The sequence below is a fragment of the Gemmatimonadaceae bacterium genome, assembly GCA_036003045.1.
Classification (GTDB): Bacteria; Gemmatimonadota; Gemmatimonadetes; order Gemmatimonadales; family Gemmatimonadaceae; genus JAQBQB01.
Window position 1 is genome coordinate 1 of the sequence record DASYSS010000030.1, and the last position, 57671, is coordinate 57671.

Sequence of the window (57671 nt, forward strand, 5' to 3'; positions counted from 1 at the left end):
GCCCACTCGACGAGCGCGTACTGGCGCGAGCCGTTGTCGTGGTCGAAATCGTATCGCGCGACGAGACTGTACTTCTGTTGATCGAGCCCGTGGCCGGCGCGGATCTCCGGAGAGGTCACGTGCGCGATGCTGCCGCTCAATTCGGTGTGCGGCAGCGGCAGAAGCGTGAGACGCGACGACCACGAGTCGCCAAACCGTCCCCAATTCGGCGCGGCACCCGGCCCGGTCGGCTCGTCGCCGTTGAACACGCCCACCTCGCCGATGACCGGACCGTAGCGGACCGCGCCCACGAGGAGAACGCGCTCCAAGATCTGGCCGAGGTGGTGGTTCACCGGGTACTTCTCGAAGGGGCGCGTCATCGGGTCGTCGCTGCCGAACGGAGCAAACCCGCGTCCAAAGAAGAGTGACGCGTCGAAGGGCGGACGTTGCGCGGTTCCGTCCTTCGGAAACTCCACCCCAGCCAGCAGCTCGTGGATGTACGCGTGCGGATGCCGCCGGTCGACGAAGCCTTCACCGGACGCGCCGGTGACCAGCTCCCCGCGCTGCATGGTGAGTCCCTCGAGATTCAGCGTCCCGATCCCGCGGAGCGATCCCCACTTGGCGTGCGCCATCGCGATCGGCTGCGCGAGGTAGCCCTCGGTCAGATCGGCGCGCGTCGCGGTCGGGTCGGCGCGTGTCGCCACGGGCACCAACTGCGCGCCCGCCTCGATGCTCTGCGCAGAGGAGTCGCGCACGGCGAACAGCGTCGCTAGCGTGACGAGATGGAGAATCCGCATTCGGCGAAAAGTAGTGTTGGCGCCGATGAACTGCGGGCGACCGTCGCTCTCGCGGTGCCCGTCGTGCTGGTGCAGCTCGGCTTCATGCTCATGGGCGTCGTCGACACGCTCATGGTCGGCCGAGTCTCGGCGCGCGTGCTCGCCGCGGTGGCGTTGGGGAATCTTTACTACTTCAACGTGACGATTCTGGCGACGGGCAGCCTGATGGCGCTTGACCCGATCGTCGCGCAGGCCGTCGGCGCGGGCGAGTCGGAGTCGGTCGCGCGGGCGATGCAGCGCGGCTTGATCATCGCGGCGGGATTCTGCGTACTCTGCGCGCTGTGCATCGCGCCGGCACCGACGGTGCTGACCACCCTCCGGCAGCCGCCCGAGATCGTCCCCGACGCGTCGACGTATTTGAGAATCTCGCTCATCGGGCTGGCGCCATATCTCGTGTTCGTGGTGCTGCGACAGAGCTTGCAGGCGATGCACCGCGTCGCGCCGATCGTGTGGACGGTGATCGTCGCCAACCTGTCGAACGCGGGCTTCAACTGGGTTTTCGTGTACGGACACTTCGGGAGTCCTGCGCTGGGCGCGGCGGGAAGCGCCATCGCCACGGCGATCAGCCGATGGCTGATGCTGCTGCTCCTGCTGGCCGGCGCGTGGCGCGAGCTGCGGCCGTTGATGTTCCCGGTTCGAGACGAGATTGGCTCCTGGCCGGCCCTCTCGCAGATGCTTCGTATCGGCCTGCCAATCGGGGCGCAGCAAGGGCTCGAGGCGGCGGCGTTCGGCGCGATCGGTTTGCTCATGGGTGTGCTCGGAACGATCGAGATGGCGGCGCACCAAGTCGCGATCACGCTCGCGGCGTTCACCTTCATGGTGCCGCTCGGCGTCGGCTCGGCGACCGCGGTGCGCGTAGGGCGGGCAATCGGAGCGGCGGACATGCCCCGCGCACGGGCGGCCATCCGCGCGTCGTATCTGTGCGGCGTGGGTTTCATGGCGATCACCGCGATCGCGTTCATCTGGGTGCCGCACCTCCTGGCCGCCGCGTTCACTCCGGACGTCCGCGTCATCGCGCTCGCGTCGACGCTTATTCCGATTGCCGGCGTCTTTCAAATGTTCGACGGCGGACAGGCGGTCGGCGCGGGCGTGTTGCGCGGCGCCGGCGACACGAAGGCGCCGCTCGTGACGATGCTCGCCAGCTATTGGCTGTTCGGCGTTCCCGTGAGCGCGTATCTCGGATTTCGCACTTCACTGGGCGCCGCGGGGCTGTGGTGGGGATTCGTCGTGTCGCTCGCCGGCGTGGCGATTTTTCTCTTTCTACGAATTCGGGTCGTCTTCGCGCAGTCGGTCGGCCGCGTTCGCGAGCAGTAGGGCGTCGATCGCCTCGGCGGCGCGCTCGAACCGCTCGGTGCGGTTGCCGGTCATCGCGGCGACGGGCGCGCCGGAGTTGTATACGGCGGCGCGAAAGAGGCGCTGCATCTCCTCGCGCATGTGGCCGCGGTCGCGAATGCCATCCGCGATCCACGGCACGTCGATCTCGCACAGAAGGTAGAGGTCGGGAGCACGTTGTCGCGCCGCTTCCGCGATCCACGCCGGACATTTGCCGAAATAGTGCTCGCAGTAGACGACGGTGCTGAGCAGGTCGGTGTCCTGCACGACCATCGAGTTGCCGCGCGCGATCGCGGCGTCCTCGAGCGACATCTGTCCGCGCGCGATCGGACCGTGATCGGAGAATTCGATAACGCCGTGTCGCGCCGCGGCAAATTCGCGCACGAACTCCGGCACGAGCTCGGCGCGATAGTGCCGCGCCACTTGCTCGGCGAGCGTCGTCTTGCCGGTGGACTCCGAGCCGGTGACGACGACGCGCACCGTCACGCCGTCGCGGTCTCCGACGCCGGCACCGCCAAAGAATCGCCGCGGCTCGCGAGCGACTTCTTCCATGCGATGTGCCCCATCACGGCGAGGATCAGGTAGATCGCGTAGTTGCCCGCGGTGAGGTAGAGGCCCTTGAAGATGAACATCCCGATGTAGACGACGTCGACGACGATCCAGAGCGTCCAGTTCTCGAGCATCTTGCGCGTCATCAGGTACTGCGCCACGAGGCTCGTCGTGGTCGTCGCGGCGTCGACGTAAGGCAAGGCCACGCCCGAAAGGTGCGACGTGGATGCGCCGAGGATCGCCCAGGTGGCGACACCGATTCCCGTCAGGATTCCCCAGAGTCGAGCCGGCGTCCTCGAGACCTTGAGCGTCGTACGTCCTTTGCCCCCGTACAGCCACTCGTACCAACCGTAGAGCGACAATGCGAAGTAGACGACCTGCAGTCCCATGTCGGAGTAGAGACCGGCCGATTGGAACAGCGCGAAGTACAGCGCGACGTTCACCAGCGCGGTGGGCCAGCTCCAAATGTGCTCTTTGACGCTGAGGAGCACGCTCACGACGCCGAAGATGACGGCGACCAGCTCGAGACAGCTCGAGCCGTGCGCCGTGAGCCACGCGCAAAACGCACCCATCGTCAATTTCCCAGACCAACGCGCTTCATTGCTTGGCGCCGGCCCGGTCGAGGAGCGCCTTCACCGCGGCGTCGAGCTGTGAATCGCGGCCGGTGTAGCTCTCACCCACGGGCCGCCGCACGAGAACGTCGACCGCGCGCGGATGCATTTCCATGTCCTTGCCCGCCGCGTCGGTGATTCGCTCGAAGGGCACGCGGACCGACGACGATCCATCGAGCAGGCCGAAGTCCGAGGTAAAGATGATCCAGCCGGCCGTCGGTTCGCCGACCACCGGCCCGAGCTTGAGCGAGCGATAGCCCTCCGTAAAATCTTCCGCGTCGGACAGCGAGTGCATGTTGGTGACGAGTGCCGTCGGCTTCTCGAGGGAACGCTGCCCGACGACCGACCGGCCGCCGCCGGTGCCGAAATCGCGTGGCGTGAACTGCAGGTAGCCGCGCCGCGCGAAGACGTCGATCGCGTAGGGATTCACGAAGCCGCCGTTGTTGTTGCGAATGTCGACGACGACGCCCTGTTTGTCGCGGTTCTCGGTGTCGAGGTCGACGTACAACTGCTGAAGCGAGCCGGCGCCCATGTCCTGCATGTGGACGTAACCGAGCGTTCCGCCGCTCATCTTCGCGACGTACGCGCGGCGGCTCTCGACCCAATCGCGGTAGACGAGACCGCGCTCGGTCGCGAGGTTGATCGGCCGAATCGCGATCGTGCGCGCGCCGGCGCCGTCCGCCGTGCGGCTCACCGCGATCTCGACGCGCCGGTTCGTCTTGTACAACAACAGCGAATCGAGATTGACGGAGCCGTCGACCCGTACGCCATCGACGGACTGGATGTAGTCACCCGGCGTGACGTCGGCGAGGGCGGCGGGGCTCAAGTTCAACACTTCGACGATGCGCAGCTTGCCGCGTTGCTCGTATTCGGCGCGATCAAAGCGAAGGCCGAGCCGGCCGACGTTGGGCTGCGGCGAGAAGCTCGGACCGTTCACGCCGGAGTGTGAGGCGTTCAGCTCGCCGACCATGAGCTTCATGATGCGCCGGAGATCCTCGGTGCTCTGCGCGCCGGCGGCGTACGGCTCGTACCGCTTCTCGACGGCGGGCCAGTCCACGCCGTTCATGTGCGGCTCGAAGAAGTTGCCGGCGAGAATGCTCCATGCCTCGTGGAAAACGGCGAGCTTCTCACGCGCGAAATCGATATCGAGGTCGGCCGAAACCGCGATCGTTCGCACGGCGCGCGAATCGACGTTGATCGCGGCCAGCCGTCCGTTCTCGAGGTAGTAGACCTCTTTGCCGTCCGGGCTGAACTGCGCGTTCTGCTTGAATCCGGGCGTGGACGTGAGCTGGCGCGCAACGGCGGGTCCACTCGCCAATTCGTCGAGCGAGAACGTGTACAGGTTCGCCTGTCCCGCGGCGGCCGCGTTCAAAAGCGCCGTCTTGCCGTCGGGGCTGATGACGACCGTGCGCACATCCACGCCGATCGGCAGGAAGCTGATCCGCCGCCGGATGTCATCGAACACGACCCGCGTCGATTTTTTCGCCGCGCCCCGGGCCGAATCGCTGCGCAGCGTCGCGCTGTCACGCTGCGGCGGCGCGGGCTGCGGCGCCGGTTGAACGGGCGTTCCCGGACGCGTCGGCGCGAACAGCTCGCGGAATTGATCCTCCCGGAACTGGGGCGTCCTCGGCACCAAATCCACGCGCGCGAGCACGGCCTGTTCCGTGCGCTGCGATGAATCGAACAGTAGGTACGTACCGTCGGGGCTCCACGCAATCGAATTGCCGAACGCATTCGACAAGAACGAAATGGGCTTTCCGCCGCCGCCGTTCACGGAGGCGATGTTCGGATTCTGGAACTGACCGGCGCCCACGTTGAGATAGGCGATCCATTGGCCGTCGGGCGACCACGCGATCTGACGCTCCGACAAGAACGGCGGACGATCGAGCTGCCCGGCGGCGACAACGCGGTCTTGCTTCGTCGCGACGTCGATCACGCGGAGCTCCTTCCCACCGCGGTCGAACGCGATCGACCTGCCGTCTGGAGACCAGGCGGGCGAAACGTCGTCCAGCGGACCGTCGGTGAGCTTCGTTTCGGTGCGGGTGCCGAAGTCGTACACGAATAGGTGCGCCGACCCGTCGCGGCTCGACACGTAGGCCAGGCGCCGGCTGTCCGGCGCCCATGCCAGCTGGAGCTCGAGCTCCGGAGTCGTCGTGATGCGCGCGGCCTCACCGCCGTCGCGCGCCGAAGCGGCGAAGACGTCGCCGTGCGCCACGAACGCCACCTTCTTGCCGTCGGGCGAGAGCGCGAGCGATTGAAAACCTTGCGCGAGCACTTGATGCTCGACGATCGGCGCCGTCGCGGCGCCGCGCAGCGTGATCGGAACGCGGGTTGCCTTGCCCGTCGCGACGTCCAGCGACCAGATGCCGAAGTCGCGCTCGAAGACGATCGCTTTGCCGTCGTATGCGATCGTCGGCCAGATCACGCGGCCGTCGGTGAAGGACGTGACGGCCTTCGCGGCCCCACCGCCGCTCGCCGATGCCGTCCAGATGTTCTCGCTGCCGCTCTTGTCGGACACGTAGTAGAGCGCTTTCGCGTCGGCGCTCCACATCGGCCATGCGTCGCGCGCGTCGTCCTTCGTCACCGCTTCGTAACGCGGAGATTCGCCGCTCAAATGCACGAGCCAGATCTGGCTTTCGTCGATGTGGCTGTGCCCCTTCCGCCACCAATCCGTCGAGGTGCGACCTGTCCCTGTGAATGCGATGGTGTTCGCATCGGCCGGCGACGGCGCGGACCAGTACTCCTGCGTGAACCGGTCCGCGCTCACGGCCATCGGCGTGCCGCCGGTCGCGTTCACGCGGAAAATGTCATTCATCCCGTTCACGTCCTGACTGCCGGACGAGAAGTAGATCCATTTGCCGTCTCGCGACCACGCGTCGAGCTGTTCCGACACGTCGTCGAACGTCACGCGATCCAGGCGACCCGTCGCCAGCGTGAGCACGTAGATGTCGCCGTTCCCCGTGCGCGTCGACATGAACGCGAGTTTGGTTCCGTCCGGCGAATAGAGAGGTCGTGAATCGTACGCCGGATGCGACACCAACAGCCTCGCTTCACCGCCGCCGGCCGGAACCGTCCAGATGTCACCACCCGACACGAACGCGATCTCGCGCCGGTCCGGCGAGAGCGACGGCTCGGACATCGCCGACAGCGGCGTCACGGGCGCGGTTTTCTCCGCGGGCGCGTGGGGGAGCGCCGCGATCAGAAGCCCTGCGCCACAGAAAAGATTGACCGGGGACGAGATGGAGACTGCCATCGGACGCGCTCGGCGAAAGAGAAGTGCCTCCAACATAGTGCGCGCACCGGCAGGTCGCGGAAGGGCGGACGCTAGGTTTCTGTTCGCAATGTTGCAACGCGTCGATCCGCAGCGCCCCGACGAGACGATCATCGCCCGCGCCGCCGACATCCTTCGCCGCGGAGGCCTCGTGGCCTTCCCGACCGAGACAGTTTACGGACTCGGCGCCGACGCCCTCGATCCCGCCGCCGTCGATCGAATCTTCGCCGCAAAGGGGCGGCCGCTGTTCAATCCGCTGATCGTACACGTCGCGGACGCCGACCACGCGCGCGACGTCGTTGCTGTGTGGCCCGACAGTGCCGAGCGCCTGGCTCGCGCATTCTGGCCCGGACCATTGACGCTCGTCCTTCCGAAGCGTCCTGAAGTTCCTTTGAGCGTGACAGCCGGTCTGGACACTGTGGCGGTTCGAGTGCCCTCTCATCCCGTCGCGCGGGCGCTTCTGCTGGCCGCGGGCATCCCCATTGCCGCGCCAAGCGCGAACCGATCGACTGGAGTGTCACCGACCACGGGATCGCACGTCGAAAAATCGCTCGGCGACGCGGTCGATCTCATCCTCGACGCAGGCGCGACCACCGTCGGTATCGAATCCACGGTGGTCGACCTGACCGTCGATCTCCCGTCTGTGCTCCGCCCCGGAATGATCACGCGCGATGACCTGGAACGCGTCCTCGGCAAGCTCGGACAAGGGCGACACATCGTCGAGTTTCGCCCGCATGAGCCATCGCCTTCTCCCGACGCCGGGGATGCGCCGCGACGATCTCCCGGCATGCTCCACCTGCACTACGCCCCGCGGGCCGCGCTCGTCCTTCGCACGCGAGCGAACCTGGGTCGGCTGTTCGACGCGGAGGAGAGTGCCGACCGGCGCGTCGGCGCGATTCTGATTACCGAGGCAATTCCGTCAACGGGAACGCGGCGCGTGATTGTCCTCGGCGACGATCCCACGCGCTACGCGGCATCGCTGTACGCCGCGCTTCACGAGCTCGACGAGGCCGGTGTCGACGTCATCGTTGTCGAGAGGCCGCCGGAAAACCCAGAGTGGACCGCCATTCTCGACCGCCTCAACCGCGCGCAGCACCGCTGATCGCTCTTCGAACGCCGTCTCGCCGAGCGTTTTGTCGTGCCATTCGGAGACACGGGTAAACTGAAAGGCAAAACGGGTGGGACTGAAGAGCAAAAACGGAAACTGCGAAGGCCCTTCTCTTCGTCTCGAAGCCTCGGCGTGCGAAAAAGATCCGCCTGTTCATCTCGCCGAATTGATCGCGCCTAGAACACGCTCTGAAACGCAACCAGCACGAACGTCGCCGCCGGCGGCGAGAGGACGTTGGGAAACGTCTGTCGAATCACGTTGACCGCGAACTTGGCGACGGATCCATCGAGTTGGCAGCTGGCTCCAACGGTCAGTTGTCGCTCGAGGCCGTCCGTGAGACCCGTCTCATGCTCGAGGTCTCGGTCCCACGAATCGAATCGCGTCACGAACTGAAGGAGGTTGTTCGGCCGAAACGCGCCGAGCGTATACCAGCCGAACCGGTGAAGGCCACCGTCGCGCGCCGACATCGTCTCGGCGCGAAGCGTGAATCGAGCGTCGCGATACTGAACCTCCGACCCGGCACGCTCGCGGCGCTGCGCGAATACGCCGGGCTCGTACGCGCCCGAGCCGCCGAACTCCAGCTCGGGGACGAGAAGGATGTGGTAGGCGACGCGGCCGACGACGGCCTTCTGGGCATTGCCGTCGATGATGCCGACGTCGTCGCCCGTTCCGTTGAACACGCCGCCGTGGTACTCGATGCCCACCGGCGTAAACCCGTTCGCCGACGCGCCGGCGTCGCGAACGTCGCCGAGTCCGGTGGCGCGCGAGCGCTCGACGATGAACATCGCCCGCTCGATCGTTTCGACCGACGACGTTGGAATCGTCCCCTCGAGCGACAGGGGGATGATCTGTTGGCCGACGTCCGCGCTGAACGACTTGCTCTGCACCCAGGTGATGGCGGCGTCTTGCAGCATCCGCGACCGCTCGTCCGCGCTCGCCGCCGTCAGTGCTTTGGCATCGATCGTGTCACCGTTGGCCAGCACGAGGGCGAGCGCTTTGGCGGCGTCGAAACCGATCCGCCAGCGCACATGCGGCGACATCTGGCCGTTGAATTTCAGATCGGCTTTACGCAGTCGAAACCCGTCCGTCGTCGTGGGATCGCCGGAGCGGTAGTACGTCTGGATGAAGCCGTGGATCTCGGGCGGCACCAGAGCGACGCGCGCGATGACCGAATCCTGCGCGCTCGCCGAACGCCAGCCTCCTCCCACACCCGCGAGGACGAAGGCCGTGAAAAAACCTGCGGCATGCGCCCAGCGGACGCGGGCGCTGACGTTGAGCATGTGCGATCTGTCGAGGAAGCAGGGCCGTGGTGGGAGTCGGCCCCGGCGTGACGCGAGCCGTCGATCGTGCAGTATGTTAATGCGTCTCAGCTTTTTCCGGTGGCGTGACGAATCCGCCCCGCCTGTTGGAGTCAATTGAATCCCCCACCCACTATGCGCCGCTCGATCTTCGCCGTTGTCGTGCTTTCGACGCTCGCGGTCTCGTGCAAGCAACATGGACCGGAGTCGTTACGCTCCGGCGATTCGTCGTTCACGAAGCTCGGCTCTCGACTCCCCACCGGTGTGCGGCTCGACCCGGCGGCGTCGCTCTCGCCGATCGGACCAATGGCGTTGACGATGCGCTTGACGCCCGAAGGCAATCGCGTCGCGGTGTCACTCGGCGGCTACGCGAAACAGGGCGTGCAAATCATCGACGTCGCGAGCGGCCAAGTCGTGCAAGAGCTGCCGCAGGGCTCGGCGTTCGTCGGTCTCGCCTTCTCGCCGGACCGACGCACGCTCTACTCGTCGGGCGGGAACGACAACGTCATCTACCGCTACGACTGGCGCGACGGACGCGCCTCGCTGCGGGACAGCATCAGGCTCGGCGTGCGGCGGCCGCGCGAGACCGTTCGCTATCCGGCGGGCATCGCGGTGTCGCCGGACGGTCGCACGCTGTACGTCGCCGAGAATCTCACCGATTCACTCTCCGCGATCGACGCCGCCACCGGAGCGGTCGTTCAGCGGCTCGCCACGGAGCGGTATCCATACGACGTCGTCGTGGACGCTCGCGGCACAGTCTACGTCTCGGCGTGGGGCGGCAACACGGTGTCTGAGTTCCAGCGCGCAGCTGACGGGTCGTTGCGCGATGCGGGACGCATTCCTGTCGCGCGACACCCGTCCGCGCTGCTGCTGAGCGGCGACGGCGGCCGTCTGTTCATCGCGTCGGGTAGCACCGACCAGGTGGCGGTTCTCGATACCAAATCGAAGAAGGTCGTCACTCGCTTGCTCGATCCGCCGCCCGCCGGACCCGGCGAGGGCGCGACGCCGAATGGCCTCGCGCTGTCGGCGGACGGCACTCGCCTCTTCGTGGCCGAGGCGGACGCGAACGCCGTGGCGGTATTCAACCTGTCGTCGAGCGCGTCCGGCGTCGCGACGGCATCCGGCGACGACAAACTGGCCGGACGAATTCCGGCCGGCTGGTATCCGTCGTCGCTGCTCGTGGTCGGCGACCAACTCGAGGTCGCGAGCGGCAAAGGACGCGGATCGGTTCCCAACCCGAAGGGTCCGAATCCGGAGGTCGGCCGCACCGATGAGTATTCTCTCAACACGATCATCGGCGCGGTGATGAAGGTGCCGTTGTCGGAGACGACCGGCGAGCCGCTGTCGCGATACACGGCGCGAGTCGCGTCAGCCAACGGATGGACGCGGGGCGCCGTCCGCTCGAAGTACCCGCCCTTCGAGCACGTGATCTACATCGTCAAGGAGAACCGCACCTACGATCAGGTGTTCGGCGACGACACCAAGGGCGACGGCGACTCGAGCCTCGTGTTCTTCCCGCGCGCGCTCTCGGTGAACCACCACGCGCTCGCCGATCGCTTCGGGCTCTTCGACCGTTTCTTCGTCAACGCCGAAGTGAGCCCCGACGGCCACAATTGGTCGATGGCCGCGTACGCGACCGACTATCTCGAGAAAACGGTGCCGTCGAACTATTCGGGGCGCGGCCGATCGTATGACTACGAGGGCACGAACCGCGGCAGAATTCCCGACGACGACGCCGCTGAGCCGGCGAGCGGCTACCTCTGGAATCTGGCGGAGAAGAAAGGCATCACCTATCGCAACTACGGGGAATTCGTCGTGCCGTCGCGCAACGCGTCGCCCGACGATTTGCCGCCCGGCTATCGGGGCAACAAGCCGTTTCTGCGCGCGCACACGAATCCGCTCTATCCGGGATTCGACCTCCAGATCAAGGACCAGCATCGCGCCGATGTCTGGATCGACGAGCTGAAACAGTTCACGGCGAGCGGCGTGATGCCGACGCTCGAGACCGTGCGGCTTCCGAACGACCACACGTCGGGCGCGATGGCGGGACGGCCGTCGCCGCGCGCCGCCTACGCGGACAACGACCTCGCCCTCGGTCGCATGATCGAGGCGCTGTCCAAGTCGCCATTCTGGAAGAACACCGTCGTGTTCGTGCTCGAGGACGACGCGCAGAACGGTGCGGATCACGTCGACGTGCATCGCTCGCCGCTGCTCGTCATCTCCGCCTACAGCCGCCCCGGAACGATCCATCGATTCGCCAACACGACCGACGTGTTACGCACGATCGAAGAGATCATCGGACTCGGCTCGATGTCGCAGTTCGATTACTTCGGACGGCCGTTGCGCGACATTTGGGCCGAGTCGCCGGACCTGCGTGCCTACAGCGCGCTCACGCCGGCCCAGTCGCTCGACGAAATGAATCCGTCGGGGACGCGCGGAGCGCGCGAATCGGCTCGGCTCGACCTCGACATCGAGGACGCCGCGGACGAGGCGCTCTTCAACCACATTTTGTGGCGGACCCTCAAGGGCCCGAACGTGCCGTATCCCGGCACGCATCGCGTTTCGGCCCGCGAGCTCAAGCTCGGCGGCGCGCGGTAGTCGAGTCGAGATTGTGATCGCGTCGCGCGTCGGCGCGACGTCGCATCACGTCTTGTGGCGGAAGATGATTCGCCCGCGCGTCAGATCGTACGGCGAGACTTCGATCGTGACGCGATCGCCCTGCAATACACGAATGCGAAAACGGCGCATGTTGCCGCCGAGTGTGGCCAGCACGTTGTGACCGTTGGTCAGCTCCACACGAAACGTCGCGTTCGGGAGGACCTCCGTAACCTGCCCTTCCAGTTGTATCGGTTCTTCCTTCGCCATGAAACCTCGAGATTCGGGGCGGCCTCGGACGGCCTGAATAATAGGAGGGTCCGAGAAGCCCGGTAAGACGAGTCCGTCACGGCTTCTTCTTCGTCTTGTCGACGTTGTTCCCGATCACCGCGCCGACGATTCCGCCGACGGCCGCGCCGATCAGACCACCTTTGACTTTGCTGCGGCTCGCGGTCGCGCCGATCACGGCCCCGGCGGCGGCACCGATCGCGGCGTCACGCTGCGTGTGCTTTTCCACTCGCTCGCTCGGCGCGGGCGCGCTGCGCGAACTCCGGACCTCACCGGCCGCGCTCGACGAATGCCCGACGCTCGAGCGCGTGTGAGTCGTTTGGTATGCGTTGCCACCCGACGGGGCCGCGCGCATCCGCTGGCTCTCGATCGCGGAAATGCTGTCGAGCGAATCTCGTTGATGGGCGGCGAGGGCCAGGTCGCGGTTGAGCGACGTATCGGCGGCCGCGTTCTGGTTCCCCTTGCAGCCGAGTCCCGCTATCGACAGCACGAACGCCGACATGATCAACATCGGAGTCATGCGTTTCATACGATCCCCCTGTCGTTTGTTCACGCTCGCGTCTGCCTAGAGGGCAGAGGATGTGCCAGCTGAGCGATCGGATCGCATGTGCCGGGTGACGCGGGTCACGGATCGCGCTTTTTCGCCGGCCGATTAGCTTTTGTCGCTGACCGGGGTGCCTGCCCACGAAGGGCGCAGGCTGAGAGAGTCCCGTAGAACCTGATCCGGCTAATACCGGCGTAGGGAGTCAGACATGATCTTCCATGCTCGCGCGACGCGTCGGCGTCGCTCCCGAGCGGCCATGGTGCCGCTCGCCGTTCTGCTCGTGCCCAGCCTGCTCGTCTCGCAGCAGCGCTCCGCCTCAGTCCCCTCCGACACCGCTCGTCGCGACTCGAGCCGGGTTCAACGTCTCGAGCGCGTAATGATCTCGGCGCTTCGCGGGTCGGGCGCGGCGATCATCTCGCAAAAGACGTTGACCTCGCAGGACCTCGCGCCGCGCTACTTCGGCCAGGATGTGCCGTTGCTGTTGCAAGGTGCGGCGCCGTCCCTCACGTCGTACGCCGAGACGGGGAACTACTGGGGGTACAGCTACATCAGGCTGCGCGGCATCGACCAGTCGCGCATCAACCTGACGCTCGACGGCATCCCGCTGAACGATCCCGAGGACCAGGTCCTCTATTTCGCCGACTTTCCGGATCTCGCCAACAGCCTCGGCTCCGTGCAGGTGCAGCGTGGTGTCGGCACGAGCAGCAACGGGACCGCGGCGTACGCCGGATCGATCAACATGGAATCGTTGCCGATCTTCGGCGGACAGCGCGGCGCGGAATTGCAGCTCGAGGGCGGATCGTTCGGCTCGAAGCGCGGGAGCGCGGAGTATCGCAGCGGCCTCACCAGCGATCGTCTCGCGCTCTACGTTCGCGTCTCCGATCTGAAGACCGACGGCTACCGCTATCACTCGGGTGTCGAGGGCAAATCGGCGTTTCTCAGCGCGGGGTATTTCGGCGACCGTGACATCGTGAAGGTCACGGCCACCACGGGGACGATGCGCGACACGATGGCGTATCTCGCGGTTCCGGTCACGGATCTCGACACGAACCGGCGAATCAATCCGCTGACGCCGGAAGAGCGCGACGGATTCGGGGAGCGGATCGCGGCGCTGTCGTATACGCGCCTGTTCACTGCCGCGTCGTCGCTCACGACGACCGCGTATCGAATTTCGGCGAGCGGCGACTACGACGTGCAGCTCGCGCCGCTCACGCAGTTCAATCTCGATTTCGTGTGGTACGGCGTGACGAGCGACTGGAGTCTGCGCCGCAACGGCTTGAGCGTCGACGTCGGCGCGAACGCGAACGACTATTCGCGCGACCACTTCGCCTTCCAGCATCCCGATCTCCAGAATCCGTTGTACTTCAACACGGGACACAAGGGCGACGTGAGCGGATTCACGAAGCTCGGGTACACGGCCGGACGCACGACGCTGTTCGGCGACCTGCAGGTGCGGCACGCGGAGTGGCGCTACCTACCCGACGCGCACGCCGACATCCCGACCGAGTCGATCGCGTGGACGTTCGTGAACCCGAAGGTCGGCGTCACTCACGTCGTCAACCGGTCGACCTCGCTCTACGTGTCGTACGGCGCCAACACGCGAGAGCCGGCCCGCGGCGACATGCTCGCCGGCTTCGACAATCTGGACACGTCCAACGTCGCTTTCGTCGGCGATCTGCATCGCGTGAAGCCGGAGACCGTGCACGACCTCGAGTTGGGCACGACGTTTCGCACGCGCACGATCGACGCGCAGGCGAACATCTACTCGATGAACTTCCGCAACGAGATCGCGCCGATCGGGCAGCTCAGCTACATCGGGAATCCGCTGCGCGAGAACGTCGCCTCGAGCTACCGCCGCGGGATCGAAGGCGACGTCACGTATCGCGGAATCGCGCACTGGCTCTTGACGGCCAACGTCTCCGCGAGCACGAACCGCATTCGCGACTACACCGACTCGACCGGCGACACGCCGCTGACGTACCACGACGTGCAGCCGCTTCTGACCCCGCGTTTCATGACCTACGAGCGCGCCGCGTTCGCCCCGAGCGAGAATCTCTGGCTGGCGCTCGAGACGCGCTACACGGCCCGATCGTTCCTTCAGAACACCGACGACCCGCTCTACGTCCTCCCGGCGTCGTTCAACGTCGACGCGAGTGTGTCGTGGCACGTGAAGCAGTACGAGCTCGTCGGCCGGATCAACAACCTGCTCGACGGCAAGAAGTACGGGAGCGGCTACGCCGGCGACGGCGTCCCCGACTTCTACGTCCTGCCCCCGCGCAACTTCTTCGTGACGTTAAAGCTCGATTTTTGAACGATTTGGCGGAAGAACGGCCGGATTTACGCGGAACCTGCAAAGAGCTTTGAACAACCCTTAAGTACGCGTGTCCGTTACTGCGGATAAATTCTCGTCCCTAATGCCGCATCGACAATTGATTCGTGGACACAAGCCGATTCACCGACGCATCCGGTCGAACGAGACTGGTTCTTGATCTTGTTGTTTCCGCGCACATCCGGCTGTTCTTCCGCGACATCCGCGTTCAGTTCCAAAATCATAGATCCTGCTTAACGAACCAGGATCACGACACGCGCAAGACGACTTTGCCGAACGTCGCGTTGCCGGCGAGCCGCTCGTGGGCTTTGGCGACGTCGGCGAGGTCGAGGACCGTGTCGATCGTCGGACGGAGCGTCCCGGAGGCCACGAGGGGGACGATGTCGCGCGTGAACGCGGCGGTCACCGCGCGCTTCTCGTCGACGGAGCGTGAGCGCAGAACGGTGCCGATCAGCGTGAGACGCTTGCCGAGGACCATGCCGACGGGGATCGACGCGGTGCGGCCGGCCACTGTGCCGATGATCATGATGCGGCCCTTCGATGACGCGGCGCGGATGTTCGCGCCGACATAGTCGCCGCCGACGAGATCGAGCACGACCGGCACACCCTTGCCGCCGGTCCACTGCTCGACCTGCGCGACGATCGCTTCCGGGTCGCCGGCAACGACGATTCCGTCCTCCAGTCCGAGCCCGCGGGCTCGCTCGATCTTGTCGGCCGTGCGCGCCGTGCCGTACGGCGTCGCCTGCCACGCGCGCGCGACTTGCGTCGCGGCGAGGCCGACGCCGCTTCCCACGGCATGAATCAAGACGCTTTCTCCGCTCGCGACCTGAGCCTGTGTCACGAGCGCGTCGTGCGCGGTCATGAACGCTTCGGGGATCGCGCCCGCGTCGGTCCACGAGAGCTGCCGTGGGATGGGCGACGCGCAGCCCGAGTCGACGACGAGAAACTCGGCGTGGCCCCCGCCGGCGGTAATCCCGAACACTCGTGCGCCGACCGTCCACGCGCCGCCATCGTCACCGAGCGCGGCGACCTCTCCGGCGAACTCCAAGCCGGGAATGTCGGCCGGCGCGCCGGGCGGCGCGGGATAGCGGCCCTCGCGTTGCAATAGATCCGCGCGATTGAGCGCCGACGTGCGAACGCGCACGAGAACCTGGCCGCGGCCCGGCTTCGGCGTCGGCCGCTCCTGCACCTCGAGCACTTCGGGGCCGCCGGGGCGCGTGATGACGACGGCGCGCATCACCGGCGGAACCGTTGCGTCACTCACGGGACGATGACCGGCGGCGGCCCGGGGATCGCCGGAACGTTCAGTTCTTTGAGCAGGGCGTTGAACGATGCGACGTCCGTCCCTTCGACCGATCGGAGCTTCGCGAGATGCGCGTCGATCTTGGGGCGGAGATCCTGCAGGATCGCGCTTTCCTGTTTCGTCGGACCCGCGTCGGCGCTCTGCACCATCCCCGCGAGCGACAGCAGCATGTTGTAATAGCGAATCGGGTAATGGAGCGTGATCTCGTCGGCGTGCGAGTGGATCTCGACCAGCGAGTCGCGAATCGTTTCCAGCGTCGCATGGATCGGCTTGGCGGCGTCGGCGACGCGCTTCTCGTAGGACTGCCCCTTCGCCGCCGCGACGCGATCGTCCAGCGCGTGCTCGAGCTCGAGGATGCGTTTGGCGGCGTCGGAGACTTCGTTCGTCTTCGTCTGGACCGCGAGCGCGAGCGCGAGCTGCGCGTCGTAGTCGGCCTGGGTCGTGGTCAGTCTCGGGTCGCCGCGCACGGCGACCGTGCTCGTGAGCGTCCGCCCTTTGCCGATGAGCCGTACGGTGTATGTACCCGGCGCGGCCACCGGCCCCAGCGTCGACCCCTCGTCGTTGACGACGTCCTTCGCCTCGCGCGTCGCGGGATACCGCAGGTCCCACACGAACCGATTCAAGCCGGCTCGCGCCGTCACGATGGAGTCGCTGGGCGCGAACGCCAGCGTGTCGTTCAGCAGCTCGCGCGAGCCGCGCACCTTGAGCGACATCGTGTCGGTCGGCTGCTTTCCGGGGCTCGTGCCCTGTGCGTGAGCGGAGTCCGCGCCCATGCGAGCGAATGCGGCGGACTTGACCGAGTCGGGCGGCGCCGCGCTCGAGAAATGGCGAATCACCTTTCCGCTCGCGTCGAGGAATTCGAGCCGCAAGCTGTCGCGCGGATCGAGCCCTCCCGCCGCAGAGGAGAGCCAGTAGTCCACGATCACGCCAGCCGGCGGATTCTCGCCGTCGGTCGTCGTACGGAAGTGCCCGGCGGCGAATCGAGTCGCCGTATCAGGCGTGAACAGATGGATGGCCGCGCGGCGCACACTGTCCGCCAGCGTCCGCAGCGGCGACACGTCGTCGAGCACCCACATCGCCCGGCCGTGCGTCGCGGCGATGAGATCGCTGCCCTGCACCTTCAGATCGCGAACGGACGCGCGCGGCAGGTTGAGCTGCAGCGGTTCCCAGTGCGCGCCGTCGTCGCTCGAGTAGTAGACGCCCGTCTCCGTGCCGGCGTACAGCAGGCCGCGACGCACCGGGTCCTCTCGAATGCTTCGCGTGTACGCGCCGTCGGGAATGCCCGTGTTGATCGCGGTCCAGGTGCGGCCGAAATCCGAGGTCTTGTACAGGTATGGTTTGAAGTCGTCGAGTTGGTAGCGGTTCGCCGCTACGTACGCCGTCGCCGGATCGAAGTGCGACGGCTCGACGATCGAGACGCGCGTAAACCTCGCCATCGCCGCCGGCGTCACGTTCGCCCATGTCGTGCCCCGGTCGCGCGTGACGTGAATCAGTCCGTCGTCCGATCCGGCCCAGAGGATGTCGCCGGAGCGCGGCGACTCGGCGAGCGCGAACACCGACGCGTACCACTCGGTGCCGGTCATGTCGTAGGTGATCGGGCCGCCGGCGGGGCCGAGCGTCGTCGGATCGTGGCGCGTCAGATCGGGGCTGATCGGCTGCCAACTGTCACCGTCGTCGGTGGACTTGAAGATTCTGTTCGCCGACGAGTACAGCACGCGTGGGTCGTGCGTCGAGTAGACGATCGGGTACGTCCACTGGAAGCGATTCGGCACGTCGCGCGCCGGCCACCCGTCGTAGTTGTTCAGCCAGACCGAGATGTCCTTCGTCTGCTTCGTCTTCACGTCGTAGCGCGTCATCGTGCCGGTGTACGTCCCGGCGATGACGACGTTCGGATTGCCGGGCTTCGGTGCGATGTAGCCCGATTCTCCGCCACCCACCGGCCACCAGTCCGATTCGTCGATCACGCCGTTGTCGGAGCGGCTCACAATCGACACCGTCGTGTTGTCCTGCTGCGCGCCGTAGATGCGATACGGCCACTGGTCGTCCGTCGCGACGTGATAGAACTGAGCCGTCGGCTGGTTCATGATCGAGGACCAGTTCGAGCCCCCGTCGAAGCTGATCGTCGCGCCGCCGTCGTTGCCGCTGATCATCCGGCGTGAATCCTTCGGGTCGATCCACAGCGCGTGCGTGTCGCCGTGCGGAAGCCGCAATCGCGTGAACGTGCGGCCGCCGTCGGTCGACTTCCAGGTCGACAGGTTCATCACGTACACGGTGTTCGTGTCGGCCGGGTCGGCGGTGATCTCACCGTAGTACCACGGCCGCACCATCCATTTCTGGTCGCCGTTCGTGCGCTGCCACGTCGCGCCGTCGTCATCGCTTCGGAAGATGCCGCCCGTCGAGTCCTCCGGCGGACACTCGATCGTCGCGTAGACACGCTGCGGGTTCGCGCGCGACACCGACATGCCGATGCGGCCGAGCGGATTCTTGGGAATGCCCGGCGCGCCGCTGATGTCACGCCACGTGTCGCCACCGTCCGCCGTCTTCCATAGACTTCCGTTCCCGGCCGTGAATCCCCACGGCGTGCGCTGCATGTGCCAGAGCGCGGCGAAAAGGATTCGCGGATTCGACGGATCCATCTCGATCTCGGCGGCACCCGTCGAGTCGTTCGTGAAGAGCACGCGCTGCCAGGTTTTGCCGCCGTCGGTCGAGCGATAGACGCCGCGGGTGCTGTTCTTACCGCTGGCGTGTCCGAGCGCCGCGACGAACACGCGATCGGGGTCTCGTGGATCCACGACGATCCGCGAGATGTGCCGCGCATCGTCGAGGCCGAGGTGCGTCCACGACTTTCCGGCATCGGTGGAGCGATACATGCCGTCGCCGTACGTCCAATCTTCGCGCAAATCGGCTTCACCGCCGCCCGCGTAGACGACGTTCGGATCGGACGGCGCGATGGCGATCGCGCCGACGCTCGCGATCGACGAAACGCCGTCGGTCGTGTTGTTCCAGCTCGCGCCGCCGTTGATCGTCTTCCACACTCCGCCATCCACGGCGCCGAAGTAGAACACGTCGCGCTTGGTCGGGTCGCCGACGACGGCGACTGCGCGTCCGCCCCTGAAGGGGCCGACGAGCCGCCAGCGAAGGCCGCGCAGCTCGCGCGCGGCTGCCGCGTATCGTGACGAATCGAGCAGACCGAGCGTCGCCTCGCGCGCCGGCGCTCGCTGCGCCGCGATGATCGCGCATGGCGCGGCCGCCGAGGCCGCGAGAAACACGAGGGAGAGTCCAGCGACTGCGAGGGGAGCGAATCGGTGGGCCATGTTGGAACGGTCAGTTGTGGACCAGTGAGATTCTATCGTCGTCGCCTGTTTCGCGCCGGAGGCGCGGCCGCGTTCCCGGTCGGCGGCCATGCGACGACCGCCGGTTCGCTCTCGACGCCGGTCGCGCTGATCGCCGTCACCGCGATCTCGTTCGGGTTCGAGCTCGACATCGAATCGACGGCGATTTGGGTGGCGGCGCCGGGCTGGAGCTTCGTCGTCCAAACGCCCCCCGCGCCGCGCACCTGAACGAGCCACCACCGGGGCGGGGCGGCGGCGGCGGCGTTCGAAATCACCGTCACCGTGGGCGCGGAGGGCGTGGTCGCTAGCGATGGGGACGGCGGCGCGGCGGCGCCGAGCCACGTGAAAGCGGGCACCAACGCCCGCTGCGCATAGTCTCGCGCGAGACTGCGCGCGAGACGTTCGTTGTCCGCAAGCAACGCACTCAGGCGGAAGTGTACATGACCGGGTGGATCAGCCGAGCCGGCGCGTGCATCGCGAATGGTCGTGATCTGTGTTTCGATTTCGTCGATCGGCCAGCTGTCGAATCCACCGTAGACTTTCGACGTGTAGAGGCCGGGCCAGACGAACCGGTGCATGGGATTCTCGGTGCGCCACCACGAGTCGAGCGCTCGGAAGCGATCCTGCGCGCCGTCGACCTGCCAGTAGAGTTGCGGCGCGATGTAGTCGACCCAGCCCTGGTTGAGCCAGCGCCGCGAGTCAGCATAGATCTCGCTGAAGGAGTCGAGTCCTGTGATGCCGGCGGGCGATCCCGGTCGCCAGATGCCGAACGGACTGATGCCGACGATCATCGCCGGCTTGATCGCTTTCACGCTCTTGTAGAGCGACTGCACGAAGTCGTCGATGTTGGCGCGGCGCCATGAGTCGCGGTCGCCGAACCCGTGCCCCGCCCCGTACCGCTTCCATGAGCGCCCGTCGGCGAAGTTGATCTCTTCGGTGACGCGGATGCGCTTCTTCTTCACTCGGCGGGTGTACGTGCGCGTCTCGCGATACGGATAGAAGTAGTCGTCGATGTGGATGCCGTCGACGTCGTAGCGGCGAGCGACGTCGAGAATCGTCTCGAGCACGTACTTGCGCGCCGCTGGGTTGCCCGGATCGATCCACGTCTGCTTTCCGTACTTCACGATCCAGTCCGGATGCTGTCGTGTGACGTGCGTCGAGGCCGGCTTGCCGGGCACGCCCGGAAGTATTGCGCGGAACGGGTTGAACCATGCGTGCAGTTGCAGCCCGCGTGCGTGCGCCGCTGACACGGCAAACGCGAGCGGATCGTATGACGGCGACGGACCGACGCCCGACTGTCCCGAGAGGAGCGGCGACCAGGGCGCGTACTTCGTCGGGTAGAATGCGTCGCTCGCGAGGCGGACGTGGAGAATCACCGCGTTCAATCCGATCGCCGCTGCGTCGTCGAGCAGTGCGATGAGCTCCGCACGCTGCGCGTCCGGCGAGAGTCCCGGCTTCGACGGCCAATCGCGGAAACCGCGATCGTAGATCGGCGTCACCCACGCCGCGCGAAACTCGCGCGGTACCGCGGGCGGCGGCGCGAGTGGTGGCGCTGACGCAGAGGTATTCGCCGGCGGCGCGCCGGAGGGAGCGACCTGTGCGGCGGCCAACGACGCGGACAGGGCCGCGTGAACGATGACGAGGGACCGGGTGAGCATCGCGTGCAACATAAGCAAGGATCGCCGCGCTCGCGGAACCCTGGCACGAACAGTGCTCTATAAAGAGCCGGCGATACCGCGAGAGGGAGACCGCGCGAGCGGCTGAAGGTGGGGCGCGGATCGTCACGGTAGGGGAGAGCAGGATGCGCGGGGAGCAGGCTGTTGCGGCCGCTCCCCGCGCCGCTTTTCAGACTACCGCTTGTCGTCACCACCCCCACCCGATGACCCGAGCGGCGGCGTCGACGTCGGTTCGCGTCGCCATTTCGTCGCTTGCTCGTAGTCGTACACCAGTTTGATCAATCGTTCCTCGTCGAACGCGCGGCCGAAGAACGTCATGCCGGCCGGCAGCGTGTTGTTTCGCGTATAGCCCATCGGGACGGTGATCGCTGGATTTCCCGTCGTCGGGGAAAACACTTGGCTGTTGTCGCCGGCCGGCGTGTTGAGATCGCCGATCAGCCTCGGCGGGTTGCTCCACGTCGGATAGATCAAGGCGTCGAGCTGAAGCCGGTCCATCGTGCGAGCCACCGCCTCACGCAGCCCGTCGCGCACGCGCTGGCGCCCCTGACATCCTGGTACGGAGTCCGGCGGCAACTTCACCGAGTCGGCGTCCAGCAGCCGGACCTGCACCGAAGGATGATATCGTCGACTCGTGACGATGGCGTGCAGGTCGTGGACGGGAGCGCGATCGCCTTGTTCGGCGAGCCACGCGTTGAACTCGAACTTGAACGGGTTGCATCCGCCGCGGTTCGACCGGCGGATCGAGTCGAGCTCGGTGATCGTCACCGTGTCGAGGACCGTCGCCCCGGCGGCTCGCAGGTCCTTCACGGCTCGCTCGAAAACAGACCGCACTTCGGGATCGACCGTCGGACCTTCGAACGCCTGCCGAAGAATGCCGATCCGTGCGCCCTTGAGACCGCCTCGTACCAGCGCCGCCGCATAGTTCGGCAGTTGCTTGTTCCTCACGGCCGCGGTGGCCGGATCGTCGGGGTCGTAGCCGGCCACGACTTGAAGGACGGCGACGGCGTCTGCGACGCTCCTCGCCATCGGCCCCGCGATGTCGGCGAACAAACTGAGTGGCGCGATGCCGGCTCGGCTCGTGAGCCCCATCGTCGATCGGATGCCGACGAGCGACTGGTGCGAGCTCGGTCCGCGGATCGAGTTTCCGGTGTCGGTCCCGAGCCCGACTTCTCCGAGGTCAGCGGCGACGGCCGCGGCGGTCCCGCCCGACGACCCCGCGGTCACGCGGTCCAGGGCGTACGGGTTCTTCGTGTATCCCGGCAGCACGGAGTTCACGGTCTCGATGGGACTGAACGCGAATTCCGCCATGTTAGACTTTGCTAACACGATCGCGCCGGCCTCCTTGATGCGGCGCACCTGAAACGCGTCCTTCGCCGGCGCGTACCCTTTGAGCGCGAGATTCCCCGCCGCCGTCTGCAGCCCGATCGTCTGGAAATTGTCCTTGACGATCATCGGGATGCAGTGAAGCGGTCCGACGAACTGGCGGTTCGCGGCGAAGCGCCGGTCCAACGAATCGGCCGTGGCCAGCGCATCGGGATTGACGACCGTGATCGCGTTGATCGCCGGTCCCTGTTTGTCGTACGCCGCGATTCGGTCGAGGTACGCCTGCACGAGCGCGTGACAGGTCAACCCTCCGCTTCGCATTGCCGCGTGGACGTCCGCGATCGTCGTCTCGTCGACGCGAAAGGGTCGCTGCGCGGGCGACGCGGCTGGAACCATGGATGAGACGACAGCGAGCGCGCCGGCGAGCAGTGGCCGAGCATTCATGGTGCACCGATTCCTGTGGACGTTCGGATCGCCGGGATTGTACCCGGGGATCGCCCCCGAGAGAACCCTCACCGCGGTGGGCGTGACGACTTGCGGCGCGTACGGGGCCCCAGTCATCCTCCAAGCGCCTACCCACCACACTTCCGGAGAAACTATGCTTCGCCTCGTCGGACGCGCCGCGGCGCTCGCGGTGCTCGGATCGGTCGTCCATGCCCAACAGCCGAAGGAAACGCCTCGGATGGCGGCGAGCAGCTTCGCGACCGTCGAAGTGCATGTGAACTCCCGCCCGATCGGCAACGAATGGTATGCCGAGGACGCGGGCTACACCGGACCGGCGCGCATCGCCATCTCGTACGGTCAGCCGCACGCCCGCGGGCGCAAGATCGTCGGGGGTCTCATCCCGAACGACACCGTGTGGCGCTTCGGGGCGAACGACGCCACGAGTCTTCACACCGACCTCGATCTCACCATCGGACCGCTGGCGGTGCCCCGCGGCGACTACACGCTTTATCTCGTGCACGCCGGCAACAACTGGGACCTGATTCTCAACAGCCAGACCGCGATCTGGGGAACCGACCGCAATCCCTCGAAGGACATCGGCCGCGTGCGCCTCACCGCACGAACGCTCACCGATTCCGAGGACGCGCTGAGCATCTACCTGACGCCAAATTCGACGAATCCCAGCCGACAGGCTGACCCGGCCGGCGTGCTCCGCATCAAGTGGGGAACCGTCGAGCTCTCGACGCCCTGGAAGGTCAAGATCTGATGAACCTGGCGTCCCTCGCCCTGCTCGTCGGCGTCGGATCTTTCGCCGCCGGTCTGCTTGGATCTCTGACTGGATTGGGCGGGGGAATCATCGTCGTGCCGATGCTGACGCTGCTCTTTCACATCGACATGCGTTACGCGATCGGCGCATCGCTCATCGCGGTGATCGCCACATCCTCGGGCGCGGCGGCGGCGTACGTCCGCGAGGGATACACGAATGTTCGCATCGCCATCCTGCTCGAGATCGCGACGACCATCGGTGCGCTCATCGGCGCGATGCTCTCCGTCCACACGACCCAGGCAAAGCTCTCCATACTGTTCGGAGTCGTTCTGATCGCCACGGCGCTTCGCTCCCTGCGTCCTCGGGCCGAGCACGCGATTCTGACGACGCCCGATCGCTGGGCGGCTTTTTTTCAGCTCGACTCGTCCTACCCGACCCCATCCGGACCCCAGCACTACTCGGCGCGTCGGATCCCGGGTGGGTTCGCGTTGATGCTCGTCGGCGGGGTTCTGTCGGCGTTGCTCGGCATCGGCGCCGGGATCATCAAAGTGCTGGCGATGGACCAGGTGATGTCGCTGCCGTTCAAGGTGTCCACGACGACCAGCAACTTCATGATCGGGGTGACCGCCGCCGTCAGCGCGGCGGTGTACCTGCACCAGGGCCAAATCGACCCGGCGATTTCCTTTCCGGTCATGCTCGGCGCCGGAGGCGGCGCGTTGCTGGGGGCGCGGATTCTGACCCGTGCCGACGTGCGATGGCTCCGTCCGCTGTTCACGGTGATCGTGTTCGTCGCCGCGGTCGAGATGCTGTACAAGGGATTTACGGGAACCATCTGATGGCGACTCGCGTTTCGGAACACGAGGTACAACAGGCGATCGGCGGGTTGCTCCGGCTTGGCGTGATCGTCGCGGCGGCTGTCACGGCGCTGGGCGGCGCGCTGCTGCTCATCCAGCACGGCGGCGACCCGGTGGCCCACCGGACCTTTCGCGGTGAACCGCCGGCGCTCGAGTCGATCGTCAGCATCGTCCGCGGCGCGCTGACGTTCAACGGCGAAGCGATCGCGCAGCTCGGATTGTTGCTCCTGATCGCGACGCCGGTCGCGCGCGTCGCGTTCACGCTCGTCGCCTTCGCGCTGCAGCGGGATCGGAAGTACGTCGTGATCACGTCGATCGTTCTGTCGTTGCTGGTGTACGCCCTGGCATTCGGCAAAGCATGAAGAAGCGTCATCATCCTGTCGTCCGCATCACGCATTGGATCAACGTCGTCGCGCTCACGATCATGGTCGGGAGCGGGCTACGGATTTTCAATGCGTACCCCGCGTTCGCCCGCCGCGGGGAGACCTTCTGTTGTTATCCCTTCGAGCGGAAGCCGATTCCGGCCAGCCTGACGTTCGGCGGCTGGCTCGCCGGCGCGCGAAACTGGCACTTCGCGATGATGTGGGTGCTCGTCGTGAACGGACTCGTCTACCTCGGTTTCGTCTACACCCACGGCGAATGGCGCGACCTCGTGCCGCGCCGCGGCGTGGTGCGCGACGCGTGGGAGATGGTCCGGTTCTACGTCACGGCGCGAAAGGACCATCCGCGACAGGGCAAGCACAACGCACTGCAGCGGATGGTGTACTTCTCGTTTCCGATTCTCGGCGCGCTCGCGGTCATCACGGGAATCGCGATCTGGAAGCCGGTCCAACTCGCCTTTCTCACGCACTTGCTCGGCGGCTACGTCTGGGCGCGCTACTGGCACTTCGTCGTCATGCTGCTGCTCGTCGTGCTGACGTTCGGACATATTTTCATGGTGTTTGCCGTCGATCCGTATTCGATGGTCTCGATGGTCACCGGCACCTACAAGGAGCAGTGGTCGCCGGAGGAGCGGAACGCGCGTCCGTTCGTTCATCTGCTACCGGCGCACCAGCCCGCGGGCGCGGGCACGACGCCGTCGTCAACACCGCCTCCCGCCGCATGAGCGACTCGAGACCACCGCGGCCACCGTCGCACATCGCCGAACGATTCGCCATCGACCGACGCCGCTTTCTCATGGCGAGCGGCGGCGCGCTCGGCGCCGCGATATTGGCCGCGTGCGACTCGATGGGGCCCAAGTCGGCGGGAGGCTTGCTCAAGTTCGCGGAGCGAAAGAACGAGTCGCTCGAGCGCGTGCTGTTCCGGCACACGTCGATGGACGCCCCCTCCTCGAGCGCGAGAGCGGCGGGCTCGCATTTCCCATCGTACTTCGTCTCGAAGCGGGTGCCCGTTTGGGACGAGGCGACGCGCGGCGTCTGGCGGCTCCAGGTCGGCGGAATGGTGAAGCAGCCGCTCAGCCTTTCACTCGCCGATCTCGCGTCGCTGCCGCGGACAGGCTATCGGCTCGACCACTTCTGTGTGGAAGGCTGGACGGCCGTCGCGACGCGCACCGGTGTCGCGCTCGCCGATTTGGCGAAGCTCGCTGGCGTGCAACCGGGCGCGCAGTACGTCGATTTCGAGTCGTTCGACGACGACTATCACGAGAGCTGGGACATCGACAGCGCGATGCATCCGCAGACGATCGTCGTCTACGCGCAGGACGGGCACTATCTGAATCCCGCGTGGGGCGCGCCCGCGCGCATCTACTCGCCGGTCAAACTCGGCTACAAGAACACGAAGTACCTGACGCGCATCATGTTTCTCCCCCGGCGCACCGGCGGATACTGGAGCGATCAGGGCTACGAGTGGTACGGCGGCGTCTGAGGCGACGCGCGGACCGCGCCTATGACTTGAGCTTGTAGACGAAGGTGATCTGCGGCGGGGAGACGCCGGGCTCAACGAACGTCAGCTGTCCCGAAGTCCACGTCGCCTGGTCCGTCGTGCTGTCCGTCGCGTTCGTGAACGTGATCGTCGAGCTGCCGGACGGCATCGCCCACGTGCCGCCGGTGCTGTCGGAGTAGAGATCCGACACCCCCGGGAGCGTCTCGCGGTAATTCGTGACGATGGAATACGTGCCGCCCGCGTTCAGCGTGATCGTCCCCGACATTACCTCGAGCTTGAATCCGCCGGTGTCGGAGAAGATCGCCGCCGGCGGCGGCGCCGAATTGATCGTGGAGATGGCATACGACCCATTCGGCGATTTGTTCGACGGACCACCCGGCCCCGTGGGCCCGGAGTCGCTGCCGCACGCCGCGAGGAACGTCGACGTCACCGCCGCGCAGAGCGCGAGCAGCGCGCGCCCTCGACCGGACGACGCGTTTCTTGCATCATGACCGAAGCGTCTCATTGGCATATGACTCATCGACCTTCCCTCCTCGTGTCGTCCATCCCCGTCCTGCGCGTCGTCCGTCGCGTTGCAGCGGCGGGGCTCATTTTCGTCACCACGACGGTTGCCTGCTCGACCTCGCCGGACTCCAAACCGTCCACCAACCAAACCGTCGACATCTTCACCGTTGGCGACGCCTTCAGCCCCGTCTTCGCAACCGTGAACGCCGGCGACACCGTGCGTTGGAGCTTCACCGGCGGGTCCGACGGACAAGGCCACAACGTTCGCTTCACTCCCGCCGGCAACGGCGCTCCCGCCGATATCAACGTTCTCAAAACCGGCACCGCGACCCGCATCTTCTCGACCCGCGGAACGTTCAACTACGTCTGCGACGTACATCCCGGCATGACCGGCAGCGTCACAGTTCAGTAGCTCATTCGCCTTTTTTCCGGCCGACCGGTTTAGCGCGTCACTCCGAGCATGGTGGGGGTCCACGACGGAAAGACGAAGCCGAGGTTCGAGTTGCCGAGCCTGTTTTGAACGATCTCCGAGAGAATGTCTCGATAGTCGACGGTGACCTTCAGGTCCTGCCCCGAATCGAGGTTCTCGCGCGCCAGCCCGGGCCAGTTCTTCGTGAGCACGCGACCGCCGGCGATGCCCTTGCCCATCGCGAACATCGTCGTGCCGCGGCCGTGGTCCGTGCCACCGCTGCCGTTCTCGCGCACGTTGCGCCCGAACTCCGAGACGACGACCACCGTCACCGGCTGCCCCGTGGCAATCACGTCCGCGTAGAACGCGCCAAGCGAATTCGAGAAATCCTGCATCGTCTTGAACATCGAGCCGGCCAGCGGATCCTGGTCCGAGTGCGTGTCCCAGTTGCCGATGTCCACCTGGGCCGCTTCAATCCCAACGTTGTTCTTGATCAGCGCCGCCACTGAACGCAGCGCGCGGCCGAACGAGCTGTTGGGATAGACCGCGCCGTTCGCCGGCGCATAGCCGGTGAAGTTGACCGACTTGAGCAGCCCGATCGTGTTCGTTGCGCTCAACGCCGACGAACCCACCGGATCATCGGCGCCGGCGTAATCGCCCTGGAGGAAGCCGATGCGCGCCGCCTGCGTCGAGCTCGAGCCACCGATCGAGTAGTTGGTCGGATCGGCGATCGGCAGCGTCAAGGGGCCGCCGACGAGCGTCTTCTGCAAACCATTGGCGATGCCGATGCCGCGCAGCGGCGCCGCCGGGTTGAGCGGCGGAATGCTCGCCAGGTGGCGGCCCAGCCACCCCGTGACGAGCGACGGGTCAACCGGCTTGCCGACCTCCATGTATCGCTGTGCGTCGAAGTGCGACCGCGAGTTGTTCAGCTGTCCCGTCGCGTGCACGATCAGCAGATCCTGTCCCTGGAACGCGGGCATGAGGCCGCCCGTTCCCGCCGCCCCGCCGGCCATCGCCTGGGGGAACATGAAGAAGCCGTCGAGGTTGATGCCCTTCGTCGCGGCGCTCGAGTCCGGGCGCGGAATCGCGATCGACGTGCGCGACGTGTAGTAGTTGGCGTCGGCAAACGGCACGGCGAGCGACAGTCCGTCGGCGCCGCCGCGCTGGAAGACGGAGACGATGATGTCGCGGCTGGACGAGAAATTCTTCGCCATGACGATCTTCGGGAGCCATGCCGGGAAGAGCGCCGCCGCCGAGACGCCCGCGCTCCTTTCCAGGAACTGGCGGCGCGTCAGTTCGTTGTACTCTTGGCAGCCGCAGTCGATGTCGTGTTCGGTCATCGTGAGCTCCTGGTCAATACCACTGGAACGCGTTGGCGCTCAGGCCGAGCGCGATCGTCTCGCGCACGCGGGCGTCGTTGAACGTGCCGGCCTTGAGATAGTTCGTGAGCGCGGTGCGCGTCGTCGTCGGAATCTCGCCGCCGAAGTAGTTGTTGTTGATCAGGTCGATCACGTTGTCCGCCGATCCGGCGAGGTACGGCGCCGTGTCGACCTTCACGCTCGTCGCCGAGTTCTGGCTCGACAGTGAAATAGCGAACGCCCAGCGTGGCAGGATGTTGCCCGCCCAGTATTCGACCTTGTCCGGGAAACCGTCCGGCGTGTCCCACTGGAAAAGCGGGTGGCCGAGGTTGTTGATCTGACTGTTGAAGAACGACGTCGTCGTGACCGTCGGATTCGTCGCCCGGATCGCCGACACGAGCAGATGGAAGGGTCGCTTGAACTTCATCGGCGCCGTCGGCAGCCACACGTCGTTGAGCACCGCGCGCACGACCGCCTTGATGTCGCCGCCGGTGGCCCGGAAAACCGATGCGATCGCCGCGACCTGCGCGTCGGTCGGCGTCGGCGTGACGAACCACTTGAGCAGCTTCGACGCGATGAACGACGCCGTGCTCGGGTGCGAGGCGAGGAAGTCCATTATCATCTCGCCTTCCTTGATGCCTGCCTGCCCCAGCGCCGGCGACCCCGCCGGAACGTTGACGCCGAGCACCGTCTTCTGCCCCCAGTCGTGGATGGCCGGGTTGAAGACGAACACGCCCTTTCCGGTCGTCGTCCAGCCCGTCAACACGCGCGATAGCTCGGCGACGTCCGTTTGCGTGTACGGTCCGTTCACGCTCAACGTGTGCAGTTCCATCACTTCACGCGCGTAGTTCTGGTTGGGCGCTCGGTTGTTGCTCGTGTTCTGGTCGAGGTACGTGATCATCGACGGACTGTGCGCGCTCGCCTGGAGCAGATCGCGAAACTTTCCGAGCGCGTGCGCGCGAATCACGTCGCGCTGGTCGACGGCGAGCAGGTACCCGACTTTGTCGATCGACTGGCTGAAGTGGTCGGTCCAGAACTCGACCATGCGTTGATACAGCTGCCGTTGCGAGAACGCGCCGCGGTAGATGGTCGATTCCTTGAGCTGATTCTGAACTTGGCCGGCGTCCGCCGTGAACAGGACGTCGGCCGTTTGCGTCATCAACGGATAGCGCGACGCGACCGCCGACTCGAGGGCGCTGTCGTCGATTCGCTGATAATTGAGTTGATAGTTGAGGTATCCCTGCCACCCCATCGCGGCCGCCCGCTGCAATTCGCCCTGGTTCATGCCGAGCGTCACGCGGCGCACGAGCCTCGACGTTCCCGTGTCCCACTCGGCGAACGCTGCGGCCGATTCCTTCGGAATCACCTCGGCGAAGCCGCTGTTCGGCTCCGTGTCGACGGGCCGTTTGCCTTTCTGCCGCGACTGCGCGCGCGTGCGCTTGGGCAGCAAAACGGCGGCGGCGAGAGCGCCGAAGAACACGAATGACCGGCGCCGTCTCGCGTCGATCGCTTCGTTGTGTTCAGCGTCCGTCGAAATTGTGTCGGGAGTTCCGGGCTCGGTGGCCGCGGATGGATCGGGGATCGTCGTTCGCATGCGGAGACCCTCGTCAGCAGGATCGAATCGGGGTACGACGAGTACAGGCACCGCTACACAGCGTCGCGCAATGACGCCGACCTTCGCTTCGTACGAGTGCGGGACGGTATTTCAGGAAGAGACGTCTGTCAGCGCGCTTCGTTAAGGCGACGCAGGCTTCCAATCATCTCACGTGGAAGACGATTGTCCAGCGCCCGCGTCCCATCTGCATGGCAGAGGCCGCCGCGGACAAAATTTTCCTGCTGTTTGTGACAAGCCTTGTCAGCTACGGATGTCGCCTGCGCGAAAGTTTCCTCAGGCGGATCGGCGAATCTCCAAACGACACTTCGGCGACGCGCCATCACGATCGCAGCACTCGCGCACCGACTCACCTGTGACTTGCGCCACAAGTTCTCGAATGGACTGACACACCGAGGGGTCGGCGCGCACGGCGTCGGAGAGCGGACAGGCGTGACCCTGCAGCGTGAAGCCGCCGTCGGCCTTGACTACGTCCAACTCGGCGCCCAATCCCGAGAGGAGGACGGCCGCGGCGCGAATACGGGTCTCGAATCCGCGCGCGTCGCTCTCACCCTGACTCGCCGCCATGCGGCGGCCCGCGTCGCGGTACAGCGCATCGAGCTCGCGCCGAGACATGCGGTCGCGCAGCGCCGAGACGAGCGCGGTCAACACCGGGGCGTAGGCCGCTGAGAGAGTGGCGTGGGCATCTGCGGCGATCGCGTAGAGAGTGGCCGGCTTCCCGACCGCCCCATCTCGGCGGACGCGCGTTTGGGTGACGATCCCCTCGCGCTCGAGGAGGTCGACGTGCGCGCGCACGGCGTTGTCGGTCACGCCGAGCTCGGCCGCCAACTCGTCGACCGTTCGTTCGCCGCGCTTGAGCAGGGCGATGATTCGCCCGCGCGCCGCGCCTCCTATGGAAGTCTCCCACCACCGCATGCTGTGCCCCTCCGTCCCGAGCAAGTATAGTCCGAGATAATTAAACAAGAAATGCCTTGACAAATTATCGGTAGATGCGTTAGCATCACGGACCTCTGCTCTAAACAGGAGACCCACCGATGCAGATCGTTCGACCAACGACCGCCGTTTTTGCAGCTGTGGCCCTTACCGTGATTTCGGCGAGCCAGGCTGCCGCGCAGGCCAAACCCGCCGCGCCGAAGCTCGATGACGCGACCATCGTCGCCATTTTCGACAACGCCAACACGTGGGACATCGAAACCGGAGGCCTAGGCGCGAAGAAGGCCACCACCAAGGAGATCCGGGATTTCGGAGCGCAGCTCGAGCGCGATCACAGGACCGTCCGCCAGCAGGGCCGCGACCTGGCGAAGAAGCTCGGCGTCAAGGTGCCGGCGCTTCCGAAGGACTTTCAGATGAAGAAGGACCACGACGCGGCGATGAAGAACCTCGAGGGTCTATCGGGCAAGGCCTTCGACCGGGCGTTCCTGCAGCACGAGGTGGACTACCACAAGGCCGTCATCGCGGCCATGAACTCCACGTTGATGCCCGCGCTCCAGAACCAGGAAGTGAAGGATCTGGTGACCAAGGTCGCGCCGGCCTTCAAGGCACATCAGGACATGGCGCAGAACCTTCTGGACAAGATCACGCCGTAGACGGGCTCGAAAACGGGTAACCGGAAACCGGGTACCGGATACCGGAACGGCGAGACACGACGACCGTCCAACGCAGTTCCGGTATCCCTGTGCCCGGTTTCCCGGTTACCCGGCGTCTCTTGTGCGATTCACCATCACACCCTATCCTAGCTTCGGTTTATCTTCGGGTGCGCGGTGAAGAGGGTTTGGATGGCTACGGACGGACGGCCGCACGATTCCGTGCTGGCAATTTTCTCGACGAGGGACGGAGCGAAGCGCTACTGCGAGACACTCGTCGAACGCTACGCGCTCGGTGAGAGCCTGTCGTTGATGGGGCGCCAGCTCGCCGACTCGGCTGACGCTTGGCGACTCGGTTTGGGGCCGACCGTCGTCGAGGGTTCGCTGGACGAGAACCCGGAATTCCTGCGCGGCGCGTGGGTCGTGAAGGTCGACGAGAGCTGTCGCATGATCGCGTGCGAGTTCAGCACACAACTCAAGCCGACGCAGTCGCCTGCGACGTATCGTGTCGGCATCCACCGCGTGTGCCAGGCGCATGGAATGACCCCGCAAGCCGCACTCGACGCGGCGCGAAAGGCGATGGTCGCGCATCTCGGACGCACGCGCACCTGACGAGCGTGTGACGCAACGCACGCGTGCGCGACGCGAATGTGATCTAGGCTGCTGCACCCTGTCGTAACGTCGGGCGCCGTGACGTTGCACGGCGTCCGCCCCAGCCGTCCTACGACGGGACCAACCAGCCTCCAATGACGAATCCTTTCCGGCTCGCGGGTCGACTGTGTTCGGCGGCGCTCTTCGTGGCCGCCATCCTCACCGCCCCCCCCCGAGCGGCTGACGCTCAGACGAACACCGGCACGATCGTCGTGCGTGTCGCGGCCGACAGCACACCGATCGCCGGCGCCACCGTCGCCATCGGAGCCACGAACAGCGTGACCGATCAAAGCGGTCGCGTGGCGTTCAGGGTGCCGATCGGCCGCCACACTTTTCACGTGGCGCCGACAGGATTTCGTCCGGAGAGTCTCGCGGTCTTCGTCGGAGTGGGCACGACCAACGTGACCATTCCGGTTCGTCGCGTTGCCGCGGCCCCCGCCCCCGTTGCTCGCGTTGTCAACGCGGCTCCTCCGACCCAAGCCCCCAACGCGACGCCGGTGTCAACCCCGGTCCCACCTCCGCCGGCGATGGTGGTTCCAGCATCGCCGGCCCCCTCTCCTGTCGCCGCGAAACGAAACGACCAGCGCACGTCGGACGTCGCGACGTACGTGCAAGTCAGCGATCGTGAAGCGATCGACGCACAACTCGACCGATCTCCGGGCAACATTTCCGATCTGCTGTCAGGCTTCGACGGCGTGCGCGTGCAGCCGCTGTCCGCCGGCTCCGGCGGAGTCGGCATTCGCATACGCGGCATGCCCTCGCGCTATACGAAAATTCTCTCGGATGGATTGCCGCTCTTGGGTGCCACGCCCGAGGGACAGGATCCGCTCCAGATGCCGGTCCTCGGCGTCGAGCGAGTGGAAGTGACGCCCGGCGTCATGTCCGCCTTCTACGGACCGACGGCGTTGAGCGGCAGCGTAAACGTCGTCTCCGCGGCGCCGACCTCGCCTTCCACGGCGCTCGTGAACGGAACGACGCAGGAAGCGTCGGACGCCGCCGTTTTTCAGACGCACACGTTCTCGTCGCAGTGGGCGGGTACACTTCTCGCCGGCCGACACTACCGCAACCCCGGCGATCCTGACGGCGATGGTTGGGCCGAAGTGCCCGGCTACAAGCGCGTCGTCGTGCAGCCGCGCGTCTACTGGTCGCGGAACCCGACGAGCACGTGGTTCATGACGGGCGGATGGCTGACGGAGAACACGCGCAGCGGAACGTTTGCCGATGCGCGACTGCCCGACTTCAACAGATACAGCGACGATGCCGACACGCGCCGCGGGTACGCCGGTACCGTCGGCCGCATCCAGCTCGACACCAACACATTGCTCACGGTTCGTGCGTCGATGACGCGCGAGTGGCGGACGCGTTGGTTTGGCGACGACCGCGAGCGCGACCGTCGCAACGAGATCTTCGGCGACGTCGCCGTCACGAAGACGGTGGGCGCCAACGTCCTCACCGGCGGCGTGGCCATCGACCGCGACCAGTACGCGGCGCTCGACGTGCGAGACCAGAGTTATCGCTACACGACGCCGGCCCTTTACGGCGAACACACGTGGGCGCCCGATCCGCGGTTCGCGATCACGTCGGCCGCGCGCCTCGACCTTCAGAGTGAGTTCGGCGACTTCGTCAGCCCGCGCGTGTCGGTCGTCGTTCGCCCGAACGAGGAATGGCAGCTTCGCCTTTCGCGCGCGAACGGCTTCTACGCGCCCACGCCGCTGATCGACGAGACAGAGGCGTTTGGCTTGGCGCACATCCAGCGAAGCGACGCGCGTCAGCCCGAACATGCGCTCGGATGGTCGCTCGACGTGGACCACACGGATGGCGCGCTTTCGCTCGGCGGTTCGGCGTACCGCACGGTCATCACGCACCCGCTCATCGTGCGGAACACTCCCGGCGCCGCGGAGGGCTTTCAACTGGTGAACGGCGACGAGCCGTTGCGCACGCAGGGCGTCGACGTGCACCTGCGGTACCGTATGGAGCCGATTCGCTTCACGGCCACCTACTCGTTCCTCGACGCGACGCGCCCCGAGATCATGGGCCTGTTCGGCGAGGATTTCGAGGTCGACACGTCGCTCATTCGTCCGGTACCGTTTACCCCGCGCCACTCGGCCAATCTCGACTGGGCGTACGTCCGCGAGCACGACAAGACCCTCGGCGTGGCCGTGCACTTCGTCGGCAACCAGACGCTCGCCGATTCGACGCTCGGCACGAGCACTCCCTATGTCACGATCGACGCGCGGGTCGAAAAGCAGATTCGCTGGGGAGCGATGTTGTTCGTGTACGCCAAGGATCTGACGGGTGTCCATCAGTTGCAGTACGGCCCCGTGCTGCGCCCATCGACCGGTGCGGCCGGCCAATGGGCGGACAACCCCTGGGCGCCGCTCGACGGCCGCGTAATCAGCGCGGGGATTCGAGTCTCGTACTGAGGTAGATTCATCGGCGAGGCCATTCCACATGCGCATCGCCACGCTGGTTCTCTCCGCACCCTTGCTCCTGCTCGGCCGAGCGAACGCGCGGGCCGTCGCCGACTGCAACGCGCCAGCGCGTGATTCGATCACTATGGTCGAGGTGCCGGGCAATCCGTTTCAAGCGCTGCCCAGCGCCGACGGCTGCTGGATTTTCGTCTCGCTGACGAACGTCACCGGTTCGCACCCGGGAATCGCCGTGATTCGCCGCGATGGCGGCAACGCGTCAGTCGATCGGGTCGTCAATCTGACCGGCAATCCAACCGGCATGCAGCTCACGCACGACGGGCGCTTGCTCGTCGTCGCGGCGGGAAACCGGCTCGCTTTCATCGATGCCGGCCGAGCTGTGTCGGGGCGCGGCAACGCGGTGCTCGGCTACCTCGACGAACCGGGAACGCTCGGCCGCATCTACGTGAACGTGACGGCCGACGACAAATACGCGTTCGTGGCCGACGAACGGGCGAACACGATCACGATCGTCGATCTCGCCGCCGCGCAGCGCGAGCGGTTCCGGGCGTCGGCGATCGTCGGAAAGATTCCTACTGGGCCGTTGCCGATCTCCGTGGTGTTCTCGCCCGACGGAAAGCTGCTCTACGTCACCAGTGAAACGGCGCCCCAGAGTCTGGGCTGGCCCAACGAATGCCGCCGCGAAGGCGCGGCAAACGACTCCACTCTCGTGAAACCGCGCGGCGCGATCCTGGTCGTGGACGTGGACCGCGCGCTGAAGGATCCCGTGCACTCCGTGATCGCGGCGGTCGGGGCGGGATGCAGCTCCGTGCGTCTCGTGCTGTCGCCGGCCGGAGACCGCGCCTATGTCAGCGCGCGAAACAGCAACGCGTTGCTCGTCTTCGATCGCGCGAAGCTGGTCGGCGATCCGGGACATTCACTTCTGGCGACCGTGCCGGTCGGAACGGCGCCCGTGGGCGTCGCCGTCGTCGACAGCGGCCGCGCGATCGTCGTGACGAACTCCAATCGCTTCGGCGGTACCGGAGCCGCGGACAAGCCGTCGCTGAGCGTAATCGACGCGTCGAAGGTCGGCGATGGAGCGAGCGCGGTGATCGGGTCGATTCCATCCGGCGATTTTCCGCGCGAGATGCGTGTGACGTCCGACGGGCGGACGCTCGTGCTCACGAACTTCGCGAGTCACACCGTCGAGCTGATCGACTTGGCGCGCGCCCTACCGCGCCGCTGAGCGCAGGCGCATTACGGCGGCAGGACTTGTGGCTGGATTCGAATTTCCCAGGGCGTCGTTTTCGAGGGAACTACGGTGTGCGTCGCCGAAGTCGGCACGACGAATGGATCCGCGGCGAGTGGATTCACTGTGTAACCCAGATCCGCGAGACTGCCGACGGTGATCGCGCTGAGCGGCATCGCGCCGTGGTTGACGAAACCCGTCATCAACTCCGGCCCGAAGATCGACTCGCGCCAGTGCGCATCGGCCGTTCCAGGAATCATGTCGTTCTCCAGCGGGACTGAGTTGGCGCAAACGGCCGAGCCGCCGTCGTCGACACATCCTTGGCGCGCGCGAGGGCCGGCGAACGCCGAGGTCACGGTGCCGCCGGCGAGAAGCAGGCCTTTCGTGTCCCAGATCGTGCCAAACCCGACGGTGTGCAGCATCTCGTGCGTGATCACGTCTTGCAGAATCCCCTCGGACGCCAATCCCGCGAGATCGTCGGCGTCGAACAGCATCGCCCCAACCGACGGGAAGAATGCTGGCGCATTGCGCAGGAGACACGGTCCCGAACCCGCGAGAATGCCGCCCGGACCGTCGATGGACGCGACCGACGCGAAGACGACGATGCCGTGAATCGTTTCGTCGAGCGTCGGAAGTCCGGGAACGCCACACGCGGCGGACACGGACAAGCCGCTGAGCGTTTGATCGGGAATCGATCCGACGATCACCGCGCTGATTCGCGCCGCCGCGTTCGTGAAGAGCGCTTTCTGCGCGTCGGTCATGTCGGGACCAAAGAAGCGCACGTCGATGTGAAAGGCGGATTGCACGACCGCGGTGACGTCCGCGCTGAGCGTCGCCGTGGACGCGTGGACGATTTGCGGCAGGGTAGTTCGTCCGAGAGTCCATCCGGCGAGCATGACGATTCCGCCGGCGTCGCTGGAGATTGTGTTCGCGCCCAGCGATCCGCCGCCTCCCGTCACCGTGAGCGTGAGCTGCTGATCGCCGACCGCGTTTCCGAACCGGTCCGTCAATCGCAGCCGAACGGGCGCGAGGAGCGCGCCGGCGAGCGCGGCCGGCGGCGCGCTGTCCACTCTCGTCAGAGCCACCGGATCGGCTGGGAGCACGTTCGCGATGAACGTGACCGTCGCGGGACCCGATCGCAGAGTCAGGCCGTCTTGTCCGACGACGGTGCCGAGTATCCAGCCGGTGACGTTGACCACGCCGCCGGCGTCGGCCGTCGCGGACGGCGGCGCGTTTCCGGCGGTCGCGCTCAACTCGACCGCGGCGCCGCCCACAGGATTCTCGAACGCGTCGGTCACGCGTGCTGAAATCGCCGCGGCGGGCTCGCCGGCCCGTCCGCTCAGCGCGATCGGTGTGATCGGCGCGATATGTGCTGCCGGCCCGGCGACGCCCGTCGCTGTGATGATGAGCGGCGCGACGCCGGTCACCGACACGGTGATCGTGTTCGCGCCGGCGCGCGGCCCGAGCGTCCAGGTCCCGATCGACGTGTTCGAGCTCGACGTGCGGCCCGGCGTACCCGAGATCTTTCCGCCGCCGGACGACACGCTCACCGAGAACTTGACGTCGGCGATCGCCGAACCGGATGCGTCGTACACGACGAACTGCGGCGCTGCCCCGAGCGTTGTTCCGGCGGGTGCGGCTTGTCCGTCGCCCGAGACCACACGGACCCCCACGGGTTTCACAGTCGGACCGGTTGCATCGTGACAAGCGGCCGACCAAACGAGCAGCGCCAAAGCTGCTCGCGATGCACACGACAACTTCACTGAGACCTCGAGAACGACTGGAAGGCGATACTGGTATTACGGCGTCGGCGCGCCCGAGTGGACAGAGCGCGCATCGTCACAATAGCGTGCCGCGCAGTACGAGCAAAGCGACGTTGAAGTAGATCACCAAGCCCGTGACGTCCACCAATGTCGCGACGAAGGGCGCCGATGCGCTCGCCGGGTCGAACCCGAGCCGGCGGAGGATGAACGGCAGCATCGAGCCGGCGAGCGATCCGAAGCACACGATGCCCACCAGCGCCAGCGCCACGGTCAGCGCGACCAGCACGTGGTGCGGCCCATAGTTGTAAAAGCCGAGCGCCTGCCACAGCGAGATCCGCCCGAAACCGATCACGCCGAGGATGCCTCCCAACATGAGCCCCGTCGGCAACTCGCGCACGGCGATGCGCCACCAATCGCGCAGTCTGATTTCGCCGAGCGCCATCGCGCGAATGATGAGCGACGTCGCCTGCGATCCCGAGTTGCCGCCGGAGCTCATCACGAGCGGGATGAACATCGCCAATAGCGCCGCGCGTTCGATCTCGTGCTGAAAGTTCTGCATCGCGGTGGCGGTCAGCATCTCGGACAAGAAGAGCGCGCAGAGCCACGGCGCGCGCTTACGGAGCATGTGTCCGAAGCCGATATCCATGTATGGCCGGTCGAGGGCCTGCATACCGCCGAACTTCTGAACGTCTTCCGTCTGCTCCCGCACGATCGCGTCGATCACGTCGTCCACCGTGACGATGCCGAGGACGTGCTCGCCCTCGTCGACGACGGGAATGGCGAGCAGGTTGTACTTGGCGATGACGCGAGCGACTTCTTCGCGGTCGGTGTGCGGCGAGACCGTCAATGGAGCGCGGCGATAGCCGGCGTGCAGGACGGTCGACGCGGGGTCGGCGACCATCAACTGACGCAACGACACCACACCCACCAGCCGGTCCTCGTGATCCAGGAGGTAGGCGACGTACACCGTCTCCTTTTGCAGGGCGACTTTCCGGATGTAGTCGAGTGTCTGCGCCACGCTCCAATCGGCCGGCACGGTCATGACCTCCGTCGTCATGATGCCGCCGGCGGTGTCGGGCTTGTAGTTGAGCAGCAGCTTGAGCGTGTGCCGCGTGTCGGGGTCGAGCTTGTCGAGCAGCGGCTTCCGCGCCGTCGCGGGCAAACCGCGCACGAGGTCCGCCTGCTGGTCCGCCGACATCGCCTCGATGAGCGCCGCCGCTGCTCCCGGCTCCATCGATTGAATGATCGCGTATCGCCCTTCGAGCTCGGGCTCGTCGAATACCTGCACCGCGAGATCGAAGGGCATGGCGGCGACGACTTGCGCCGCCGCGGCGGGAATGAGATCCCGCAATGCTTCGGCGATGTCGGCCGGACGCATGCCGGCCAGCGTTTCGGCCAACTCGGCGGGGTCGCCCTGCAGGAGGTACAGCAGTTCGGCGTTGGGCATGGTGGCCGGGGCTGGCCTGACTGGCCGTTGTGTTTAAAGAATGTTTATGGCGGACTCGCGCCGGGCTTCGGCGATTGCAGCGCGAATGCGCCGCCCTGCGGATCGCGCGCCATCGCGATCCAGTCGCCGTTCGGCACTTCCATCGGACCATTGACGATAGCACCGCCAAGGCGCGTCACGGCCGCCGCGGCGGGGTTCACGTCAGAGACCGCGATGTAGGATAGCCAGCGTGGCGGCGTGGCGTCGCCCTGGCGGTTGTACAAACCGCCGTACGACCGCCCCTTCTGGCCAAACATGAAGTACGTCCCCATGGCGCCCATGTCGAACTCGGAGGTCTTCTCCCAGTTGAACAGCGGGCTATAAAACGCGAACGCGGCGTTGTAGTCGGTGGTCGGGAGCTCGTGCCAGGAGAATTCGCCGCGACTCGGACCTCCGTTCGGCGAGCGGCCGGGGCGGTCCGGTTCGTAGATGCCGATCGTCGCCCCCTGGGGATCGGCCAGCAGTGCCCAGCCGCCCACCCCCGGCACCTCGGCCGGGCCGGCGCGAACCTGTCCGCCAAGACTCGTCGCCTGCCGCGCCGTCGCGTCCACGTCGTACACGTAGACATAGGGCGTCCAGTGCGGATTGCCGGCTCGATCGACTTGCGTAGGATCGACGGCCACGATGCCGCCGACCGTCGCCCCGCCGGCCTCGATGATCCGGTAGGTATTCGACAACTCTGATGGCCGCACGGACCACGGCGCAACCTGCTTGTAGAACGATTCGGCGGCGCCCGGATCGGTCGTCGCCAGTTCGTGCCAGACGAACCAGCCTTGGGGGATCGGCATCGGCGCTCCCGGTGGCGGCGTCCTCGCGCTAGGCCTCGAACCAGGCGCGGGCCGCGGCAAATTTGGTGTGCAGCTCGCCGGCGTCGGCGCGCGACAGCAAACGCCTGAAGCTTGCCACCTCGCGTTCCGCGGCCGCAAGCGCGGCCTCGATCGCGGCCGCATTCTCGACGGCGATCGCCGACCACATCTCGGGCGAGCTGCCCGCGAGCCGAGTGATGTCACGGCCGCCGGGGCCGAGCTCGTCTCGCTCGACGCCCGCCTCGCCCAACGCCAGCGCCAGCGCGGCCGACACCAGATGCGGCAGATGGCTCGTCCACGCGAGCGTCTGGTCGTGTGCCGACGCCTCGATCGTCATCGGGTGCGCGTCGAGCTCTCTCCAGAACGCGTCTGCGCGGGCGACGAGCTCGGCGGGCGTGGACTCCGGTGCCGACAAATACACGCGCGCGCCCGCAAAAAGTCCCCTCCGCGCCGCGGGCCAGCCGGATCGATGATCGCCGGCCATGGGGTGCGACCCGACGAATCGCCTCGAGAGTCCAAGCGCGTCAGCCTCGGCGACGATTCGCCCCTTCGTGCTCCCGACGTCCGTGATCAGCGTCGCCCGGTGATTCGACCGAGCGAGAGTCCGGAGGATGTCCACGGCCGCGTCGACCGGTGTCGCTATGACAACCACGTCCGCGCGCGACGCGGTCAGGGACGCGTCGAGCTTACGCGATACGACGCCGCTGCTCAGCGCCTCATCCAACGACGCGGCGCTCGGGTCGTACGCTTCGACTTCTACTCCTCTCGCCGCGAGATCCTTGGCGATCGAGCCGCCGATCAGCCCGAGTCCGACGACGGCCACGCGCTCGAACGCAGCGCTCACTTGCGCTCCGGCTTCCCGGCGCGCGCGCGGATGTCGCTCTCCTCCTGCGCGCGCCGCGACATGCCAACAATCTGCCAGAAGACCTCTCGCACCGGCTCGGTGGGGAGCCCGGCCTCGCGCGCGACGGTGGTCACGCGACGAATCACAGCGGCCTCGCGCGTCGGGTCGAGGATCGGCAGCTCGGCGATGCGCTTCAATTCGGCGATGCGCTGCCCGAGGCGCAGACGGCGCGCGAGCAGCTCGACGAGATCGTTGTCGATCGACTCGATCTCCTGCCGGCACTGCGACAGCTCTTGCAGCGCGAGTGCTTTCGATGGTTCCGTCATGCGACGGCCCGTCCTGGCGTCAACGATTCGAGGCGGCGGCCCGCCGCCGACGCGAACGCGCCGAGCGACCGCATCATCTGGGCGAACGCCTGCGGCGCGAGCGACTGATCGCCGTCGGAGAGCGCGTGTTCGGGATCCGGGTGGACTTCGACGATGAGACCGTCGGCGCCCGCGGCGATCGCCGCGAACGCGAGCGGCGCGACGAGCGAGGCGTCGCCGCCGGCATGACTCGGATCGACGATCACGGGAAGATGCGACTCGCGCTTCAGCACCGGGATCGCCGCGACGTCGAGCGTGTTGCGCGTCGCCGTCTCGAACGTGCGGATGCCGCGCTCGCACAAGACGACGTCGTGGTTGCCGTTCGCCATGATGTATTCCGCGGCCATCAACAGTTCCTTGATGGTCGCCGACAGTCCGCGCTTGAGCAGCACCGGACGCCGCACGCGGCCCAGCTCGGCGAGGAGCGCGAAGTTCTGCATGTTGCGCGCGCCCACCTGCATCATGTCGGCGTGCTCGGCGACGAGATCCACCTGGCGGGTGTCCATCACCTCGGTCACCACGGGCAGCCCGGTCTCGGCGCGGACTTCCGCCAGCAGTTTCAACGCCTCGACGCCGAGCCCCTGGAACGCGTAGGGCGACGTCCGCGGCTTGTAGGCGCCGCCACGCAGCATCGTCGCCCCGGCCTTCGCCACGGTGCGCGCTGTGTCGACGAGCATCTGGCGGCTCTCCACGGAACACGGGCCGGCGACCACGGTCAGCGTATTTCCGCCGAAGCTCGCCTGCGCCTCGCGTCCGCCGACGCGAACGATGGTCCGCTCGGCCGCAAACTCGCGCGACGCGAGCTTGTACGGCTTGAGCACCGGCGTGACGGACTCGACGCCTGGCAGCGAGCGAAGCGGTACCTCGGCGAGGAGTGACTCGTCGCCGATGCAGCCGATGATCGTGCGCTGCTCGCCACGCGACAGATGCGTGCGCATACCGGCGGCCTCGATGCGCTCGCGAATGTGGTCGATTTCGGCGTCGGTGACATTGGGCTTCGTGATGATGATCATGACGGTTTCTAGTCGTGCGTCAGGGGGGCAGAAAATAAAAGCGACCCGTGTCGTTCACGGGTCGCTGGGGTTGGTTCGCGGTAGTGCTGCTCTGCTAGCGCGTACTACTCCACCCACGGCCCGTTTGGGTCGCGTAGTAGTAAAAGTAGACGTACGCCGCTGGGCGAATCATGGACGGTAGAGTACGGGGCGCGGGGACGGGTGTCAAGGAAGGGCAACTGACAACTACCAAACTGCGCAGCTGACGACGGTCGCAACTGCCGAACGGCGCACCTGACCTACGGCGCGTACTCCCCAACGTCGCGAACTGCGCGACTGCCAACCCGCGCAGCAGGTCATTCCGGCGGCATAGCTTTCGCGCCGTTCGGCCGTCGCGCCTCCGCGCCGTTCGGCCGTCGCGCCCTTCGCGCAGTTGGGGAGCAGCGCCCCTCATCAGGTGCGTCGTTCGGCAGTTGCGACCGTCGTCAGCTGCGAAGTTGGCCGTTCACCGGCCCCTCTCATCTGACAACTCCTGCTTCGTCGCGAAGTCGTACAGCGTCGCCCGTCGCAGGTGGTAGTACGCGTTCCAGTAGCTTCTCAACGCCTGAATGTGCGCGATGAGCGAGTTGTCTTTGTCGGATTGCGCGTTGTACAGATCGGTGTTGCTGATCTTGCCCGTGGTGTAGCGGTTTCGGGCGACCTCGAACTGCTTGATCGAGACGGTGTCCGCCTTGGCCGCCAAGACGACGTTGCGCTGCGCTTGCTGTAGTTGAAGTACCGAGAAGCGCGCGTCTTCGGCGATCTGGTCGCGCCGCGTCTTGTTGTTCGCCGCGACTCGGCGGTCGTCGGCCTTCGCGGCTTGAACGTCGGAACGCCCGGCTCCCCACTGCACCATCGGCATCGCGACGCCGAGCGTGAACGACTGCCGGCCCAGCGGGCTCTGATAGGCCGCGCCGAGGCCGGACGCGGTCTGGTTGAATCCGACCGTGGCCTGAATGCTCGCGCTGAACCCGTTGTTCAGCCGCGCCTGCGTGATCTCACGCTTCACGACGACTTCGTCGAGCTGCGACTGCTCGACGAGGCTTGCGTTCTTGAGCGCCTCCTTGATGGCCAGATCAGCATCAGCCTCGATGGTCGGGATCGAGTCCGGCGGCACGATGGTGAGCGCCTGCTCCGCCGGATAGTTGAGCATGCGGCGCAGCGCGGCCTCGGCGCGGTCGCGGGCGAGATTGGCGTCGTCGACGGACGCTCTCGCGCGGAGCAACGCGAGCTCGCTCTTGAGCAGGTCGTTCTCGCCGATCTTGCCGACCTCGTACCGGCCTTTGTTGAGCGTGTAGAGGGTGTCGTTGACGGCGACGTTGGCCATCGCGTTCGCCATCGTCATCTGCTGCGTGTAGAGATTGAAGAACGCGTCGGCGATGTTGCCGGCGACGTCTTCACGGGCCTCGAGGTACGACCGCTCGGCCACGCTCGCTCCGAGTGACTGGATTCGCTCGTTCCACACGATGTCGCGCGGCTTGAACAAATCCTGCTGGAGCGAGAGCACGACCGGCGACGTTGACCAGGCCTTGTTGTAGCTCGTGCCGAATTCGTCGATGCGGCTCACCGCCGATCCGACGGTGATCGTTCCGCCGGTGAGCGGAATCGCCTGGCTGAAGCCCAGCAGCATCGACGACTGGTTCTGCGACTGTCCCACGAACGCGGTCGAGCCGTCCGGCGCAGTGATCGAGTTGATGCCGTGGTTGAGGTTCGCCGCGTTGCCGCTCAGGAACAGCTGGGGGCGAAGGCGTGCGTTGAACGCGTCGTTACGGTAGCGGGCGACGTCGCGTGAGGCGCGCGCCTGCTCGGCCTGATCGCCGCGCTGCTGTCCCATCGCGATCGCGTCGGCGAGGGTAATCGGCTTCGCGGCGGCGCCCGGCGTGTTTTGGGCGCCTGCGGCCGGCGTGTTTTGGGCGCCTGCGGCCGGAGCGAGCGCAGCGAGAAGGACGAGCGTCGAGAGTCGCATGGGTGGGGGCAGCTGGGAGCCGCGAACGGCTCGTATCACTCGTAGCGGAGGCACGTGATCGGATCCTGCTTGGCGGCTCGGGACGCCGGTACCAAGCCGAACACGACTCCGACCGCGGCCGACACGCCGAACGCCACGACGACGGACATCGCCGACACGATCGTGTGGATCTTCGCGATGTGCTCGATGACGGTCGCGAGTCCGACGCCGAGCAGAATGCCGGCGATGCCGCCGGCGAGGCTGATCATGACTGCTTCGCTGAGGAACTGCGCGCCGATTTCCTTCTGCGTCGCACCGACGGCGCGCCGCACGCCGATCTCCTTGATACGCTCGAGGATCGACGCGAGCATGATGTTCATGATCCCGATCCCGCCGACGATGAGCGAGATCGACGCGATCGCGCCGAGCACGATGTTGAAGATCGTCTTCGTGTGCTGCTCCTGTTGCAGTAGCAGCTCCGGCACCGAGATCTCGAAGTCGGTGACGTCGTTGTGCCGGCGCTGGAGCATGCGGCGCGTGAGATCGGCGACGGCGGTCACGGCGCTCGACTTGTCGACCTGGACGATCACTTTGTCGAGCTGGTGGTAGTTCCGCTTCTCGGCGCGCTCGTCGTCGGTTTCGGTCGAGTCGCTGTTGTTGGAGCCGCCGCTGTTGGCATCCTTCGCCGCGAGCTCCATTTCCTGCTGCGTAACCTCGGAACGGTTCCGATAGCGCAGGAGCATGGTCGGCAGCGGGACGTACACGTCCATGTTCGCGTCGCGGATCCCGAGCTTGGACGCGATGTCGGCGGACACCTTGCGGTCCTGCAGCACGCCGACGACCGTGAGCCACTCGTTGCCGACCTTGATCGCCTTGCCGATCGGGTTTTCGGTCGTGAAAAAGCGCGACTTCACCCCTTGGCCGATGATCGTCACCGACGACGCGGCGCCGTAGTGGCGCTGACCGAACCCGGCGCCTTCGTCGAGGTGGAGATTCATCAGGCGGAAGTAGCCCGAGTCGACGCCGACGATCTTGCCCGACCGATGATGGCCTTCGCGTGTGATGACGCTGTTGACGACGACCTCGCTGCTCGTGCCGGCGACGTCGGGCACCGTGCGGCGAATCGCGTCGGCGTCGAGATACGATAGGCCGGGCGTGAACCGTTTCGAGTCCTTCTTTGCCGTCGGGTCGTTGTCGACCTTGCCTTCTTTCTGCTCGACGATCGGCGTGATGACGATGTTGTTCGCGCCGAGGAGCTTCATTTCCTCCAGGATCGCCTGCTCGGCGCCGCTGCCGATGGCGAGCATCGCGATCACCGACGCCACGCCGAAGAGGATTCCGAGCGAGGTCAGCCCCGCGCGCAGCTTGTTGTGGGCGAGCGCTTCGGCCGCGGTGCCCGCGCTGAAGCCCAGCTGGGCGATGACCGCCTGCAGTCGCGACGCCCGGGGAGGCGACGCGGCCGGTGCCGCGGCGAGGGTCGCCACGCGTCAGCCCTTCGGTTTCGTCGCGGGGACGGCGGCCGGCGCGGAACCCGTCGCCTTGGGCGCTGGAACGACGAGCTTCGGAGCGGGCTTTTCGTTACCGGCCTTCGCGTCGCCGGGCTTGGCGCTGTCGGGCTTCGCCGGCAACGTGACCGATTTGGCGGTATCACCGCCGGCGCCCGGGGGAGCGGTCGGCTGGAGACCCGGGATGATGTCAGTCTTGATCGTTGCCTTGTCGGCGGGTGGCGTGAGGAACACGCGATCGTCCTGCGACAAGCCCTTCTTCACGATGATTTCGTTGTCGTTCGTCGCGCCCGTCTCGATCATCTGCCGCACCGCGCCTCGGCCGTTCTTCTTGTACGTGTACGAGTAGCCGCCCTCCGATGTGACCGCCTCGAGCGGAATCGACAGGACGTTCGGCACCGACATGACCTCGACCGCATTCGACGTCGTCATGCCGGGGCGCAGCGTCGTGTCAGCCTTCGCGACCTCGATCTTCACCTCGAACACCTTGGAATCCTGATTCGGCCGCTGCTCGCCGACGTTCGCGATCGACGTGACCTTTCCGGTGAGCTTCTTGGTCGGATCGGCGTCGAGCGAGATCGACACCGGCTGGCCGACAGCGAGCTTGCGCACGTCGACTTCGTTGACGTAGGTCTGCGACTCCATCTGGGTCAGGTCGGGGAGCGTCGCGACGGTCGGATCCCACGTGTTCCACTGCGATCCGACGCCCTTTTTCTTTCCGTTCCATTCGCGAACGTAGATCACCATCCCCGGCGAAGGTGCGTTGATGGTGAATCCGTTCAGCGCATCCTGCACCATCTTCAAGTTGTTCTGCTGACGCCCGAGGTCGGCCGACGCGACCGACATCTTCGCTTCGGCCTGCTTGGTTTTCGTATCGAGGTCCTTCTTGGACTGCTCGAGTGCGCGTTGCGCCTTTTCGTAGTCGATCTCGGCCTGGCGCTTGATCGACGGTGCCTCGAACTGGGCCTGATCCTTGGCGATCTTCTTTTCCTCGAGCCCGTACTCGGCGGTCTTCACGGCCTCGCGTGCCGTCGACAAGTTGAGTGCGGAGTCCAATGAGACGTCCGTGAACTGCGCCTGGGCCTTTTGCAGATCGAGCGTCACGCTCTGCTGGCGCGTGGCGGCCGGCGCGCGATCGAGCTCGGCGATCTTGTCGCCTTCCTTGACCACCGTGCCCTCAGGGACGATCCACGTGATCTTCGACTGATAGATCTGCGCGGGCATGGAATTCGGCCCTTGGATCTGCACGAACTTGCGAGCCCGAAGTTCGCCGGTCGTGGTGACGATGACCTTGAAGTCGCCCTTTTTTACAGGCGCGGTGAGCACGGCCTCGGCCGCGGAGGCGGTCGATGGCCACTTGTACCAGGCGATCGGCCCGCCGATCACCAGAACGGCGATCAGGACGGGCAGCCAGCGCGCACGCAGTTGACGCATCTCGAGGTTCCTCGAGTCAGGTGGTCGGGCAACTGATCGAGCTCTGAGCCAGCGACACGCAAACCGGGTCGCGCCCGCAGTCTAGCGGGGCTGGGACGACCCGGGGATGAACCGTTCATTAGCGTTCGATGAACGCGAGGTACCCGTCAGTGCGGGGCCCGGTTCCATCGGCACCAGGCAATTCGACACCGCGAAGCGGCGAAGCGTTTGCCTGGCGGACGGGGCGGCTGGAGGGTGGACCGGTGGACAGGTGGACAGGTGGACAGGTGGACAGGCAAAGCCTCAGATGCTGAGGCAAGACGTCTGAAGCCAGACTTCTGAAGCCGGGCCGTCCGAGCTCCCACTGTCCACCCGTCCACCCGTCCACCCGTCCACTCTAGAACAGCCCCACAATCTCCCCACTCGGCAGCCGAGCCATCCGTTCCGCAGCCGGCTCTTTCGGGAGTCCGGGCATCGTCATGATATCCCCGCATTGGGCCACAACAAACCCAGCCCCGGCCGACGGGCGTACTTCATTGACCGTGATACGGAATCCGCGGGGGCGCCCTAGTTTCGTGGCGTCGTCGGTCAGCGAGTACTGGGTTTTGGCCATGCAAACCGGGGTATTGCCCATGCCGATCGACTCGAGGTAGGTGATCGCCCGGTCCGCTTCCGGCGAGTAGTCGGCTCCGTCGCCCCCGTAGATCTGCCGAACAATCGTGTCGATCTTCTCCTTGATCGGGCGATCGGTCGCGTACAGCGGACGGTATTCGGCGCCCTTCTTGTCGAGCAGCGTGAGCAGCTCTGCGCCGAGCGCTTCGCCGCCCGCCCCGCCCTTCTCCCACACTTCGGTCAGCGCCAACGGAACGCCGACCGACTTCGCGAACTCGGCGACGAGCGCAAGCTCCGCTTCGCTATCCGCCGAACGACGGTTGAGCGCGATCACACCGGGAACGCCGAAGTGCCGCACGTTCTCGACGTGCTTCTCGAGGTTCGGCAACCCGCGCTCGAGCGCGCGCAAATCCTCGACACCGAGATGCTTCTTGTCGGCCCCGCCGTGCATCTTGAGCGACCGCACCGTGGCGACGATGACCGCCGCTTCCGGATTCAGTCCGCCCATGCGGCACTTGATGTCGAAGAACTTTTCGGCGCCGAGATCCGATCCGAATCCCGCTTCCGTCACGACGAGATCGGCGAGCGCGAGCGCCGAACGAGTCGCGAGAATGCTGTTGCAGCCGTGGGCGATGTTGCCGAACGGGCCGGCATGGACGAACGCCGGGCCGCCCTCGAGCGTCTGCACGAGATTCGGCCGGATCGCGTCCTTGAGCAGCAGCGACATCGCTCCGGCGGCGCGCAGCTCGCCGGCCGTCACGGGCCGCTTCGCCGCGCCGTAGGTCGCGCCGAGGATGATGCGCGCCAGGCGCTCCTCGAGATCCTGCACGCTCGTCGCCAGCGCGAGGATCGCCATGATCTCGCTCGCCGGCACGATGATGAAATGCTCTTCGCGCGGCACGCCGTCGCCCACGCCGCCGAGCCCGACGATCACGTTGCGCAACGCGCGGTCGTTCATGTCGATCGTGCGCGGCCATGTGATGCGGCGCGGATCGATGCCGAGCGCGTTCCCCTGCTGCAGATGGTTGTCGAGCATCGCCGCGAGCAGCGAGTGCGCGCTCGAGATCGCGTGGAAGTCGCCGGTGAAATGCAGGTTGATGTCGTCCATCGGGACGACCTGCGCGAATCCGCCGCCGGCGGCGCCGCCCTTCACGCCGAATACCGGCCCCAGGCTCGGCTCGCGAATGCAGAGCGCGACCTTCTTGCCCATGCGCCGCAGGGCCTGCGCGAGCCCGACGGAGACGGTGCTCTTGCCTTCACCGGCGGGCGTGGGGTTCGTCGCGGTGACGACGACGAGGCGTCCGCGTACCGGGCGCTGCGCGATGTCGAGCGGAATCTTCGCGATGTATTTGCCATGGAGATCCAGCTCGTTGCGCTCGAGCCCGAGCTCCGCGGCGACGTCCTCGATGGGACGCATCTTGACGCGTTGGGCGATTTCGATGTCCGACGGGACGGCAATGGTGCTCACGGCGCTAAACCTCGAGTGACAGCGGGTGAATGCGTTCAGGGTGAGTGTACACGTTCGCCGATTCGCCGCGCAGCAAACCGACGAGCGTCACGCCCGCGGCTTCGGCAAATCGAATGGCAAGACCGGTCGGACGCGAGATCGCGGCGACGAGCTCCACGCCGCACACGGCCGCCTTCTGGATCATCTCGTAGCTCGCCCGGCTGGTGACGACGACGAATCCGCTCGACGCCGGCGTGCCCGCGCGGGCGAGCGCGCCGAGCACCTTGTCGAGCGCGTTGTGACGTCCGACGTCTTCACGCGCGACCGACAACTCGCCGTCGGCCGTCGACCAGCCGGCGCCGTGCACGGTGCTCGTGGCGTTGTTTACGGATTGCTGGCGAGAGAGCTCGGCGCTGGCTCGCCAAAGCGCGCTCCGTTCGACTCGCAGCGCGCGGCCGACTTCCGACGGAATGCGCAGCGCGTCGCCGATCGTCTCGACACCGCAGAGACCGCAGCCCGTGCGCGACACGAGCCCTCGCACGCGCTCGCCGAGTCGTTCGGCGTCGGCCGGCGAGATTTGAATCTGAAGCTCGATCCCATGATTCGCGCGCACCGCGTCGACTCGCTCGACGTGCGCCATGTCGTCGACGATACCCTCGGTGATGCTGAACCCGACGGCAAGATCATCCAAGTCGTTCGGGGTTCCCATCACGACCACGTACGGCCGGCCGTTGTACACGAGCGCGATCGGAACTTCTTCCGCGACCTCCGCCGACGACTCGGCGGACGAGTCCCCCGTCAGCCGAACGAAGGACCGCGCCGCGGAGACCCGCGTGTATCCGAGCCCGGCGAGCGGATGGGGGGGATCAGTGACGGCCATTGCCTTGTTCGGCGGCGCGCGGCTGCACGAAGCGCCACCCGAACCGTCCCTTGATGCAGAGATTGCCCTGCGTGATCGAATTCTCGAGCGGCGACGTCGCCTTGATGATTTCGCCGTCGTCGACGTGGAGCCGCAGGGTGCAACCGACGCCGCAGTACGGGCAGATCGTGTCCGTCGTCGTGACGTTCGATTCATCCCACGTGCCCTCGGCGCGCCGATCGAATTCCGTCTTCGCCATCAGCGCGCCGGTCGGACAGACCGCGATGCAATTCCCGCAGTAGACGCACGCCGATTCGGGCAGCGGAACGGCGAACTCCGTCGAGATGTGCGCGTCGAATCCGCGCCCGGCGACGGCGATCGCAAACGTATTTTGATGGTCCGGCCCACACGCCTCGACGCACTTGTAGCACAGAATGCACTTGGCGTAGTCGCGGACGTAGAGATCGTTGTCGACCGTCGCCGGCTCGGCGACCGTCGCCGCGAACGCGGGATCCGGTGGCGCGTGGTGTCCCGGAATCGACGCGTCGCGTGTTCCGGCGGGAGCGGGCGGCGCCTTCGGACCGAAGCGCGCGGGTTTGGCGTCGTAGTCGTCGATCCAACGCTCGACGTCGGGCGTCGTCGAGAGATCGACCGACGACGCGAGCAGCTCGAGCACCAGTTTTCGGCTGTGCTTCACGCGCGGCGAGTCGGTGTGGACGACCATTCCTTCTTCGGCGGCGCGCGAACACGACGGGGCGAGCACGCGCGCGCCCTCGACCTCGACGACGCACACGCGGCACGCGTTCACCGGATGCAGCGTGTCGAGGAAACAGAGCGTCGGCACTTCGATGCCGGCCTGACGACACGCGGCGAGCAGCGTCGCGCCTTCGGGCACGGTGACCTTTTGCCCGTCCACGGTGACGGTGACGGTGCGCATCGACGTGCGACGGCTCCTGTCCGTCGCGATCGTCGGCCGCTGGAGCTGAACCAGCGGCGGCGTGGACGCGACTTCAGTCACGCCCTGCCTCCCGATTGTGCGCCGTTCAGCACGCCGACCCGATGGATCGCCGACTCGATGGCGGCATACGCCGTTTGTCCGAGCCCGCAGATCGATGCGTCCTTCATCGCCAAGCCAACCTCGTCGAGGAGCGACACTTCCTGTGGTACGTCGCCGAGCGTCCGTCCGCTGGCAATTCGATAAAGCGCCTCTTCCTGGCGCACGGTTCCCACGCGGCAAGGGACACATTGTCCGCACGACTCGTCGCGGAAGAACGACGCGATGCGCAGGAGGATCCGCTTCATGTCCACCGTGTCGTCGAACGCCACGATGACGCCGGATCCCAAGGTCGCTTTCGCCGCGCGCGCACCCTCGAAAGTGAGCGGCATGTCCAACTCGTCGGGGCGCACGAACACGCCGGCCGCGCCGCCCAGCAGCACGGCCTGGAGCGAGCGTCTTCCCGCCACGCCGCCGGACAATGCGAGCAGATCGCGAAGCGTCGCCCCGAATTCGACTTCGTAGACGCCCGGCGCCTCCACGTTTCCGCTGACGCAGAACAACTTCGTGCCGGTCGACTGTTCGGTGCCGATCCGCGCGAACGCCGCGCCGCCGTGCAATACGATCGACGGCACGTTCGCCAGCGTCTCGACGTTGTTGACCACCGTCGGCAGACCGAACAGTCCGGCCTGCGCCGGAAACGGCGGCTTGTTTCGTGGCTCGCCGCGGTAGCCCTCAATCGAATTGAAGATCGCCGTCTCTTCGCCGCAGATGTACGCGCCCGCGCCGCGGCGAATCTCGATGTCGAACCGAACGCCGCGGCCGAGGATGTCGTTGCCGAGGAATCCATGCGCGTGCGACTCGGCGATCGCGCGCGCGAAGCGCTCGGCGCCGACGGGATATTCGCCGCGAATGTAGAGGAATCCGCGTTCGCAGCCGGTCGCGAATCCAGCGATCGTCATCGCCTCGACGATGGCGAACGGATCGCCGTCGAGGAGCACGCGATCCTTGAATGTCCCCGGCTCCGATTCGTCGGCGTTGCAGATGAGGTAATGCGGCCTCGCCGACTGCTTGGCGACCGCTTCCCATTTGCGTCCGGTCGGAAACGCGGCGCCGCCGCGACCCATCAGCTTCGAGTCGATCATCTCGCGAATCACCGCGTCGGGTCCGATCTCGAGCGCGCGGCGCAGCGCCTCGAATCCGCCGGACGTCGTGTATGCGGCGATATCGGTCGGATCGATCGTACCCACGCGGCGCAGCAGCCGATCGACGTGCCCGATCGACGTGGACGGCGTCGTCGTGTTCGAGTCCTGCGGGAGACGCAACGTCTGCGTCTCGGTCATCGGCGTGGTCCAGAGTGAGTCGACGATCATCGCGCGCGAGCGGCGCGGCTTCGGCTCCCGCGACGGCGATCCGCCGCGCAGAATCGTGCGCGCCTCGTCGAGCGACAGGTCGCGAATGACTTCTTCCGTCGGGAGCGGTCCGGCTTCCTGAAGCAGGGCGGCCGTCGCGTAGTCGCACTGTCCGAGACACGGCGACCGCATCCAGACCGTGGCGCCGTCGTCGATGTGAACGTGATCGCCATTCGGGCCGTGGCCGTGCGCGGGACCGACCGACGCTTCGATCTGGCCGATCAACTCCGCGGCGCCCAGACAACGGCACGCGATGTCGTCGCAGACGTGCAGCACACGGCGCGGCCTCGGCGTCGTGGACAGCAGCGCGTAGAACGTGGCCACGCTCCACGCCTCGGCGGGCGGGACGTTCAGCCGAACGCAGACGTACTCGAGGCCCGTCTCGCTGATCCATCCGACCCGAGACTGCAACGCTTCGAGCGCGGGAAGCAGCAGATGCCGGCGTTCACGAGCCGCCCGACCGCCGTGCGCGACGTGCGCGTCGTAGAGGTCACCGCGCTTTCCGCCGTCCCACGCCGACGTGGGCGGCCCGAGCAGCGCGTCGACCGCGGCACGCTCGTCGTCGGTCGGGACGGAGTGCCGCAGCCTCAAATCCATCAGTCGTCCCCTGCGGCGGCGAGCGGCTCCGTGCGACGGGCGGCGGGGGAGCGCACCGATTTCACGGCGACCGGTTCCACACGCACGGCGCACGCCTTGAACTCGGCGGTGCCGGACTTCGTGTCCGTCGCGTTGATGGTGAGAAGGTTGGTCATGACGTCGTCGGGGAAGTGCAACGTCATGAAAACTACGCCGGCGCGCAGACCGCGGTCGATGTAGACGGGCGCGTCGAGTGCGCCGCGTCGCGAGGTCACGTGGACGATGTCGCCCGGGCCGACCCCAAGCCGCGCCGCGTCTTCGGGCGACATGTCGACCGTCTCGCCGCGATGAAGCGGCGAGGCATACCCCCCGCTCTGCACTCCGGTGTTATAAGACTCGAGCCGCCGGCCGGTCGATAGAATGAACGGATACTGATCGTCCGGCTGCTCGACGGGACCTTCGTGGTGGACGACCGAGAAGGGCGCGAGCCGGCCGCGCTTCGCCGGATCGTCGTCCCAGAGTCGCGAGTGCAGGAACTTCGTTCCGGGATGCTTCTCGTCGGGGCACGGCCACTGGAGTCCGCCGAGCTCCTCGAGGCGCTTGTAGGTCATGCCATAGAGCTGCGGAGAGAGCGCGCGCACCTCGTTCCACACGTCTTCCGCGGTCGGCGAGCCCCAGTCGTAACCGAGTCGTTTGGCGAGCTGCGACATGATCCAGATCTCGTCCCGCGCATCGCCCGGCGGCTCGACGGCCTTTCGACAACGCTGAACGCGCCGTTCGCTATTGGTGACGGTGCCCTCGCCTTCGGCCCACGTCGCGGCCGAGGGAAGAACGACGTCGGCCAATTGCGCCGTCTTCGTGAGGAAGAGCTCCTGCACGACGAGGTGGTCGACGTTCTCGAGCAGGTGCGTCACGTGCGTCGCGTCGGCGTCCGACTGCGCCGGATTCTCACCGATGACGTAGAGCGCCGTGAGCTCCTTCGTCTCCATCGCCTGGATCATCTCGGTGAGATGCCATCCGTCCGTTGGAATGATGTCGCGACCCCACGCGCGCTCGAACTTCACCCGGTGGTTCTCGGTGGTGACGTCCTGGAATCCGGGGAGTTTGTTGGGGAGCGCGCCCATGTCGCCGCCGCCTTGGACGTTGTTCTGTCCGCGGAGTGGATTGCACCCGCAGCCGTAGCGTCCGACGTGGCCTGTGAGCAGCGAGAGATTGATCAGCGCGAGAACGTTGTCGACCGCGTTGTGGTGCTCGGTGATGCCGAGCGTCCAGCAGACCATGGCGCGATCGGCGGTCGCGTACGCGTGCGCCGCGTCGCGGATGACCTCGGCCGGAATTCCCGTGACCCGCTCGCCGAAGGCGAGGGTGTATGGCTCGACGGCTTCTTTGTACGCCTGATAGTCGGTCGTGCCGCGCTTGATGAACTCGCTATGCGCGAGCCCCGCGTGAATGATTTCGCGGGCCATGGTATTGGCGAGCGCGACGTCGGTGCCGACGTTGAGGCCGAGCCAGGTGTCGGCCCATTCGGCGGACGTGGTGCGCCGCGGATCGACGACGTAGAGACGCGCGCCGTTCTGGATCCCCTTCAATAGATGGTGGAACCAGATCGGATGCGCCTCCCGGGCGTTCGATCCCCAGAGGAAGGCGAAATCGCAATGTTCCGCTTCCTCGTATGAGCTGGTCGAGCCGCCCGCCCCCAGGATGGCCGTCAGACCGACGACCGAGGGAGCGTGTCAGGTCCGATTACAGCTGTCGATGTTGTTATTCCCAAACACCTGCCGCGCCATTTTCGACGCGAGGAAATTCACCTCGTTGGTCGACTTGGAGCAGCTGAAGATGCCGGTCGCGGTACGCCCGTTTTTGTCGAGGTTTCGACGGAAGCCTTCGGCGGCTTTGTCGAGGGCCTCATCCCACGACGCTGGCCGAAGGACGCCGGCGTCGCGGACGAGGGGTTGAGTCAGGCGGGCGTACGCGCCGGAGGGTGTCCGGGGGGAGTTGTTGCTGGACTGCATTCGTGGTGCATCTCCAAGACGGGGATGGTCTTAGGAGGATGCATTGGGGACGCTACAACTGCAAGTGGACTGCCGACGGTTCCAACCTTCTGCAGTTGTCAGAATTCCGCGTAGCAGCAATCTCCGCCACAGGCAAACCAGAGTACAAGTGGGTCGGTACGCGCTGATTGAGGCGACAACGCTCTTTGCGTCAGCAGAATCTCAAACGCTTTGGCAACGGCGACTGGGTCGTGCCCGTTATCGGACAATGTTTTGCACAATTCATTCGTGTTGAAGTAGATGTTGGCGCCGTCCGCCTGACGGGGATTGCGTGAGTGACCGCAGTTCTTCAGCGTCTTTGTGCCACGGGTGGTTCCAGTGGGATCGTCGCCGCTCCACCAATGGTTGCCCAGCTTTGCGACCTGACTCAATCCGACCTCGTTCGCACCTGGCGGCGGCGTCTTCTTGAATTGCACAAGCCAAAGGAGCTCGTCTCCTTGATTCAGATCGAACGCCGCATCGCGACATGGATTGACCGTAACGTTTTCCACGATGGCCCCGGGGTACCAGTCACTATCGCTTGCCCCGGATGGAATATTGTGGGAGCTGTCGGTCGCCGCGATCATGATGAGGCACTTGACCTTAGCATCTGTGGCTGAAGGAACCTTTACGATGGTGGCGTTGGTAAAGTTGAGCTTTCGCATGAGGTTTCTCATGTCATGATTGTACCAATGCCCTAGTGTCGCAGTGGGGTCCGGAGTTTTGGGCGGCGGATCACCGTCCGCGAGGGGCGACGCATCGGACGCATTTCGGCCCGCGAGCCCTAGACTTGCGAACGCGAGAAAGGCGAGCGCTGCCCTTGAAATACGATTAAACACTGATCCTCCGGAGAAAGATGGTTAGTCAACGCTCTCGAACGATCCGCTGCATTTCCTGCTGCAAATCCTTTAGCTCGGGGGCGGATGACAGCCACAGATCGTGAACCGCGCGGGCGTACAAGCGAGCGGTAACCGAATCTCCGGCCCGCGCGGCGAGAATCGCTCGAAGCGCCATCGAACGAACCATGAGTGCCACGTCAGTGACATCTCCAAGAAAGGCTGGATCAAGCGCGCGAACTGTTCTCAGAAGATCGTCGAGTTCCCGGACCGCTTGGGCTGTGTCTCCCAACGCGAGCCAGATGAGCGCAGCGGGGAACGCGTTTCGAACGCCGTTTCCAGGTGCGCGTCCCTTGTCTATCCCCTGAAGGCGAACAAGGCGTTCTTTCGCGCCAATGCCGTCCCCGCCGGCGAGATCCGCCGCCGCCCGCACGATCTCGTCGGGCGCATTCACACCTAATCCCGGTTCCAGAAGCAGATCCGGCCGAAAGGTGACGAGGCCCCGAGCGACAATTGCGGCGCGGACTTGTGCGGCGTCGCTTGAATCTGGAGCGTACGTATCAATTAGGTCGGAAAGGCGGCGGGCTAGCAATCTGACGCTGTCTGGACCAAGCCCGAATGCAGCACGCACAACAAATGGAGCTTCCGCCTCCAGGATCGCCGCCGGCGGGTCCCAGCGCCGGCCGTCGGCGAGACGGACTCCGTGATCGAAACGCGCGAACGGCCAAAGCCGCTCGGCGTCCTGGACGCGACCAACGAGCGTCACCAATCCAATCACGCCGGCCACGTCACGACTTCGGCTTTCGCCGCCGCGACGCAGAACCGAGTCAGCCTCGGCTCTTGCTTCCGCAAAGCGCTGCTCTTTGAAAAGGTCGCGAACTTCGGCGATGGCAAGACGCAGCTGTTCGGTGGAATCTGTCGCCAAGGACCGAGCCTTCCGCACCAATTCGAGAGTGGAGACGCGGCGGCCGCCCAGGTCCGCTACGCCGCCGGACAGCTCCGTCCAGATCGCCAAGGAGTCATATGCGGCGGCGATGGTCGGAAATCGACGAGCCCAGTCTGCAGCGGCCTCTCGAAGGATCGATCTGTTGCGTTGAATCGCCGCCTGAACGAGCCGCTGCGACGGATCGCCCCGCCGCGTCGGGAAGTCCCGAGTCGAATGGGGCGCGAAGGCAACCGTATCGTGATCGAGATAGGGAAACGCACCAAAGAATTGTGTGTCCCGCGCCACGGCAAACCCGAGACGGACTCTATTGGTCGCGCCGAAGAGCACCGAGGATAGCCGGCCCAGTAGCCAACCACGAAACTCAGATTCGCCTTGGGGCGGAGGCCATCGCAGGGCAATGCGATACTTACGAGCGGCTTCCTCAAAACTGCCGCGGAATGCCCAACCGGTCGCGGTTAAACGGGACTCGACGACGGTCGAATCGCGAGCTTGGCAGTCGCCGGCCCCGAGCCAAGCCCAAACGTCGGCGGAGTCCTTGCGCACGAGCTCTTGATAGACGGCACACGCCTTTGGATGCTGTCTCGTCGACAACAGGGATGCGGCGATCGCGCGCAACGAGTCGCCAGCCTCCAAACGTGCCCCCAGTTCAACTGCTCGCCTAGCCTCGACCTCGAGCTCTGATCTATTCGCGCCGGGTAGATCGATTGC

45 protein-coding genes and 1 riboswitch (1 of these 46 running past the window's edge) are annotated in these 57671 nt (G+C 66.0%); of the genes, 14 read left to right on the forward strand and 31 right to left on the reverse strand.

Translation table 11 applies throughout. The features are described from left to right. Positions 1-776, reverse strand: a 776-nt coding sequence (locus VGQ44_06825) for a hypothetical protein (GenBank protein HEV8446513.1), incomplete at its 3' end; no start/stop codon positions are given. On the opposite strand from VGQ44_06825, the gene VGQ44_06830 reads away from it, so the two are divergent. Beyond that, positions 762-2129, forward strand: coding sequence for an MATE family efflux transporter (locus VGQ44_06830; protein HEV8446514.1), 1368 nt, complete (start codon positions 762-764; stop codon positions 2127-2129). The genes VGQ44_06825 and VGQ44_06830 overlap by 15 nt on opposite strands. Here VGQ44_06830 and VGQ44_06835 read toward each other — a convergent pair. Genes VGQ44_06835 through VGQ44_06845 form a run of 3 tightly spaced genes read right to left on the reverse strand, consistent with a single transcriptional unit; the run spans position 2076 to position 6560 of the window. Beyond that, positions 2076-2633 carry an ATP-binding protein gene (locus VGQ44_06835; GenBank protein HEV8446515.1) on the reverse strand — a complete coding sequence of 186 codons (558 nt, stop codon included), beginning with the start codon at positions 2631-2633 and terminating at the stop codon, positions 2076-2078. The two genes, VGQ44_06830 and VGQ44_06835, sit on opposite strands and share 54 nt — an antisense overlap. After that, on the reverse strand, positions 2630-3268 hold the full coding sequence (gene pnuC / locus VGQ44_06840) for a nicotinamide riboside transporter PnuC (GenBank protein ID HEV8446516.1): 639 nt from the start codon (positions 3266-3268) through the stop codon (positions 2630-2632). Before pnuC ends, VGQ44_06835 begins: the two co-directional genes overlap by 4 nt. 25 nt (positions 3269-3293) lie before the next feature. After that, positions 3294-6560: a S41 family peptidase gene (locus VGQ44_06845; protein ID HEV8446517.1), complete on the reverse strand. Its 3267-nt coding sequence runs from the start codon at positions 6558-6560 to the stop codon at positions 3294-3296. Between the two features lie 88 nt (positions 6561-6648). On the opposite strand from VGQ44_06845, the gene VGQ44_06850 reads away from it, so the two are divergent. After that, positions 6649-7680 (forward strand): L-threonylcarbamoyladenylate synthase, encoded by a 1032-nt coding sequence (locus tag VGQ44_06850; GenBank protein ID HEV8446518.1) that lies wholly within the window; start codon positions 6649-6651, stop codon positions 7678-7680. 182 nt (positions 7681-7862) lie between these two features. On the opposite strand, the gene VGQ44_06855 is transcribed toward VGQ44_06850, so the two are convergent. Continuing rightward, the gene (locus VGQ44_06855; protein ID HEV8446519.1) at positions 7863-8966 is read right to left on the reverse strand and encodes a hypothetical protein; all 1104 of its coding nucleotides are present in this window, start codon (positions 8964-8966) and stop codon (positions 7863-7865) included. A gap of 153 nt (positions 8967-9119) precedes the next feature. On the opposite strand from VGQ44_06855, the gene VGQ44_06860 reads away from it, so the two are divergent. Beyond that, the gene (locus VGQ44_06860; GenBank protein HEV8446520.1) at positions 9120-11582 is read left to right on the forward strand and encodes an SMP-30/gluconolactonase/LRE family protein; all 2463 of its coding nucleotides are present in this window, start codon (positions 9120-9122) and stop codon (positions 11580-11582) included. A gap of 45 nt (positions 11583-11627) precedes the next feature. Here the strand turns inward: VGQ44_06860 and infA are convergent, their stop codons facing one another. After that, positions 11628-11849, reverse strand: a complete 222-nt coding sequence (infA, locus tag VGQ44_06865) for a translation initiation factor IF-1 (GenBank protein HEV8446521.1) — start codon at positions 11847-11849, stop codon at positions 11628-11630. Between the two features lie 76 nt (positions 11850-11925). Next, on the reverse strand, positions 11926-12396 hold the full coding sequence (locus VGQ44_06870; protein ID HEV8446522.1) for a YMGG-like glycine zipper-containing protein: 471 nt from the start codon (positions 12394-12396) through the stop codon (positions 11926-11928). A 131-nt stretch (positions 12397-12527) separates the two neighbouring features. Beyond that, a riboswitch (TPP riboswitch) is annotated at positions 12528-12629 on the forward strand. On the opposite strand from VGQ44_06870, the gene VGQ44_06875 reads away from it, so the two are divergent. Beyond that, complete coding sequence (locus VGQ44_06875) at positions 12620-14722, forward strand: TonB-dependent receptor (protein ID HEV8446523.1); 2103 nt, start codon at positions 12620-12622, stop codon at positions 14720-14722. It overlaps the preceding riboswitch by 10 nt. A gap of 265 nt (positions 14723-14987) precedes the next feature. Here VGQ44_06875 and VGQ44_06880 read toward each other — a convergent pair whose 3' ends face one another. The 4 genes from VGQ44_06880 to VGQ44_06895 all read right to left on the reverse strand — a co-directional run bounded on the left by VGQ44_06880 (position 14988) and on the right by VGQ44_06895 (position 22818). Next, positions 14988-16004, reverse strand: coding sequence for an NAD(P)H-quinone oxidoreductase (locus tag VGQ44_06880; protein HEV8446524.1), 1017 nt, complete (start codon positions 16002-16004; stop codon positions 14988-14990). After that, complete coding sequence (locus VGQ44_06885; GenBank protein HEV8446525.1) at positions 16001-19357, reverse strand: glycosyl hydrolase; 3357 nt, start codon at positions 19355-19357, stop codon at positions 16001-16003. Before VGQ44_06885 ends, VGQ44_06880 begins: the two co-directional genes overlap by 4 nt. 32 nt (positions 19358-19389) lie before the next feature. Continuing rightward, positions 19390-21033, reverse strand: coding sequence for a family 10 glycosylhydrolase (locus VGQ44_06890; protein HEV8446526.1), 1644 nt, complete (start codon positions 21031-21033; stop codon positions 19390-19392). 192 nt (positions 21034-21225) lie between these two features. After that, on the reverse strand, positions 21226-22818 hold the full coding sequence (locus VGQ44_06895; GenBank protein ID HEV8446527.1) for an amidase family protein: 1593 nt from the start codon (positions 22816-22818) through the stop codon (positions 21226-21228). A gap of 154 nt (positions 22819-22972) precedes the next feature. On the opposite strand from VGQ44_06895, the gene VGQ44_06900 reads away from it, so the two are divergent. From VGQ44_06900 to VGQ44_06920, 5 genes are read left to right on the forward strand one after another with little or no spacing between them, the layout of a single operon-like run. Next, complete coding sequence (locus tag VGQ44_06900) at positions 22973-23584, forward strand: DUF2911 domain-containing protein (GenBank protein ID HEV8446528.1); 612 nt, start codon at positions 22973-22975, stop codon at positions 23582-23584. Continuing rightward, positions 23584-24420 (forward strand): sulfite exporter TauE/SafE family protein, encoded by an 837-nt coding sequence (locus tag VGQ44_06905; GenBank protein HEV8446529.1) that lies wholly within the window; start codon positions 23584-23586, stop codon positions 24418-24420. Before VGQ44_06900 ends, VGQ44_06905 begins: the two co-directional genes overlap by 1 nt. Continuing rightward, a complete protein-coding gene (locus VGQ44_06910; protein ID HEV8446530.1) occupies positions 24420-24800 on the forward strand; it encodes a DUF1634 domain-containing protein in 381 nt (126 codons plus the stop codon). The genes VGQ44_06905 and VGQ44_06910 overlap by 1 nt, the downstream gene beginning before the upstream one ends. Beyond that, positions 24797-25543: a cytochrome b/b6 domain-containing protein gene (locus VGQ44_06915; GenBank protein HEV8446531.1), complete on the forward strand. Its 747-nt coding sequence runs from the start codon at positions 24797-24799 to the stop codon at positions 25541-25543. Before VGQ44_06910 ends, VGQ44_06915 begins: the two co-directional genes overlap by 4 nt. After that, positions 25540-26301, forward strand: a complete 762-nt coding sequence (locus tag VGQ44_06920; GenBank protein ID HEV8446532.1) for a molybdopterin-dependent oxidoreductase — start codon at positions 25540-25542, stop codon at positions 26299-26301. The genes VGQ44_06915 and VGQ44_06920 overlap by 4 nt, the downstream gene beginning before the upstream one ends. Before the next feature lie 19 nt (positions 26302-26320). Here the strand turns inward: VGQ44_06920 and VGQ44_06925 are convergent, their stop codons facing one another. Then, positions 26321-26839, reverse strand: a complete 519-nt coding sequence (locus VGQ44_06925; GenBank protein HEV8446533.1) for a hypothetical protein — start codon at positions 26837-26839, stop codon at positions 26321-26323. A 15-nt stretch (positions 26840-26854) separates the two neighbouring features. Between VGQ44_06925 and VGQ44_06930 the strand changes: the two genes are divergently transcribed. Next, a complete protein-coding gene (locus VGQ44_06930; GenBank protein HEV8446534.1) occupies positions 26855-27235 on the forward strand; it encodes a plastocyanin/azurin family copper-binding protein in 381 nt (126 codons plus the stop codon). A gap of 29 nt (positions 27236-27264) precedes the next feature. Here VGQ44_06930 and VGQ44_06935 read toward each other — a convergent pair whose 3' ends face one another. The 3 genes from VGQ44_06935 to VGQ44_06945 all read right to left on the reverse strand — a co-directional run bounded on the left by VGQ44_06935 (position 27265) and on the right by VGQ44_06945 (position 31117). Then, positions 27265-28572, reverse strand: coding sequence for a DUF1501 domain-containing protein (locus tag VGQ44_06935; GenBank protein ID HEV8446535.1), 1308 nt, complete (start codon positions 28570-28572; stop codon positions 27265-27267). A gap of 13 nt (positions 28573-28585) precedes the next feature. Next, positions 28586-30184 (reverse strand): DUF1800 domain-containing protein, encoded by a 1599-nt coding sequence (locus tag VGQ44_06940; protein HEV8446536.1) that lies wholly within the window; start codon positions 30182-30184, stop codon positions 28586-28588. A gap of 294 nt (positions 30185-30478) precedes the next feature. Further along, a complete protein-coding gene (locus VGQ44_06945) occupies positions 30479-31117 on the reverse strand; it encodes a helix-turn-helix domain-containing protein (protein ID HEV8446537.1) in 639 nt (212 codons plus the stop codon). A 119-nt stretch (positions 31118-31236) separates the two neighbouring features. On the opposite strand from VGQ44_06945, the gene VGQ44_06950 reads away from it, so the two are divergent. The 4 genes from VGQ44_06950 to VGQ44_06965 all read left to right on the forward strand — a co-directional run bounded on the left by VGQ44_06950 (position 31237) and on the right by VGQ44_06965 (position 36090). Continuing rightward, the gene (locus VGQ44_06950) at positions 31237-31788 is read left to right on the forward strand and encodes a DUF4142 domain-containing protein (protein HEV8446538.1); all 552 of its coding nucleotides are present in this window, start codon (positions 31237-31239) and stop codon (positions 31786-31788) included. A 189-nt stretch (positions 31789-31977) separates the two neighbouring features. Continuing rightward, a complete protein-coding gene (locus tag VGQ44_06955) occupies positions 31978-32397 on the forward strand; it encodes a hypothetical protein (protein HEV8446539.1) in 420 nt (139 codons plus the stop codon). 134 nt (positions 32398-32531) lie between these two features. Then, positions 32532-34859: a TonB-dependent receptor gene (locus tag VGQ44_06960; protein ID HEV8446540.1), complete on the forward strand. Its 2328-nt coding sequence runs from the start codon at positions 32532-32534 to the stop codon at positions 34857-34859. 28 nt (positions 34860-34887) lie between these two features. Next, positions 34888-36090 (forward strand): YncE family protein, encoded by a 1203-nt coding sequence (locus VGQ44_06965; protein HEV8446541.1) that lies wholly within the window; start codon positions 34888-34890, stop codon positions 36088-36090. A gap of 11 nt (positions 36091-36101) precedes the next feature. On the opposite strand, the gene VGQ44_06970 is transcribed toward VGQ44_06965, so the two are convergent. The 16 genes from VGQ44_06970 to VGQ44_07045 form a co-directional block, all read right to left on the reverse strand. Continuing rightward, the gene (locus tag VGQ44_06970; protein HEV8446542.1) at positions 36102-37766 is read right to left on the reverse strand and encodes a leishmanolysin-related zinc metalloendopeptidase; all 1665 of its coding nucleotides are present in this window, start codon (positions 37764-37766) and stop codon (positions 36102-36104) included. Between the two features lie 166 nt (positions 37767-37932). After that, positions 37933-39303: a magnesium transporter gene (gene mgtE / locus VGQ44_06975; GenBank protein HEV8446543.1), complete on the reverse strand. Its 1371-nt coding sequence runs from the start codon at positions 39301-39303 to the stop codon at positions 37933-37935. A gap of 44 nt (positions 39304-39347) precedes the next feature. After that, positions 39348-40130, reverse strand: a complete 783-nt coding sequence (locus VGQ44_06980) for a VOC family protein (GenBank protein HEV8446544.1) — start codon at positions 40128-40130, stop codon at positions 39348-39350. A 28-nt stretch (positions 40131-40158) separates the two neighbouring features. Then, positions 40159-40992 carry a prephenate dehydrogenase gene (locus VGQ44_06985; protein HEV8446545.1) on the reverse strand — a complete coding sequence of 278 codons (834 nt, stop codon included), beginning with the start codon at positions 40990-40992 and terminating at the stop codon, positions 40159-40161. After that, positions 40989-41318, reverse strand: coding sequence for a chorismate mutase (locus tag VGQ44_06990; GenBank protein ID HEV8446546.1), 330 nt, complete (start codon positions 41316-41318; stop codon positions 40989-40991). The genes VGQ44_06985 and VGQ44_06990 overlap by 4 nt, the downstream gene beginning before the upstream one ends. Next, positions 41315-42370 carry a 3-deoxy-7-phosphoheptulonate synthase gene (gene aroF, locus VGQ44_06995; protein HEV8446547.1) on the reverse strand — a complete coding sequence of 352 codons (1056 nt, stop codon included), beginning with the start codon at positions 42368-42370 and terminating at the stop codon, positions 41315-41317. The genes VGQ44_06990 and aroF overlap by 4 nt, the downstream gene beginning before the upstream one ends. A 484-nt stretch (positions 42371-42854) precedes the next feature. Continuing rightward, positions 42855-44354 (reverse strand): TolC family protein, encoded by a 1500-nt coding sequence (locus VGQ44_07000; protein HEV8446548.1) that lies wholly within the window; start codon positions 44352-44354, stop codon positions 42855-42857. 35 nt (positions 44355-44389) lie between these two features. After that, the gene (locus VGQ44_07005) at positions 44390-45817 is read right to left on the reverse strand and encodes an ABC transporter permease (protein ID HEV8446549.1); all 1428 of its coding nucleotides are present in this window, start codon (positions 45815-45817) and stop codon (positions 44390-44392) included. Between the two features lie 3 nt (positions 45818-45820). Beyond that, positions 45821-47272, reverse strand: coding sequence for an efflux RND transporter periplasmic adaptor subunit (locus tag VGQ44_07010; protein HEV8446550.1), 1452 nt, complete (start codon positions 47270-47272; stop codon positions 45821-45823). 376 nt (positions 47273-47648) lie between these two features. Then, positions 47649-49331 (reverse strand): formate--tetrahydrofolate ligase, encoded by a 1683-nt coding sequence (locus VGQ44_07015; protein ID HEV8446551.1) that lies wholly within the window; start codon positions 49329-49331, stop codon positions 47649-47651. A gap of 4 nt (positions 49332-49335) precedes the next feature. Continuing rightward, positions 49336-50190, reverse strand: coding sequence for a formate dehydrogenase accessory sulfurtransferase FdhD (gene fdhD / locus VGQ44_07020; GenBank protein ID HEV8446552.1), 855 nt, complete (start codon positions 50188-50190; stop codon positions 49336-49338). Next, positions 50177-51187 (reverse strand): 2Fe-2S iron-sulfur cluster-binding protein, encoded by a 1011-nt coding sequence (locus VGQ44_07025; GenBank protein ID HEV8446553.1) that lies wholly within the window; start codon positions 51185-51187, stop codon positions 50177-50179. The genes fdhD and VGQ44_07025 overlap by 14 nt, the downstream gene beginning before the upstream one ends. Continuing rightward, complete coding sequence (locus tag VGQ44_07030) at positions 51184-53172, reverse strand: NAD(P)H-dependent oxidoreductase subunit E (GenBank protein HEV8446554.1); 1989 nt, start codon at positions 53170-53172, stop codon at positions 51184-51186. The genes VGQ44_07025 and VGQ44_07030 overlap by 4 nt, the downstream gene beginning before the upstream one ends. Further along, positions 53172-55163, reverse strand: coding sequence for a molybdopterin-dependent oxidoreductase (locus tag VGQ44_07035; protein HEV8446555.1), 1992 nt, complete (start codon positions 55161-55163; stop codon positions 53172-53174). The genes VGQ44_07030 and VGQ44_07035 overlap by 1 nt, the downstream gene beginning before the upstream one ends. A 98-nt stretch (positions 55164-55261) precedes the next feature. Further along, positions 55262-55846 (reverse strand): hypothetical protein, encoded by a 585-nt coding sequence (locus VGQ44_07040; GenBank protein HEV8446556.1) that lies wholly within the window; start codon positions 55844-55846, stop codon positions 55262-55264. 199 nt (positions 55847-56045) lie between these two features. Next, positions 56046-57671, reverse strand: partial view of a protein kinase gene (locus tag VGQ44_07045; protein HEV8446557.1) — the 3' portion only. 1563 nt of this gene lie beyond the right edge of the window; 1626 of the gene's 3189 nt are visible here — the last part of the coding sequence; its start codon lies off the right edge, out of view; the stop codon is at positions 56046-56048.

Coding starts and splice junctions, on each gene's coding strand:
- VGQ44_06830 (HEV8446514.1), top strand. CDS start 762: ATGGAGAATCCGCATTCGGCGAAAAGTAGTGTTGGCGCCGATGAACTG.
- pnuC (HEV8446516.1), bottom strand. CDS start 3,268: ATGGGTGCGTTTTGCGCGTGGCTCACGGCGCACGGCTCGAGCTGTCTC.
- VGQ44_06845 (HEV8446517.1), bottom strand. CDS start 6,560: ATGGCAGTCTCCATCTCGTCCCCGGTCAATCTTTTCTGTGGCGCAGGG.
- VGQ44_06850 (HEV8446518.1), top strand. CDS start 6,649: ATGTTGCAACGCGTCGATCCGCAGCGCCCCGACGAGACGATCATCGCC.
- VGQ44_06855 (HEV8446519.1), bottom strand. CDS start 8,966: ATGCTCAACGTCAGCGCCCGCGTCCGCTGGGCGCATGCCGCAGGTTTT.
- VGQ44_06860 (HEV8446520.1), top strand. CDS start 9,120: ATGCGCCGCTCGATCTTCGCCGTTGTCGTGCTTTCGACGCTCGCGGTC.
- infA (HEV8446521.1), bottom strand. CDS start 11,849: ATGGCGAAGGAAGAACCGATACAACTGGAAGGGCAGGTTACGGAGGTC.
- VGQ44_06870 (HEV8446522.1), bottom strand. CDS start 12,396: ATGAAACGCATGACTCCGATGTTGATCATGTCGGCGTTCGTGCTGTCG.
- VGQ44_06875 (HEV8446523.1), top strand. CDS start 12,620: ATGATCTTCCATGCTCGCGCGACGCGTCGGCGTCGCTCCCGAGCGGCC.
- VGQ44_06885 (HEV8446525.1), bottom strand. CDS start 19,357: ATGGCCCACCGATTCGCTCCCCTCGCAGTCGCTGGACTCTCCCTCGTG.
- VGQ44_06890 (HEV8446526.1), bottom strand. CDS start 21,033: ATGCTCACCCGGTCCCTCGTCATCGTTCACGCGGCCCTGTCCGCGTCG.
- VGQ44_06895 (HEV8446527.1), bottom strand. CDS start 22,818: ATGAATGCTCGGCCACTGCTCGCCGGCGCGCTCGCTGTCGTCTCATCC.
- VGQ44_06900 (HEV8446528.1), top strand. CDS start 22,973: ATGCTTCGCCTCGTCGGACGCGCCGCGGCGCTCGCGGTGCTCGGATCG.
- VGQ44_06905 (HEV8446529.1), top strand. CDS start 23,584: ATGAACCTGGCGTCCCTCGCCCTGCTCGTCGGCGTCGGATCTTTCGCC.
- VGQ44_06910 (HEV8446530.1), top strand. CDS start 24,420: ATGGCGACTCGCGTTTCGGAACACGAGGTACAACAGGCGATCGGCGGG.
- VGQ44_06915 (HEV8446531.1), top strand. CDS start 24,797: ATGAAGAAGCGTCATCATCCTGTCGTCCGCATCACGCATTGGATCAAC.
- VGQ44_06920 (HEV8446532.1), top strand. CDS start 25,540: ATGAGCGACTCGAGACCACCGCGGCCACCGTCGCACATCGCCGAACGA.
- VGQ44_06925 (HEV8446533.1), bottom strand. CDS start 26,839: ATGAGTCATATGCCAATGAGACGCTTCGGTCATGATGCAAGAAACGCG.
- VGQ44_06935 (HEV8446535.1), bottom strand. CDS start 28,572: ATGACCGAACACGACATCGACTGCGGCTGCCAAGAGTACAACGAACTG.
- VGQ44_06940 (HEV8446536.1), bottom strand. CDS start 30,184: ATGCGAACGACGATCCCCGATCCATCCGCGGCCACCGAGCCCGGAACT.
- VGQ44_06945 (HEV8446537.1), bottom strand. CDS start 31,117: ATGCGGTGGTGGGAGACTTCCATAGGAGGCGCGGCGCGCGGGCGAATC.
- VGQ44_06950 (HEV8446538.1), top strand. CDS start 31,237: ATGCAGATCGTTCGACCAACGACCGCCGTTTTTGCAGCTGTGGCCCTT.
- VGQ44_06955 (HEV8446539.1), top strand. CDS start 31,978: ATGGCTACGGACGGACGGCCGCACGATTCCGTGCTGGCAATTTTCTCG.
- VGQ44_06960 (HEV8446540.1), top strand. CDS start 32,532: ATGACGAATCCTTTCCGGCTCGCGGGTCGACTGTGTTCGGCGGCGCTC.
- VGQ44_06965 (HEV8446541.1), top strand. CDS start 34,888: ATGCGCATCGCCACGCTGGTTCTCTCCGCACCCTTGCTCCTGCTCGGC.
- mgtE (HEV8446543.1), bottom strand. CDS start 39,303: ATGCCCAACGCCGAACTGCTGTACCTCCTGCAGGGCGACCCCGCCGAG.
- VGQ44_06980 (HEV8446544.1), bottom strand. CDS start 40,130: ATGCCGATCCCCCAAGGCTGGTTCGTCTGGCACGAACTGGCGACGACC.
- VGQ44_06990 (HEV8446546.1), bottom strand. CDS start 41,318: ATGACGGAACCATCGAAAGCACTCGCGCTGCAAGAGCTGTCGCAGTGC.
- aroF (HEV8446547.1), bottom strand. CDS start 42,370: ATGATCATCATCACGAAGCCCAATGTCACCGACGCCGAAATCGACCAC.
- VGQ44_07000 (HEV8446548.1), bottom strand. CDS start 44,354: ATGCGACTCTCGACGCTCGTCCTTCTCGCTGCGCTCGCTCCGGCCGCA.
- VGQ44_07010 (HEV8446550.1), bottom strand. CDS start 47,272: ATGCGTCAACTGCGTGCGCGCTGGCTGCCCGTCCTGATCGCCGTTCTG.
- fdhD (HEV8446552.1), bottom strand. CDS start 50,190: ATGGCCGTCACTGATCCCCCCCATCCGCTCGCCGGGCTCGGATACACG.
- VGQ44_07030 (HEV8446554.1), bottom strand. CDS start 53,172: ATGGATTTGAGGCTGCGGCACTCCGTCCCGACCGACGACGAGCGTGCC.
- VGQ44_07040 (HEV8446556.1), bottom strand. CDS start 55,846: ATGCGAAAGCTCAACTTTACCAACGCCACCATCGTAAAGGTTCCTTCA.